This is a genomic window from Paenibacillus yanchengensis, from assembly GCF_042684845.1.
Classification (GTDB): Bacteria; Bacillota; Bacilli; order Paenibacillales; family Paenibacillaceae; genus Pristimantibacillus; species Pristimantibacillus yanchengensis.
Genome location: NZ_JBHUMH010000002.1, coordinates 1 through 57,671 on the forward strand (window position 1 = coordinate 1; position 57,671 = coordinate 57,671).

At 39.6% G+C, this 57,671-nt stretch carries 42 protein-coding genes, 1 pseudogene and 2 riboswitches; of the genes and pseudogenes, 35 read left to right on the forward strand and 8 right to left on the reverse strand.

The window, feature by feature from the left end; translation table 11 throughout:
• The coding region (locus ACFSTH_RS00020; protein WP_377793561.1) for an S-layer homology domain-containing protein at window positions 1-2,807 on the forward strand (2,807 nt) is incomplete at its 5' end.
• A 48-nt stretch (window positions 2,808-2,855) separates the two neighbouring features.
• On the opposite strand, the gene ACFSTH_RS00025 is transcribed toward ACFSTH_RS00020, so the two are convergent.
• From ACFSTH_RS00025 to ACFSTH_RS00035, 3 genes are all read right to left on the reverse strand, one after another.
• Complete coding sequence (locus ACFSTH_RS00025; RefSeq protein WP_377769114.1) at window positions 2,856-3,500, reverse strand: anthrax toxin lethal factor-related metalloendopeptidase; 645 nt, start codon at window positions 3,498-3,500, stop codon at window positions 2,856-2,858.
• Window positions 3,501-3,594: 94 nt separating this feature from the next.
• A riboswitch (cyclic di-GMP riboswitch) is annotated at window positions 3,595-3,679 on the reverse strand.
• A gap of 121 nt (window positions 3,680-3,800) precedes the next feature.
• A riboswitch (cyclic di-GMP riboswitch) is annotated at window positions 3,801-3,887 on the reverse strand.
• A gap of 62 nt (window positions 3,888-3,949) precedes the next feature.
• Window positions 3,950-4,906, reverse strand: coding sequence for a hypothetical protein (locus ACFSTH_RS00030; RefSeq protein WP_377769115.1), 957 nt, complete (start codon window positions 4,904-4,906; stop codon window positions 3,950-3,952).
• Between the two features lie 59 nt (window positions 4,907-4,965).
• Complete coding sequence (locus ACFSTH_RS00035; RefSeq protein ID WP_377769116.1) at window positions 4,966-7,092, reverse strand: hypothetical protein; 2,127 nt, start codon at window positions 7,090-7,092, stop codon at window positions 4,966-4,968.
• Window positions 7,093-7,172: 80 nt separating this feature from the next.
• On the opposite strand from ACFSTH_RS00035, the gene ACFSTH_RS00040 reads away from it, so the two are divergent.
• The 22 genes from ACFSTH_RS00040 (at window position 7,173) to ACFSTH_RS00145 (ending at window position 35,644) form a co-directional block, all read left to right on the forward strand.
• On the forward strand, window positions 7,173-7,910 hold the full coding sequence (locus tag ACFSTH_RS00040) for a hypothetical protein (RefSeq protein WP_377769117.1): 738 nt from the start codon (window positions 7,173-7,175) through the stop codon (window positions 7,908-7,910).
• On the forward strand, window positions 7,865-8,764 hold the full coding sequence (locus ACFSTH_RS00045; protein ID WP_377793563.1) for a hypothetical protein: 900 nt from the start codon (window positions 7,865-7,867) through the stop codon (window positions 8,762-8,764). The genes ACFSTH_RS00040 and ACFSTH_RS00045 overlap by 46 nt, the downstream gene beginning before the upstream one ends.
• Before the next feature lie 29 nt (window positions 8,765-8,793).
• A complete protein-coding gene (locus ACFSTH_RS00050) occupies window positions 8,794-11,862 on the forward strand; it encodes a cyclic nucleotide-binding domain-containing protein (protein WP_377769119.1) in 3,069 nt (1,022 codons plus the stop codon).
• Window positions 11,863-11,865: 3 nt separating this feature from the next.
• On the forward strand, window positions 11,866-12,375 hold the full coding sequence (locus tag ACFSTH_RS00055; protein WP_377769120.1) for an ATP-binding protein: 510 nt from the start codon (window positions 11,866-11,868) through the stop codon (window positions 12,373-12,375).
• Window position 12,376: 1 nt separating this feature from the next.
• Window positions 12,377-12,724, forward strand: coding sequence for an STAS domain-containing protein (locus ACFSTH_RS00060; protein WP_377769153.1), 348 nt, complete (start codon window positions 12,377-12,379; stop codon window positions 12,722-12,724).
• A 3-nt stretch (window positions 12,725-12,727) separates the two neighbouring features.
• On the forward strand, window positions 12,728-14,143 hold the full coding sequence (locus ACFSTH_RS00065; RefSeq protein WP_377769121.1) for a SpoIIE family protein phosphatase: 1,416 nt from the start codon (window positions 12,728-12,730) through the stop codon (window positions 14,141-14,143).
• Window positions 14,136-16,406: an AAA family ATPase gene (locus ACFSTH_RS00070; protein ID WP_377769122.1), complete on the forward strand. Its 2,271-nt coding sequence runs from the start codon at window positions 14,136-14,138 to the stop codon at window positions 16,404-16,406. The genes ACFSTH_RS00065 and ACFSTH_RS00070 overlap by 8 nt, the downstream gene beginning before the upstream one ends.
• Before the next feature lie 5 nt (window positions 16,407-16,411).
• Entirely contained in the window at window positions 16,412-16,975 is a 564-nt protein-coding gene (locus ACFSTH_RS00075) for a DUF4255 domain-containing protein (RefSeq protein WP_377769123.1), read from the forward strand.
• Window positions 16,976-17,057: 82 nt separating this feature from the next.
• Window positions 17,058-18,743 carry a phage tail sheath family protein gene (locus ACFSTH_RS00080; protein ID WP_377769124.1) on the forward strand — a complete coding sequence of 562 codons (1,686 nt, stop codon included), beginning with the start codon at window positions 17,058-17,060 and terminating at the stop codon, window positions 18,741-18,743.
• 42 nt (window positions 18,744-18,785) lie between these two features.
• Window positions 18,786-19,223 carry a phage tail protein gene (locus ACFSTH_RS00085; protein WP_377769125.1) on the forward strand — a complete coding sequence of 146 codons (438 nt, stop codon included), beginning with the start codon at window positions 18,786-18,788 and terminating at the stop codon, window positions 19,221-19,223.
• Between the two features lie 93 nt (window positions 19,224-19,316).
• The gene (locus tag ACFSTH_RS00090) at window positions 19,317-19,694 is read left to right on the forward strand and encodes a phage tail assembly protein (RefSeq protein WP_377769154.1); all 378 of its coding nucleotides are present in this window, start codon (window positions 19,317-19,319) and stop codon (window positions 19,692-19,694) included.
• Window positions 19,676-19,879 (forward strand): DUF6760 family protein, encoded by a 204-nt coding sequence (locus ACFSTH_RS00095; RefSeq protein WP_377769155.1) that lies wholly within the window; start codon window positions 19,676-19,678, stop codon window positions 19,877-19,879. Before ACFSTH_RS00090 ends, ACFSTH_RS00095 begins: the two co-directional genes overlap by 19 nt.
• 32 nt (window positions 19,880-19,911) lie before the next feature.
• On the forward strand, window positions 19,912-20,352 hold the full coding sequence (locus ACFSTH_RS00100; protein WP_377769126.1) for a phage tail protein: 441 nt from the start codon (window positions 19,912-19,914) through the stop codon (window positions 20,350-20,352).
• A 21-nt stretch (window positions 20,353-20,373) separates the two neighbouring features.
• Window positions 20,374-23,298, forward strand: coding sequence for a hypothetical protein (locus ACFSTH_RS00105; protein ID WP_377769127.1), 2,925 nt, complete (start codon window positions 20,374-20,376; stop codon window positions 23,296-23,298).
• 110 nt (window positions 23,299-23,408) lie between these two features.
• Window positions 23,409-24,047, forward strand: coding sequence for a CIS tube protein (locus tag ACFSTH_RS00110; protein WP_377769128.1), 639 nt, complete (start codon window positions 23,409-23,411; stop codon window positions 24,045-24,047).
• Between the two features lie 13 nt (window positions 24,048-24,060).
• Entirely contained in the window at window positions 24,061-25,161 is a 1,101-nt protein-coding gene (locus ACFSTH_RS00115) for a phage late control D family protein (protein ID WP_377769129.1), read from the forward strand.
• Window positions 25,162-25,166: 5 nt separating this feature from the next.
• Window positions 25,167-25,883, forward strand: a complete 717-nt coding sequence (locus tag ACFSTH_RS00120) for a phage baseplate assembly protein V (RefSeq protein WP_377769130.1) — start codon at window positions 25,167-25,169, stop codon at window positions 25,881-25,883.
• A gap of 62 nt (window positions 25,884-25,945) precedes the next feature.
• On the forward strand, window positions 25,946-26,350 hold the full coding sequence (locus ACFSTH_RS00125) for a GPW/gp25 family protein (RefSeq protein ID WP_377769131.1): 405 nt from the start codon (window positions 25,946-25,948) through the stop codon (window positions 26,348-26,350).
• Window positions 26,351-26,367: 17 nt separating this feature from the next.
• Window positions 26,368-29,511, forward strand: coding sequence for a baseplate J/gp47 family protein (locus tag ACFSTH_RS00130; protein ID WP_377769132.1), 3,144 nt, complete (start codon window positions 26,368-26,370; stop codon window positions 29,509-29,511).
• A gap of 6 nt (window positions 29,512-29,517) precedes the next feature.
• A complete protein-coding gene (locus ACFSTH_RS00135) occupies window positions 29,518-31,860 on the forward strand; it encodes a putative baseplate assembly protein (RefSeq protein WP_377769133.1) in 2,343 nt (780 codons plus the stop codon).
• Window positions 31,861-31,876: 16 nt separating this feature from the next.
• Entirely contained in the window at window positions 31,877-33,976 is a 2,100-nt protein-coding gene (locus ACFSTH_RS00140) for a phage tail protein (protein WP_377769134.1), read from the forward strand.
• Window positions 33,977-33,997: 21 nt separating this feature from the next.
• On the forward strand, window positions 33,998-35,644 hold the full coding sequence (locus ACFSTH_RS00145) for a hypothetical protein (protein WP_377769135.1): 1,647 nt from the start codon (window positions 33,998-34,000) through the stop codon (window positions 35,642-35,644).
• A gap of 140 nt (window positions 35,645-35,784) precedes the next feature.
• Here the strand turns inward: ACFSTH_RS00145 and ACFSTH_RS00150 are convergent, their stop codons facing one another.
• Window positions 35,785-36,579: an alkaline phosphatase family protein gene (locus ACFSTH_RS00150; RefSeq protein WP_377769136.1), complete on the reverse strand. Its 795-nt coding sequence runs from the start codon at window positions 36,577-36,579 to the stop codon at window positions 35,785-35,787.
• A gap of 773 nt (window positions 36,580-37,352) precedes the next feature.
• Here ACFSTH_RS00150 and ACFSTH_RS00155 point away from each other — a divergent pair.
• The 7 genes and pseudogenes from ACFSTH_RS00155 (at window position 37,353) to ACFSTH_RS00190 (ending at window position 44,081) form a co-directional block, all read left to right on the forward strand.
• Window positions 37,353-38,936 carry an extracellular solute-binding protein gene (locus tag ACFSTH_RS00155; RefSeq protein ID WP_377769137.1) on the forward strand — a complete coding sequence of 528 codons (1,584 nt, stop codon included), beginning with the start codon at window positions 37,353-37,355 and terminating at the stop codon, window positions 38,934-38,936.
• Window positions 38,937-39,241: 305 nt separating this feature from the next.
• Entirely contained in the window at window positions 39,242-39,580 is a 339-nt protein-coding gene (locus ACFSTH_RS00160) for a MauE/DoxX family redox-associated membrane protein (RefSeq protein ID WP_377769138.1), read from the forward strand.
• Window positions 39,581-39,865: 285 nt separating this feature from the next.
• The gene (gene tnpB, locus ACFSTH_RS00165; RefSeq protein WP_377769156.1) at window positions 39,866-39,994 is read left to right on the forward strand and encodes an IS66 family insertion sequence element accessory protein TnpB; all 129 of its coding nucleotides are present in this window, start codon (window positions 39,866-39,868) and stop codon (window positions 39,992-39,994) included.
• A gap of 194 nt (window positions 39,995-40,188) precedes the next feature.
• Window positions 40,189-40,872 (forward strand): annotated as a pseudogene (locus ACFSTH_RS21065) (ISNCY family transposase); the annotation flags it as partial.
• Window positions 40,873-41,541: 669 nt separating this feature from the next.
• A complete protein-coding gene (locus ACFSTH_RS00180; RefSeq protein WP_377769141.1) occupies window positions 41,542-42,507 on the forward strand; it encodes a S8 family serine peptidase in 966 nt (321 codons plus the stop codon).
• Window positions 42,508-42,524: 17 nt separating this feature from the next.
• Complete coding sequence (locus ACFSTH_RS00185; RefSeq protein WP_377769142.1) at window positions 42,525-43,394, forward strand: SAR2788 family putative toxin; 870 nt, start codon at window positions 42,525-42,527, stop codon at window positions 43,392-43,394.
• A gap of 171 nt (window positions 43,395-43,565) precedes the next feature.
• Entirely contained in the window at window positions 43,566-44,081 is a 516-nt protein-coding gene (locus tag ACFSTH_RS00190) for a hypothetical protein (protein WP_377769143.1), read from the forward strand.
• A gap of 886 nt (window positions 44,082-44,967) precedes the next feature.
• Here the strand turns inward: ACFSTH_RS00190 and ACFSTH_RS00195 are convergent.
• The gene (locus ACFSTH_RS00195; RefSeq protein ID WP_377769144.1) at window positions 44,968-47,022 is read right to left on the reverse strand and encodes an MORN repeat-containing protein; all 2,055 of its coding nucleotides are present in this window, start codon (window positions 47,020-47,022) and stop codon (window positions 44,968-44,970) included.
• Between the two features lie 55 nt (window positions 47,023-47,077).
• Complete coding sequence (locus ACFSTH_RS00200; protein ID WP_377769145.1) at window positions 47,078-47,473, reverse strand: DUF4280 domain-containing protein; 396 nt, start codon at window positions 47,471-47,473, stop codon at window positions 47,078-47,080.
• Window positions 47,474-47,600: 127 nt separating this feature from the next.
• Here ACFSTH_RS00200 and ACFSTH_RS00205 point away from each other — a divergent pair, with 127 nt between their 5' ends.
• The 4 genes from ACFSTH_RS00205 to ACFSTH_RS00220 all read left to right on the forward strand — a co-directional run bounded on the left by ACFSTH_RS00205 (window position 47,601) and on the right by ACFSTH_RS00220 (window position 54,721).
• Window positions 47,601-50,381: an adenylate/guanylate cyclase domain-containing protein gene (locus tag ACFSTH_RS00205; RefSeq protein ID WP_377769146.1), complete on the forward strand. Its 2,781-nt coding sequence runs from the start codon at window positions 47,601-47,603 to the stop codon at window positions 50,379-50,381.
• Window positions 50,382-50,420: 39 nt separating this feature from the next.
• Window positions 50,421-50,963: a GNAT family N-acetyltransferase gene (locus ACFSTH_RS00210; protein ID WP_377769147.1), complete on the forward strand. Its 543-nt coding sequence runs from the start codon at window positions 50,421-50,423 to the stop codon at window positions 50,961-50,963.
• Between the two features lie 255 nt (window positions 50,964-51,218).
• Entirely contained in the window at window positions 51,219-52,991 is a 1,773-nt protein-coding gene (locus ACFSTH_RS00215) for an ABC transporter ATP-binding protein (protein ID WP_377769148.1), read from the forward strand.
• Window positions 52,991-54,721: an ABC transporter ATP-binding protein gene (locus ACFSTH_RS00220; RefSeq protein WP_377769149.1), complete on the forward strand. Its 1,731-nt coding sequence runs from the start codon at window positions 52,991-52,993 to the stop codon at window positions 54,719-54,721. Before ACFSTH_RS00215 ends, ACFSTH_RS00220 begins: the two co-directional genes overlap by 1 nt.
• On the opposite strand, the gene ACFSTH_RS00225 is transcribed toward ACFSTH_RS00220, so the two are convergent.
• On the reverse strand, window positions 54,684-55,145 hold the full coding sequence (locus tag ACFSTH_RS00225) for an NUDIX hydrolase (RefSeq protein WP_377769150.1): 462 nt from the start codon (window positions 55,143-55,145) through the stop codon (window positions 54,684-54,686). The genes ACFSTH_RS00220 and ACFSTH_RS00225 overlap by 38 nt on opposite strands.
• Before the next feature lie 570 nt (window positions 55,146-55,715).
• Between ACFSTH_RS00225 and ACFSTH_RS00230 the strand changes: the two genes are divergently transcribed.
• Window positions 55,716-56,519 carry an SDR family NAD(P)-dependent oxidoreductase gene (locus ACFSTH_RS00230; protein ID WP_377769151.1) on the forward strand — a complete coding sequence of 268 codons (804 nt, stop codon included), beginning with the start codon at window positions 55,716-55,718 and terminating at the stop codon, window positions 56,517-56,519.
• Window positions 56,520-56,634: 115 nt separating this feature from the next.
• Here ACFSTH_RS00230 and ACFSTH_RS00235 read toward each other — a convergent pair whose 3' ends face one another.
• Window positions 56,635-57,300, reverse strand: a complete 666-nt coding sequence (locus ACFSTH_RS00235; protein ID WP_377769152.1) for an RraA family protein — start codon at window positions 57,298-57,300, stop codon at window positions 56,635-56,637.
• Window positions 57,301-57,671 lie beyond the last annotated feature (371 nt).

The window sequence follows — 57,671 nt, forward strand, 5'->3', positions numbered from 1 at the left end:
CCGTTACTGGTAAAACAGGAAAAACAGTAACCCTACAATCGTTACAGATTAATGGTTACGAAGTAGATGGTGATGCAAGCAAAGAGTATGTGGTGAAACGTAGCGGCAACGTTTATACGTTCTACTATACAGCAGCGAATCAAACGATCACTGTTCATCACTTGGAAAAAGGTACAAATGATAAGCTAGAAGAGCCAACTACCGTTACTGGTAAAACAGGAAAAACAGTAACCCTACAATCGTTACAGATTAATGGTTACGAAGTAGATGGTGATGCAAGCAAAGAGTATGTGGTGAAACGTAGCGGCAACGTTTATACGTTCTACTACACAGCAGCGAATCAAACGATCACTGTGCATCACTTGGAAAAAGGTACAAATGATAAGCTAGAAGAGCCAACTACCGTTACTGGTAAAACAGGAAAAACAGTAACCCTACAATCGTTACAGATTAATGGTTACGAAGTAGATGGTGATGCAAGCAAAGAATATGTGGTGAAACGTAGCGGCAACGTTTATACGTTCTACTACACAGCAGAGGATCAAACGATCACTGTTCGTCACTTAGAAAAAGGTACGAATAACAAGCTAGAAGAGCCAACTACTGCAACAGGTAAAACGGGCGAAGAGGTGGAACTAAGTTCCGTTGTGATCCTAGGTTACACGGTAGATGGAGAAGCAACAGTTGATTACACGGTAAAACGAGTAGGAAACGAGTACACATTCTTCTATACGAAGAACGCACCAGTTGAAAAATCAGTAACCATCTATCACTACAAAGAAGGTACAACGGATGCAGTTCATGCTCCAACATCAGCAAGTGGCGTTATAGGTACAGAGATTACGTTAAACTCTGTAAATGTTACTGATTATAAAGTAGTTGGTAATACAACTGTTCCTTATACAGTGCAAGCAGAAGATAATAGCCATATCTTCTACTACACAGCTGACACACCAGTGGAACCAGTTGAAAAATCAGTAACTATCTATCACTACAAAGAAGGTACAATGGAAGAAGTTCATGCTCCAACATCAGCAAGTGGCGTTATAGGTACAGAGATTACGTTAAACTCTGTAAATGTTACTGATTATAAAGTAATTGGTAATACAACTGTTCCTTATACAGTGCAAGCAGAAGATAATAGCCATATCTTCTACTACACAGCTGACACACCAGTGGAACCAGTTGAAAAATCAGTAACTATCTATCACTACAAAGAAGGTACAACGGAAGAAGTTCATGCTCCAACATCAGCAAGTGGTGTTATAGGTACAGAGATTACGTTAAACTCTGTAAATGTTACTGATTATACAGTAGTTGGTAATACAACTGTTCCGTATACAGTGAAAGCAGAAGATAACACGTATACCTTCTACTACACAGCTGATGAACCAGTTGAACAAATTGCTAAAGTAACAGTAAAATATGTTAATGCAGCGGATAATACTGAGTTAAAAGCATCAACACTAGTGACAGGTATTATAGGCGATACAGTTATTTTGGAAGCACCATCTATCGAAGGATTCGTATTAGAAAATGCTGAGGCAATTGTTTCCTATGAATTAGTGTCAGCAGAATCTGTTTATGAGTTTAGATATGTGGAGCTTGCAGATGGAAGCTTTAAACTAGTTGTTAAACATGAAGTTGATGGTACAGTAGTATCTCGTCAAGAAAGTGCAAAACTAGCTGGTGATACGATTAATACATCACCATTATCTAACGCAAATTATCGTTTTCTTGCTGTAGCAGTTACTCCAGAAGACGGGTTTACTAAGGATGATGTAGGTAATGTATCAGGTCTAATGCCTGAGCTAGATGTGGAAGTTACTTATTCTTATGAAGATATTACTCCACCAACTGATTTGGGAACTGTAGTTGTTCATTACCGTGAAAAAGGTTCAAATAATGAACTTGCACCTTCGCAACAATTTACAGGGGCAATCGGTAGCACACTTGTATTGACACCAGTTTCAGTTAATCAATATAGTTCAGAGTTAGCTTCATATGAGTTTGTAGTGGTAAATGAAATGGGTGAGTATACTTTCTTGTATACTAAAAATCCACCAGTAGTTTATCCACCATATGAGCCAAAACCGACACCTTTACCGCCATTACCACCGGTTACACCATTGCCACCACTTCCGCCAACATTGGATATGGAAAATCACTTCAATTATGTACGTGGTTATCCAGATGGCACGGTACAACCAGAAGGTCAAATAAGTAGAGAAGAAGTTGCAGCAATATTCTATCGTTTGTTGGATGAAGAAAGTCGTAATAAATTTATGACGACAGATCATTCATTTACAGATGTGAAAAAAGCTCGCTGGTCGAACCGACACATTGCTACAATGCAAAATGCAGGTATTATTACTGGATACGAAGATGGATCATTCCGTCCAGGTCAATCGATTACGAGAGCTGAATTTGCAGCAATTGCAAGTAGATTTGATAAGCTTAATGATACGAAGAACGATAAGTTCTCTGATATTAGTGGGCATTGGGCAGAAAAGTATATTAAATCTGCAGCTAATAAAGGTTGGATTGCTGGTTATGAGGATAAAACATTCCGCCCAGACCAGTATATTACAAGAGCAGAAGCAATGAAGTTTATAAACAGTGTTCTTAATCGTAAATTAAGAGCAGAAGATGTTCATGAAGATACAAAACAGTGGCCAGATAATCCATCTACAAAGTGGTATTATGAAGATGTGTTAGAAGCAACGAATCATCATGAGTATAGTAGAGATGAAGAAGATTACGAATTATGGGATGAAGTACTTCCTCTTCATATCTACCAAGAATAGTATCAATATAATAACTCCACTCTCCTTCTCCGAGAGTGGAGTTATTTGTTAAGGTGTTTTAAACAAATCCTCAAAAAATTTATACGTTAACGGCTGACTTTCTTTTAACTTACTGTTGGTTGTATCGCTATATACATATAAGCTGGCAGCTTCTGCAAAATACTCTTCGGGATAAACAGAAACGTAACCATCATTTTTATATTTAATGTTTGCTTCTTTATTAAAGACTTCTTTAAAGGCTGCGGTAGAACTTGCTCCATTGAATACGAGGCGGTCTACAGCATGCATTGTCTCATGAATTTCTAGGTTGAAGGAATTATGTCCTTTTCCTTTTTTACTATGACCAATTCGTACAACGACTATTTGCTCACTAACACCGGGTACATCATCCCAAGTTAGACCAGTATTTTCCCAACCACGAGGTGTTACTCCTCGTAAATAGCTTAATTCTGGTTCTTTTGTAATGATATCGTTTGTTAGTTTGATTTTAACGTTATTATCATAAAGTTTTTCCAAAATATGTGTCGGTATTAAATTCAAGCGCTCCATCATTTTGTTAGCTTCTTGTTCGTTGTACTTGCTCTTAGGAAGTACTACTAACTTATCAATGATATTGTTACTTGCATATATAGGTGTAGTTATTAAAAGTATGGATGCTAGTAATAAAACAGTAATACGTTTCGCCCAGTTCATATGATCTCTCTCCTTGAAGCGAGTAACCGAATACGGAAGATAATCCTGCTTTATAAAAATCAATGATTATCTTGTTTCAGTACGAGCTTCGTTTATTGGCAACTGGCTAACTTAGCATGTATGCTGAAGTCCCTATAGTTTTGCGTCCCTGCTTTTCAACAGGTTTGCCTTTTTCAACACGGAGTTGAAGGTATTTAATATGAAATAACAAAATGTAATAACTATTATCCAAATGAAAAAGCCCTAATTACCGAAGTAAGAAGGGCTTGAATATACGCAAATATACGTCAAGCTATCGCTGTCGGTAACTGGCTGGCATAGCGATTAATCGCTGTAGCCCCTGTAGTTTTGCGTCCTTGTTTTTCAACAAGTTTGCCTTTATCACTAGGATAGGTATTTAGTTGTGTTATTTAATTTAATTATATAACAAAAGTTCCATATCGTCAATGTTATTTGCCCATTTGTACTACTTGTTGCAATAACTTCATAACTTGCATTTGGCTGCCTAATAATGTTTGAAATGCGGTACGTTCTACTTTGTTAGAAGGACATGCAAGTGCTAATCGAAATCTCAGTTCCCCGTCTTGATCAAGCTCAAAGGAGCCACTTTCTAACTGCTGTTGCAACTGTAATAGCTGTAAAGCGAGCGTAGGCTGCTCTGCTACAGAGATAAGTTGTGGAAAAATGCTATATGTTTCGATGGTTTGATTTTTTTGATCGACATGTAGTAGTAATAGCCATCGTTGCTGTTTTACACTTTCAAAAGCGATTCGCAGCAAGTCATCATCCATCTCTTCATAGTTTAACTGTTCGGCATTTAAATGCTGAGTAATTTGTGGTAATAGTGAGAGGTTAGTTGTGATTACATGTTTATTTATTGCTGTTGCGTATAGTAATGTAAGCCAGTTCGTGCGTATACTTTGTCGCAATAATACTTGCGATTGTAAAGCGATCGGTAGTTCGACTAATTGTGACGCTTCGAGCAAAAACCAATAACTTTCGTCTAACAGTGGAGATGTTCCGTTATTCGGTAGTTGATCGGATAGTAAAGCAGCTAGTACTGTTTCTGCATCGTTGGATGATGCGAGCAACGTTTTTGCTATTCCAGGTTGTAATAGGAGTGTGGCGGTAATCCATTGTCCGGGCGTAAAATCTGTGTTCGCTATGAAGCAACCGGGTAATGTATGAAAGAAATAGTTATGTAGCATGTGCTGACAGGTCGTAAAATCTAGTTGTATAGTTATCGTTATTTTAGCATCGCTATTTACGTTGATTTGTTTTGCTTCAATGTGCAGTAGTGTAGCCGTTAAAGTCTGACGATTCCATGTAGTAAATAAAATGGGTACTTCTGTACGAATGGTTGTATGATGGTTATTGTTTACCGTTTTATCATTCGATATTGACATGATTGCAGAACTCTCCTTTAAGCTGTAATGGTGATGTAATGAAGAAATGAGCAATGTTTTTATAGTTTATTCCCTAATAATGTTTTGACTGTAGCAATATTTCCTTCCTTTTTCTCTCTTCCAAGTTTAGCTAGCTGTTTGCTTTTTTCTACAGAAAATTTGAATATGCCAGTGTCTACTTCGAAGTTTTTCACTTTACTTAGTTCCGCAGCTACTTCCCATTCACTCGGTTCGTTTTTCTCCTGATTAGCAAACTCATATTCAAAACTAAATGTTAATGCGGTGGATGACGACATTTTTATCATATGTTCTATTTCATCAGTTTCAGGATCGACCGTTTTTGTAGCACTTACTAATTGGTGACCAATTTCATCAAATTGTGGTAGGAAAATAGAACTATCGGATGCTGCGTCGATCATTGCTCCTTGCATTTGTGCTTTGCTATGGCTATTTGCATCTGCTTGTGACTGGCTTTTGTTAGCGATTGTACGGTTCATCGTTGTAAATAGACTCATCATCGGGCCGTAGACTTTGTTAATAATATAAATCCAATCCGCATTATCATCTCCATAATTAAAAGGTAAGCTAATACCGAAAGATAGTTCTACGCTTTCTGGTCCGCCATTCCGCCAATCTAGTTCACCTTCACCTGATAACTGCAATTCACCGAAGCCTAGATCCAATGAAATATCACCACTTGCTCCAATTTTCACACCTTTGGTGTTATATTTCGACAGCATTTTTGCTTTCGCATCTAATACAGACCATTCTGTTTCATCACCAAAATTACCAAAAGTATTTTCCGAGATTGTTTCTTTATCATAGTGTGTGTAGAGTTTTCCTTGTAATTGAATATCTGCTTCTGCAATGCCAGATTTAATAGCTAGTGCTAGTTGTATAAAATTCCCTACTTGAACACTGGAGTCGCCATCATCCAAATGTTTCGCTTCAATAGCTGTGGCCCATGCTTCCGCTTCTTGTTGTGCGGTGTTCCCTGATTTTCCACCCATGCCCCACAACTTTTCGGCAACGGTAGGATAAATTCTATTCGTATATCGATACATGCCATATGAAATTAAATTAAGGGCAGCTTGTGTATCCGTCGCTTCTGCTTCTACATGCATGCCGAACTGAGCGTTAACATCGATAACTTTTGCATCGTATCCTAAACCTATTCCGATCTGTGCTCCTAGATTCATACCTTCATCGTGTTCTGCTTCCGCTTCAAAGGCAATAAAAGCATATCCTCCTGTTTGTCCAAAAGGGATTTTAAGCTGGCATTCAAAAGAAGCAGAATCCCCGTCATTGGGAACGACACGATCGATAATACCTCTAATTTTGTTTAAACCGCTTTCTAGTGTGTCTGCATTAATAACTTTATCTATTGCTTGTCCAGCTATATTATCGTCCGTTACCTGTGTAGTTGTTGCTTCTGTCAGTTGTTGTTGACGCATGGCGTCACCGACTGATCCTTTAATAAACTTATCGCCTTTGACAATTGATCGTGCTTCATTAACCGCTATTGGTTCTATTTGTTTTAGTAATTGTTCTGCTTTTTTGGAAACAGCTCCATAAATATTTTTAGCTTGTGGTTGTTTAATATCTCGTTCTAAAGCACTGCTATTGTTAGCTGTTTCAGCCGTAGCCCATAGTTGTTCATAGACTTGTTCTTGCGGTAGCAATTTTTCGATAATGTTGTCTGATTCTGTCGCCATCACTTGGTTAACCGACCCTTTTGCTAGACTATAAGCTTCTTTGTTGGCGGTCATTCCTACTATTTTTTTTTCAAAAACACCTTTGTTTTCAAGCGAAGCGTGGTTGTCTAATTGGTTGCTTATATTAGTATTTGCTTGTAAACGAGCAGCTTTTTTTAACCGATCGCGAAACTCATTGAGTTCTTTGGAACGAAACAATCCTCGTCTACCTACTCCAAATTTGTCTAAAACAGCTTCATGAAGGGGACTGTACAAATATTTCGTATAGGCTTTGCCAATACTGCGATCTGGATAAGCTGGAGCTGCATTATCTGTAGTATTAGTTGCTTGACCTACCGCTTGATTCCCCGTTTGTTGCATTAGAGCAGTGGGTGCTGTCGTACTAGCAGCAGGTGGTTTCGTCTGAGGCGGAAGATGATGAGCTGGTGCATTGGTATTACCGTTTTTTTTCGTTTCGTTTGTACGTGACACGGCGTATCCTCCGTTTTAATCGTAATTTGTGAGCTATTATTCTATTTATTTTTTAGTATAACCCTTTATAAGTCATCATTTTGTTAACGCGGTCACAATGTGAAGCAACTATTTATTATATGGTGGATAGTAATGAATTCGGAATGGTAATCTGTAGTGTTATTAGAAAAGTAGGTGTTGTATTGAAAGAGAAGCTACAGCAAAAACGGAGCAAAAGTTACGAGAAAAATGGGAGAAGCAAGGAAGCTAGTGAAAGGATCAATGGTGCTACTTATAAGCAACAAGCGCAGCAGGCGCAAATAGGGCATGGACTTTCTATGTTACAAATACAGCAATTGCAATATTGTAATCGAGGTCTTTCATGGCGTTATGCGCAAATTGTGGAGCAGTTATTCGCCCGTTCGAATGATAGTCAGCTTATGCTATGGCGACAATTTTCTACATTAAGTGTAGAACAGAGGCAAGCGGCACTTCATTATGCGGCAGGCTCTATGCAACATTTGGAGCAATTGCTTCATTCAGAACATTGGTTTACTCAGATGGAGCAAGCGGTACAACAATTACAACACGTACAGTTACAAGCGCAAGAGTCGATGAAGGAAGCTAATATTTATGAATCAGGTGCAGTAGAACAATATCCGCTCGTACACTGGCAATTGGATTTGCCGGGATTAATTGCGCCATATCGTGAAATTATGCAGTGGCTGATGTATAAAGCTATAAAGCAAGGGGAAGTCATTTTATTGCAACAAATACTCAACTGTCTAGTCGAATGCAAAAGCTGTTGTTACATCGATTGGTTGGTCGAGGGCGATTAAGTTTAAAACGTTTTGTTAACCGAATAACGATAACGATAGAATGGAAAGATTGGGTAGATTGGAATAGCATGAGACAGCAAATGACGCAAATAGAAACAGAACAACAGCAATGGGGAGAGCAATATGTAACGAAAAAGCTAGAACAATACGAAACGAGTAAGGAGCCAGTTAAAAATAGTAGTACATATGGGCAAGGTGAGTCATTAGCTGCAACAGATGAGGATACGTCGGCTGCAACAGGTGAGCATGAGAATGATGATTACGAGCATGAGTATGGACAAGAGGAAAATAGCAGTGAATACGACAAGGAAATAGGACAAGGACAGGAACAAGAGCAAGAGTATAAGCAGCGTGAAAGTGGCTTTAGTTCGGCAAATGAATTGGCGATGAAGGAAGAAAACGATAGTCCAGCATTTTTTGGTATACCTATTATCGGTAGAAAGCAAAACAAACAGTCACTTCAGCAACAATTGTCCAATCCTTCGTGGTTATTGTGGTTGTTAGTAGGTCAATCAGCAGCGCAGGAAAAGAAACGACCTTCTATGAAAGGGCAACTGAAACCAGATCATCCGACAGCAATTGTCCAACGGTTTTTGGGAGTAAATAACAAGTTATCAGGTGCGAAATTAGAAAAAGAGCTAATGAAAAAATTGCGAGCAAAAGGATTTCATTCTGTGCAACAATGTTATATTTTTTTGCTCACCGAAATAGTAGCTATATTATACGAGAAAGCGATTGTACAGAAGCAAGCAGAGTATATCACTATGTTAGAGCTACTGGGGCTATTCTCCAGTTCTTCCAACCTAGATAAACAACAATTGGCTGCTCGATTAGCAATGAATGCGACAATTTAGTGGTCATTGTTTAGAAGGTGGAGTGTGCAGTGCAGGGAGTATTAAGTAATCTTTTTCATGTGAAATATGAGGATAAAAATAAACTGTTGCTACTGAGTACGGTATTCTTTTTGGCGGGAATATCGGAGATGGTGAATTATACATCTTTTATGGCTTTGTTTAATAGTCGAATCGGTACACAATATTTGCCGCAAATGTATGTAATTGAAGCTATTTTGATGCCACTGGAAGGCTGGCTGTTATCTATTTTGGTGCAAAAAGTCGAAAAAGGACGGTTTATGCGCTCGCTGTACTTATTTTTTATTGCTATTGGTCTGTTAAATAGTATGTTACTAGTTACATTTCAAGCGGTAAACGTATTTAGCGTTGCTTATTATATTGTGTTGTTCCTTACTTCTAACTTTGTCATTAGGCAGCAAACGTGGTTAATGTGGAATACGGCATTCGATCTATGTACGACACAGCAAGCCAAAAGGTTAATGCCGCTATTCGTTCTTGCTGCTATCGCTGGCGGCATTGTGGCAGGGATCATCACGAATACATTAGCTAATGTAATAGGACCAGAGCTATTGTATGTTGCTGCTATGTTGTTGCTGTTAGCTGGTTATCCTTTTTTTAATCGTGCTTTGCGGCTGTATTTGCGGACAGCTTTGATAGAGCAGCAGGACGTAAACGATGACGAGCCAAAACAAACATCGAGTTACTATTTAAAGCGGACGTTACGATCTCCTTATTTGTTGATCGTCGTAGCGATTATGACGTTGTTACCAGCAATTTATTTTGTAATGGAATATCAATATTTTACAGTAGCGCAGGCAGCATTTTCTGATGAAAAACAGTTAACGAGCTTTTATGGGCTGATGGTTATTGTATTATTCAGTACAGCTTTCGTCTTGCAGTTGTTTACAGGGAAATTGATGGAACTATTAGGAGCTACGAATACGATACTGGCTATATCTATTACCTTTTTAGTTGGGACAATGTTGGTCATGCTGTTCATTCATTCTTCGTATGCGCTGCTCATAGTATCCGCCGGTTATAGTTTGCTTTATTTATTACTCTATTATTTTGCGGAGCCGGGCTATCAATTTTTTTTCAAAGTGCTATCAGAGGAAGAACGAGATGGTTATCGGTATATTACGCAAAGTGTAGCGGCTTCATTAGGGATATTGTTTGGTTCCGGATTATCGATGCTGCATTCTTTCGGTTTATTATCAGCTGCGGGACAAATAGCAGTAAGTGCATTATGCGCTATTTTACTTGTGGCGAGTGCTTGGTATGCACGACGTTTATACATTAAACAATTGGTAGCACGTATGCGGAAAGGCACTCGTTCGATTGCTGATTTTGCTGCGACTATCGCGGCTTCGATCGATCAAGAGCAAATACGGGCAACTGTAGAGCGTTTGTTGGAGCATGCAGATGCTACAGTTCGACATTTTGCGCTTGACGTATTGGCTATGAGGCAGCATCCAGCATGGTCCGTCATATTGTGGCAATATGCGCAGCGTTATAGTGGAAAAGAGAAAGTTAAAGCGTTAACTGCTATTTCGTCTTCCTTTTGGAAAAAGCGTTATACGACTCATCTATCGGAATTAGAGCAGTTATTAGCAGATGATCGGGAGCAAGTAAGGTTGTTTATGTACCGTCAATTGTTAGCGATTACGAAGGCGGCACATGACGAGCGGCAACTCTATTATTTGCAGCAGGCGCTGTCTGACTCGAGTTTGTTTGTGCGAGCGGAAGCACTTTTGTATGTGGATGAAGAAGAGTTTTTAAAGAAAGAGCTAGAGGACATGCTGCGATCGGAAGAGACGGAAATAGTAGTGCTTGCTTGTGAGCTAGTGGTGAAGCGGCAGGTAACATCATTACTGGAACAAGTGTTGTATTGTACGTTATCTAGTAAACCGGTCATAAAATATGAAGCGATTCGAACGCTTGGGCATCTTGGCGATTATACTATCGTGACTAGTTTGCTAGAAATGGCGCTGGATGGCGATAAAGAACAACAGCAAGCGATCGTAACCGCGCTAGTGACATTGGGTAAGTCTATATTGCCGCAGTTACTACCTTTGCTTACTATTACTCAGCTAAAGCAGTGGCAAGTGGTGGTGATGGTAGTGACGGAATTAGATAGCGATCGAATCTACAAGGAACAAATAGTGGCAGCGAGTTTGGATCACTTTCAGCAACTATCGAGCTATGTGCAGGTCATTGAGCAGTTGTTTGCATTGGCTTCGGCTGAAAGCAGTGTATGGCTGGAACTAGCCAATATGAGATTAGCGGAGATAACGCAAATCGTCGAGCATGTTATTTGGCAAGTATATGGCTATTTAGAAGAAGAGGAAACGAGTCAACCATTACGGGCGGCGTTGTTAAGTGGGCAGGAGGATCGTGTCGATGATGGGTTGGAAATATTGGCAGAAGGATATGCTCATCCGAAGTTAAGTCAGGCTATGTTTCAGTATTATAAAGCAAATCGAAAGATCGAACGAAGCTCAAAGGTGCAGGCAGAGTCGATAGTTACATCTAAATCATCATTAGCAATTTCTTCAATGATAGCAACCATATCAGATGGCTGGCTACAAGCGATTGTACTCAAAGGAAGTGGAGCGGAAGGAGGCGAGCGTGTGGCGGAGCACTGGGAATATTGGAATAGATTAGAGCAGATAGCTTTGTTGAAGCAGGTGGACTTATTTACTCATTTAGCATTGGAAGAATTAAGTTTGCTCACGAATATTGTACAAGAAAAAGAAGTAGAGGAAGGAGAATGGCTCCTTCAGTTTGATCAAAGCTCGCAGCCTTTAACGATTATTGTGGAGGGGCATGTGGAGCTAATTGGTATATCGCAGGAAGGGGTAAAAGGGACGTTAGGTATTGTGGGAGCGATGCAGACGGTCGGCGAAGCAGTGTTGTTCACTGGAGAGCCATCGGGTATGGCGGCAGAAGTTATTTTGGGCAAGGCAAAAGTGTTGCAAATAGAAAGTGAACCATTTATTCGGTTAGTACGGCTGTACCCGGCTATGGCGGTTGGGTTGTTACATTCTTTAAGTAATCGGATGCGAACGCTGGAAAAAATGCTTGTTTCTATGGGGTGATTGATGATGCGAAGCGAAGAAGATTTACTGGAAAATAGTGACGTAATGCAAGTAAGGTTGCACGCAACGATCGAGCAGTGGAGCAAGTTAGCAGATGAATTAAAAAGATGGGGACAACGCATTTCGTTAACAGCAGCGATGCATGACAAAGTTCGTCTCGTTGCTGAAGAGTGGTTTTTTAACATTGTCCACCACGGATGTGAGCAAGAGGGAAGGACAGCAGGTGAGGAACTTTATGTGGATGTAACGGCAACGGTAGCTGATGAGAGGCAAGGTGAGTGGCAAACGTTACAGTTGTTATTTTTAGATAATGGGAAGCCATTCGATCCGCTACAGCATGAAGCGCCAAACATGCACATACCAGTTGCTACAAAACCATATGGTGGGCTAGGCATTTATTTGATTCGCCAGTTATGTTCCTCTTGTTACTACGAGCGAAAAGGTACATGTAATCAATTATTAATGCAGTTAACCAATTTAGATATACAGCATATGAAGGACTGGAGTGAGTAAAATGTTGCAAGTAGAAGTGTGTGACGGCTATGTGTTGCTGAAATTAGTAGGGCGGTTAGATGGCGTTACGATGGAAGTGGTGGAACGAAGTTTTGTTGATATATTAGCCGATGGCTATCGGCATTACGTCATTGATTTATCGCAGTTAGATTATATTAGTAGCGCCGGTTTGCGAGCGATGTTATTTATGATCAAAAAATCGAAAGCGGCAGATGGTCGATTGGCGTTATGTCAGTTGAAGCCTGCGGTACAAGAAATATTTGATTTGTCAGCGTTTAGTACTATTTTTGCTATTTTTAATTGTATGGATGAGGCAGTAGCCTATGTTTTGTCTCCGACAGGAGGTTAATAGATGAATGAAATAATCGTACTTGGGCTTCTTCTAGTTATTGTAATATTGCTTGTCGTATTACGGCATGGCATACACCGAAGAAAGCAGACGGCACTTTTGTTGCAAGTAAGTTTGCAGCTTAGTTCTACGACTAATCGAAAACAACTGATTGAAAAAATTATGAAGTTGACTTCAGCGAGTGTAAAAGGAGAAGGTTCTTCTGTTTTGTTGGTAGATGAGCAGACAGGGGAATTGTATTTTGAAGTGGCAACGGGGGAGCGGAGTGAGCAAGTGAAGCAAATCAAATTGAAAAAAGGCGAAGGTATCGCTGGATATGTAGCAGAAGCAAGACGCTCCTTGCGAATTAACGATGTGACGAAAGATGAACGTTGGTCTAATCGTGTTGCAGTAGCAACAGAAGTGACGACTCGAAATATGCTCTGTGTTCCTGTTTATGCTGGTGATCGGTTGTTAGGCGTATTGCAAGTGATTAATAAGCAGCGTAATAAGTCATTTGCGAAAGCAGATTTACAATTGTTGGAGTGGATGGCTTCGCCAATAGCGGTTGCTTTGGAAAATATGATGTTATACGAGCAATTAGTAGCTTCTATGGAAGAGTTGCGGGTAACTACTGCTACCAAAGAACGATTAGAAAGTGAGATGCTCATTGCAAAACAAATCCAACAACGATTTTTACCTGAACCAGTGTTCCAGCTGGAACAGGTAGCGTTAGCAGCGGAGTTAATTCCGGCACGAGAAGTTGGAGGCGACTTTTTTCATTATGCAATGCTTAGTGAAAATAAGTTGTTAGTTTGTTTAGGTGACGTATCGGATAAAGGGATGCCGGCAGCACTTTTTTTGGCTAGTGTTATGAGCTGGTTGAAAGCAGAACAACGCTATATGAGTTCACCAGCGATGCTACTTCAAGCGATAAACGAAGAATTATGCAGTGAAGAATCAACGATGTTTGCGACTATTTTTGTTGGTGTACTGGAGCTAAATTCCGGTTTATTTGTGTACTCGAATGGTGGTCATTGCCCACCTGTTTTGTTACGACAAAAAGAGACAAAATGGCTGCGAGGCGAGCAAAATTTGCCACTTGGTGTATTGCCCGGTACAAAATATATTGAAAATGTAGTGTGGATTACGGAAAACGACACGATACTCTTTTATACTGATGGCATAACAGAAGCGGAAAATAAACATGGAGAATGGTTTGGGGCGCAGCGATTAATGAAGCAATTGGAGAAGTGGTATCCGATGATGGATGATCAATCGTCTAGTCAGACACCGCAAAGCGTCGTTTCAGAAGTAGTACAATCTGTGCAGCAATTTAGTGAAGGTGTTCATCAATCGGATGATATTGCAGTGATGGCTATGCAATTTACCAATCGTTGTTTGAAACCAGATAAGGCGAAAGGTGTCACGAATGAATAGTATTCTACAGCTATCGACAGATGTTGTTGGTTATCAAAGTATAAAAGAATGGCTAGATGATGAGTTGTTAGTGTTAGATGTTCGTTTGGAATATGCCCTTGATAACATCGTGGCTACTGGAAAAGAGCAGGCAGCTTTATTTTCGGGACAATATTTTAGTAGCGATGCGGCATATGCTTTGCTCAATGAGCAGGAGTATGGGCAGCTAGAATTAGAGCAGCGGATGTTACTAGAACAATTGGAAGAGCGTATAGCGGCTCGTGTTGCTCAAAGTGCTGCACTCGGTTTTGAACTGCCGGTCAAGCGATTGCGAGCGCAATTCGAGTTGACAAGTAGTGAATGGCGAGCACTTATCGTATGCTTTGCTCCACATTATCGAGCGAAGTATTGGCGATTATATGGGTTTGTTCATGATGATATGACGAGACAATCTGTTTCCTTGCAGTTATTGCTTTTGATGTGTTGTCATACGCCACAAGAGTATTATCACATGCTGGAACAAATGCTTGATCCTGCTACAGCGTTACGCCAGTTATTAGTAGATGGAGTACCTGTCGCTGGCGATGATATTTCTGTATTGAAGCAACCGCTCACATTGCATCCTACACTCATTGGCTACATACAAGGATTGCACGTCGATCAAGAAATTGTAGGGATGCATTATTATAACCGCCAGCAATTAATAGAGTTAGAGCCGCTTTTGATCGATGAACATTTACAGCAGAAGCTGCAACGATATGTAACGGAGGAAACAAGGCAGCGAACGTCTCCAAAGTATGGTGTAGTCATTTCGTTATATGGAAAGTCTGGTAGTGGAAAAACGCTGCAATCGCAACATGTTGCAAGGTTTTTGCAGCAAGCTTACATAGAAGTAGATTTAAGCTGTGCCCCGACCTCATTAGTAGCATTTCGTACCTATATGGAACAAATTCTACTGGAAGCGCAAATAAAGCAAGCGTTACTAGTGTTTGATCAGTTGGCTAGTTTAATAGAGGCGGACAAAGCGGATAGTGGGGAAGGTGTGGCAGATTCAGCTACTGCTATCCAAGGAATAGACGGTACGACGAATGTGCGATGGAACTGGCTGTTGGAGCGAATGAAACGTTTTGCTGCACCTATTTTTGTTCATAGTAAAGAGCGACTCAGCGGCATGATGCAGCGAGTGCAGCCGATTGAAGTGCGGCTGGCAGCTCCTACGATGGAGCAGAGCAGTATGTTGTGGCAGCAGTTGACGAAGCGGGAAAAGTTTGCTGATCTTAGCAAACAGGAAGCGGATCGGCTGGCAGCCAAATTTCGTTTTTCACCGGGGCAGATGGTGTCGGCTATCTCGTTAGCGGTGAAAGAAAACAGTTGGCAGCAAGCTGGAGTAAGTGAGGGAGCGGAAGTTGGCATGTGGTTACATCAAGCAGCCTATCGCTCGATTCACCATCAGCTGTCGTTACAAGCGAATAAGATGGAGCATACATTTTCGTGGTCGGATCTAATCTTGCCGGAGGAATCGTTGTATTTGCTCCAACAAGCTTGTCATCGGATGAAGGATCGCTATCAAGTGATGCAAGAGTGGGGTTTTGAACATATCCTTCCTTATGGGCGAGGAATTAGTATGATGTTTACCGGTCCGCCGGGAACAGGAAAAACGATGTCAGCGCTAATTATGGCGAAAGAAATGGATGCCGAATTGTATCGTGTCGATTTGTCGCGTGTGGTGAGCAAATATATTGGCGAAACAGAAAAAAACTTGCGAGCTATTTTTGATCAAGCACAGCAAAGTGGTGCGATTTTGTTTTTTGATGAAGCGGATGCTTTGTTTGGGAAACGATCGGAAGTGAAGGATGCTCATGATAAGTACGCCAATATGGAGACTGCTTTTTTGCTGCAAAAGATGGAAGAATATGATGGATTGACGATTTTGGCTAGTAATTTGTCGCAACATTTGGATGAAGCTTTTATGCGGCGAATTCAGTTTATTATTAAGTTTCCTTTTCCAGATAAACAACAACGAGAGCAATTATGGCGGTCAGCTATACCGCAGCATATGCAAAATGAAACGATAGATTTTACCTTTTTGGCAGAAACATTCGAGCTTTCCGGTGGTCCCATTAAAAACATTATTTTGACGGCGGCTTATTTGGCAGCACATGAGCAGCAATCTACGATAGAAATGAAACATTTTGTCGAAGCAGCCATTCAGGAATATAAAAAGAGCGGTAAGTTGTTATTGCGAGATCGATTAGGTGTGTATGGACAGTATTGGAGGGGGTAGCAAATATGGCGAATTATGCTGTCATCGCAGATGTTGGCTTGTCGTTGGTGAAGGTGTTGCGCGAAGCATTGGTTCCTGATTTGGTTGCTCATTCTGATTATATTGGTCTTGCTCATCCTGCGGATAAAGGCGACTTAAATGTCAGTGTCTACTTATATGAAGTGAAGGAAAATACAGATGTGCGCAGCAATGATTTGATAGATCAGGGAGATCGGATGAGGTATCCACCTATAGCGCTTGATTTGTATTATTTGATAACTGCTCATTCTACTTCGGATGTATTGACGCGAGCTATTGATGAGCAACGAATAGTCGGCAAGCTGATGCAGTTGCTTCACGATCATAATACTTTGAAAGGAGTTGATTTAGTTGGTGCGTTAGAAGGAGATAGCGGCACTTATCGATTGGTGAAGGAAGTGCTACCGCTGGAGACAGCTATTAATATGTTTCCGAATACGCCCTATAAACTATCTCTATGTTATAAGTTAGGACCTGTTTATTTGGATTCTACTCGTACGAAGCAAGTAGGTAGAGTTCGAGAAAGAAAAGTACAATTACAACCAAAGTAGCTTATCCGGAAAGTTTGATAAAAGAGAGGAGGAACCGATAGGTAATGAAGCTTTGCTTTATTACAACTAATCGGGAACAACAATGGCTGAATATTTATCTCCTGGTGTATATGTCGAGGAATTTGATTCTGCTGGTCAACCACTAGCTGGTGTTAGCACGAGTATGGCTGGATTTATTGGTTTAGCGGAAAAAGGTGATGCAGAGGGTCTGCCGCAATTAGTTACAAGTATTAACGAGTTTAAAAGAACGTATGGTACTTATTTAAGTGAAAATGAGTTTGGGGAATATCGTTATTTGACATATGCGGTAGAGCAGTTTTTTATGAATGGCGGTTCGCAAGCTTATATTATGCGAGTAGCTCCTACTGATAGTGTTGTGGCAACAAGCGAAGGTGAATGGTTTGTTGTTAAAGCGAGTAATCCAGGTGCTTGGGGTAATAAAGTGCAGCTTGTATGCGAGTATGAGCCAAAATCGAAAACTCAAGTGTTAGAACATCTGGGAGATACGACATATCGATTAAAAAATAGCGGTGGTTTTGTAGTCGGGGATGAAGTTGTGTTTGTAGACGGTAGTGAATTGCTTTATAACAAAGTAATTTCGGTGCAGGATCATGTTGTCGTGTTGGAAAATGAACTACCTGCTGATGCTATTGATACTTCGTTGTTGCCACAAAAGGTATTAACTGCCGCAGCATTTACGTTACATATCCGAGATGGCGTGGATCATAAAACGTTTGAACAGTGCACGTTTAATGCCGATTCCCCTCATTATGTGAATAAAGTAGCTTCTCGTTCGCAATTAGTGCAAGTAACTGCTAAAGCAGAAGCGACGATTGCTAGTTTGTTTGCGGATAGCGGTGTCGTTTCGATAACGCTTAGTGGTGGAAAAGATGGCACATTGCAAGGTGTCTCACCTGCTGATTTTATTGGGGAAGATCATGGACCAGGTAAGCGAACAGGTATTCAATCGTTTATTGACAATGACCAAATTAGTATTATCGCTATACCGGGTGTGACGGATGCAGCAGTACAATTGGCGCTGGTGGCACATTGTGAATTGCTAGGTAGTAGATTCGCTATATTGGATATTCCACGGGAAAAAACAAAAGTGCAAGATGTACTGGCACACCGTGACATTTTTGATTCTAGTTATGCGGCGCTCTATAATCCGTGGTTGCAAGTGTTTGATCCATTAGAAAAGCGTAATACGTTTATTCCACCATCTGGAACGATTGCTGGTGTTTATGCACGTAGTGATAGTACGCGAGGTGTTGAAAAAGCGCCTGCTAATGAGCCATTGCGTGGTGTTACAGGATTGCAGGTGCAATATAGTAAAGGGGAACAGGATGTACTGAATCCGAAAGGCGTTAATTTAATTCGCAGTTTTTCTGGTCAAGGCATTCGGGTATGGGGTGCAAGAACGACTTCCTCCAACTCCTTGTGGAAATATATTAACATTAGACGATTATTTATATTTGTCGAAGAATCGATTAAAGCAGGTACGAATTGGGTCGTTTTTGAACCGAATGATGAGCGTTTGTGGGCACGAGTACACCGCACGATTGATGCGTTTTTGACGAGAGTGTGGCGAGGGGGAGCTTTGCAAGGAACTTCTCCAGCAGAAGCTTTCTATATCGATATTAGCAATAACACGATGACGCAAGATGATATTGATAATGGTAGATTGATCTGCGTCGTTGGTATTGCACCAGTGAAGCCAGCAGAATTCGTCATTTTCCGACTAACACAAAAAACCAATGAGCAGTAAGTTGTAATGATAATAGATGGATGATGAAAAGGAGAGGTAGTAATGGCAGGCGAACGTAATGATCCATACCGCAAATTTCGATTTCGGGTAGAGGTAGAAGGGATAGAACAAGCAGGTTTTAGTGAAGTATCTGGTTTCGATGCATCGCTAGATGTTATTGAATATCGTGAAGGAACAGATGTTATTACGCCTCGTAAACTACCGGGGCTCGCAAAGTATGGCAACATTTCGTTGAAATGGGGCGCTACAGAATCACTAGATTTGTTTGAGTGGGTACAAGATTGCATCGTAGAAGGAACGGTAGAGCGTAAAACGGTAACGATTATTGCGATTAATGAAGAAGGCGAAGATGTAGCTACATGGCAAGTAATAGAAGCTTGGCCGACAAAATATACTGCTCCAGATTTTAATGCGACGGCTTCAGAAGTAGCGATTGAACTATTGGAGTTAGCGCATGAAGGAATGTTAAGAACGCAATAATAGTGCAGAAATAAACCGGAAACGTTGGAACAACAACAGTCGATGTTGTTCCTTCATCTATTTAATAATCTAGTCCTATAGGAGGGTATAATGATGTCTTTTCAAACAGAGTATACATTTGAGTTGCCACGCGGGTTTGTAGACGAACAAGGGAATTTACACCGTCGTGGTACGATGCGATTAGCGACAGCAGCCGATGAAATATTACCAATGCGTGATCAACGAGTACAGCAAAATCCAGGGTATTTAACCGTTATTCTATTAGCTCGAGTAATTACAAAGCTGGGGGATTTGAAGGCGGTCGATACGAAAACGATTGAACGGCTGTTTACAGCTGATCTTGCTTATTTGCAAAATTTTTATCGAGAAATTAACGAAATGGAAAAGTTAACAGCACCTGCTATTTGCCCAAAATGTGATCATGAACATGAGGTAGATATCTCTTTTTTATCATTAATGGAAGAAGTTTAAGTGTACAGTCTGAAGAGAGATTATATGAAGAAGCGGGTTTTATCGCTTACTACTTCCATTGGACACACGATCAAGTTATGAATATGGAGCATCACGAGCGTCGCAAGTGGTGTGCTGAAATATCGAAAATCAATCGAAAAATGAGTGACGAACCGGAACGGAAAAATCCGTTTGATGTATTTTAAGAAGATGTGTTAGTGCGGGAGGAATCAGCTTTATGCAGCGGAGAAGGCGTGATCAAACACAGCCGGTTAGCGCTTATCGTTTTATGGTAGAGCTCGATGGTTTGCTCGTTGCTGGATTTTCAGAAGTGAGTGGTCTAGTCGTAGAAACGCAGGTCGAAGAATATCGAGAAGGTGGGTTAAATCAGTTTACTCATCGATTGCCGGCGCAAACGGTTCATGTTCCGTTGATATTAAAACGAGGAATGACCAAATCTAATGAGTTATGGAATTGGTATGCTGCTGTAACCGAAGGCAGAATTGAACGAAAAAGTGGTTCGATTATTTTGTTTGATGAGTTTGATCAGGAGTATCGCCGGTGGAATTTTTATGATGGTTATCCAGTGAAGTGGTCGGGACCGGAATTGCAAGCGATGATGAGTGAAGTTGCGGTGGAATATGTGGAGCTTGTTCATAACGGTTTTAAAATGATGTAAAGGCAAAGGTGAGTGACGATATTGCAACAACCTGTTGTACGTAAATCGAGGAAATTGCGAGCTGCTTCCTTTGCAGAGCGAATAATTAAAAAGTATAGTCAGCCAACCATCATTCCCCTGCGCTCACAAGCGCTCGTCTACCTGCGCAATTCGAAAGGGCGCACTATTTTTAATCATGTAAGTACGAGTGTACATGTCACGTTACCTGTTCAACAGCTAGTAATCCAACAAGTGATGGAGCGGGAACGATTAGGTAGTAATAGTCGTGTGATAGTGAAAGATAGCCATAATAGTAGCAGCGAAGTGGAGCGGATAATAGAACTAGAGCAAAAACGGGGTGTTCAGGCGCGGCGTTCGCAAAATGTACGTCAGATGTCGCATATAAATGTACGTCAGATAGCGCATAAGATACATACAACAGATGTGAAGCATATCGCCAGTGTTAATAATATTGCTCAATTGCTTATATCCCGTATCCCCATCGCTCAGTACACTAATCAGGACGTTCATAATGAACTGCAAAAGTTTAATTATCGTACAGTAAGCTCCCAAAAGCACATGTTTAAACCGTTACTGCCGTTATTGAAAATGATTGAGCGTGAGCGAGCGGGTAGTAATAGACGAGTAGTAGTGGAAGATAGCTTTTATAGCAGAAGTCATGTGGAACGGATATTAGAACTGGAACGGAAACGAAATGGAGAACGGAAACAACATTACTATGATAATGACAGTGGTGTTGGTAATGACAACGGTAAAGATAAAGGTCAAAGTAATGTAGGTCAAAAACGTAGTGTTCAGCTGCGAAATTCGCAAAGTGTACGTCAGATAGGGAATAAGATACATACAACAGATGTGAAGCATATCGGCAGTGCTAACTATTTTGCTCAGCTAGCTTTATCTCGTATCCCCGTCGCTCAGTACACTAATCAGAACGTTCATAATGTACTGCGAAAGTTTAATTATCATACAGTAAGCTCCCAAAAGCACATGTTTAAACCGTTACTGCTGTTATTGAAAATGATTGAGCGTGAGCGATCAAGTAGTAATAGACGAATAGTAGTGAAAGATAGCTACTACCATAGTAGAAGTCATGTGGAACGGTTGATAGAACTAGTACGAAAGCGAACCGGAGAACGCAAACAAAATTACTATAATAATGACAGTGGTGTTGGTAATGACAACGGAAAAGATAAAGGTCAAAGTAATGTAGGTCAAAAACGTAGTGTGCAGGTGCAGCATTCGCAAAGTGTACGTCAGATAGCGCATAAGACACATACAACAGATGTGAAGTATATCACCAGTACTAATTATTTTGCTCAACTGCTTATATCCCGTATCCCTGTCGCTCAGTACGTTCGCTGGTTAAAAAATCAGCATGCTAATTATGAATTACATCAATCTATTTATCGCAATGAGAGGTTGGTAGATCGATCTGTTAATCAGTTTGCAGCAATGCAACAAGTAGTGAAAGATATAATTCAACAAAGAAATTTATTAGGTAGTAGTAAAGAGCTTGGAAAAATGGATGGTTTACAAAATAAAGAGATTAATTTTTTAAGTAGTTTACGTGTGTATTCTAAAGCAGAATATCGTCGTTATTTGATGAATCGAAGTAAGACAATGGTTGGAGATCAGTTAAATTCTGTTCGTAGGTATCATAGACTCCATAGATTTAACCAGCCTAATAGATTAGAGGAACTACAATCACGGTTGTTGTTTTCAACGTCAATAAAACATAAACATCAAGCAATAGTGGATAAGTTAGAAACGAAAGTACATAGAGTAGTGAATATAGCGCAACAACCTGTGGGTAGAACGTCAAATATAGTTGGTAATGTGCATCGATTTGGGGATAGAACATTAAAAGTAATGCATATATCGCAGCGAGTTGTGAATAGAACATCAAATATGTTGAATACGACACACCAGCTTGTGAATAGATCAACAAACATGACGAAACTAGCACGTGAACATTTGAGTGAACCAACAAAAATAGTTCAAAATGTACATCGAGCTGGGGATAGTACATCGAACGTAGTAAAGATAGCACATCAGCATACGAGTGAATTAACAAAAGTAGTTCATAATGTGCATCGAACTGGGGATAGAACATCGAACGTGGTAAAGATAGCACGTCAGCATATGAGTGAATTAACAAAAGTAATTCATAATGTGCATCGAACTGGGGATAGAATGTCGCAAGTGGTACATGCATCGCATCAAAATGTGAATAGAAAGTCGAACATGTTGAATACAGTCTATCAGCCTGTGAACAGATCAACGAACATGACGAATATGGCACGTCAGAATTTTAGTGAATCAACAAAAGTAGTTCGTAATGTGCATCGATTTGGGGACAGAATGTCAAATGTGGTGAATGTAGCGCGTGAGCATGTGAGTGAATCAACAAAAGTAATTCATAATGTGCATCGAGCTGGGGATAGAATGTCGCAAGTGGTATATGCATCGCAACAAATTGTGAATAGAATGTCGAATGTAGTGAATACGGCGCATCAGGCTGTGAATAGTTCATCGAATATGATTAATTCATCGTATCAACATGTGAATAGATTAATAAGTGTAGGGAATATGGTGCATCGGGCTGGAGATAGGATGATGCGTCGATCTGAGTCTGTGGACAGGTTTAATGAAGCCGCAGTGATGGTGAAGCAGGGTGAAGTGTTTGTTCGGCATGAAAGTAAGGGAACGGGGATACCTTTGGTTGTGTTGCAGCGTTCTATAGCGAAAAAAGATATATTAGTGCAAGAAAATAGTAAAGCGGTAAAACAGATAGAGACAACCGTTGCAACGATGAAAGAACAGTTAGATAAAGTAAAAGAACAGATGGATACGAATGAACGATTGACTGTTCAGCAAATGACAGATCGTTTGTTGCGAGAGTTTACGAAACAAACGAAGCTTACGATGCAGAAACGAGGATTTTAGCAAAAAATCATGCCTAGTAGTTTTGTCGTTGTGGATAAACGAGTGGAAATAGTGCTGTTGTTTAGTTGAAAGAGTAGATAACGATGGCGTTACTGTAGATAAGAGAGTAGGTGAGTGGGTTGGCGTTGAAGAAGGCAATGATCTGGGTGGAGAGCGGTAGTAGTAATGAGCGAATGGATGTGATGTTTAATCCGAGTGAGTATAGTTTGGATTCATCGAATAAGTTTTCGTGGCAAGCGGTTCCTGGGTTATCGCAGCCGATTGCTCAATTTGTTAATGGAGAAGCTACGTCGTTAAGTATGGAGTTGTTTTTTGATACGTATGAGAAAGGGACGGATGTTCGCAAGCAGACGATGAAAATAGCTTCTTTGTTAGAGGTGGATAAAGATTTGCATGCGCCGCCGTTGTGCCGGTTTGTATGGGGATCGTTGCAGTTTAAAGGTGTTTTGGAAAAGGTGACGCAGCGTTATACGATGTTTCTAGATTCGGGCTTACCGGTGAGAGCGACATTGCAGGTGACGTTTCGTGCGGTGCAAAGTTTGGTGGAGCAGTTTAAGCAAATTCCTCGTCAATCGGCAGATCGGACAAAGCAGCGAACGATTAAGCAAGGAGAGCAGTTGTGGCAAATTGCTGCGGAAGAATATGAAGATCCGGCTTTGTGGCGGGAGATAGCTACGGCTAATGGTATAGAAAATCCAAGTCAATTGGAAGCAGGAATGGTGCTTAAAATACCGCGATTGTACGGCTGAGAGGAGTAGACGGATGAGTGATATTAAGCTGGATAGTAAGACGTATACTTTTGATCAGCTGGAAAAGAAGTATCGGCAGTTTATTGCACCGGGCTACAAAATACGTGTCGATGGTCAAGATATTGTAAAAGCGGGCATGGCTATTCGCGAATTAACAGTGGAAACGACGATAGCAAATGAAGCAGATACAGCGATGTTTACGATTGTAAATGGGTATAATCTTGTGTCACGGCAGTTTGAATGGCTGGGCGGCCTGCTTGCGCTAGGCAAAGAGATTGAAGTGCATATTGGTTATACGGATCAAATGACGGCTATATTTTCCGGATATATTACGAACATAAATACTGAGTTTTATCCGAATGAAACGCCTACTATTGCGGTTACTGGTATGGATTTGTCGTTTAAAATGATGCGAAATCGAGCGGCACAGACGTGGTCTAATAAAACGATATCCGACGTTGTGCGAAGTATCGGGCAGCAAAATGGGATAAGTCAATTTGAGATGGATAGTACAACGGAGCAACTGCCGACATTTACTAAAAAACCGGATAATGATTTTCACTTTTTACAGATGCTTGCCCAAAGCATTAACTATGAATGTTTTGTTGTTGGGAAAACACTTTATTTTCGCAAGTACGGTCATCATACGTCATCTGTTATTACGCTATCGTTAGGAAAGCATTTGCAGTATTTGCAGATGGAGCAAAGTATTGCGGAGCAAGTAAGCGATGTAACGGTTCGTAGCTGGGATGCTGAAAAGCAGCAGATCTTAATAGGTACAGCGAGTAAAATGCAGCCGATTGGATCGAATACGAAAACGGGTGCAGATATTATGCGGACGTTGGGTAAGTTCGAGGAAGTGTTGTATTTGAACGCAGCGGACAGTCATGACGCTAAATTGAAGGCAACGGCAGCACTGCACAGACGAGCGATGCGACTTGTAGAAGGTGAAGCACATTGCCTCGGTTTGCCGGAATTACGAGCGGGAAGATTTGTGACATTTGATGGTTTGGGCAAGCAACTGAATCAGCCATATTATATAAAAACGGCCACCCATATTTTGAATGAGCAAGGTTATTCTACTCGTCTCAGGGTGCAAGGGAATGCGGTGTGATAACAATGTATGAGTCATTAAACGATCGTAGTAGTGAAGTAATGGGTTTAGTACATGGTGTTTATATCGGAATTGTAACGGACAACAAAGATGAGCAAAATTATGGCAGAGTGCAAGTGAAGGTTCCTATTTTTGATAATAATCATATTTTGAATTGGGCTAGAGTGGCGACTTTAATGGCGGGTAGTAAGCAAGGTACGTTATTTGTTCCAGATGTTGGCGATGAAGTGTTAATTGCTTTTCATATGGGGGATGTAAGGCAGCCGATAGTGATTGGTAGTTTGTGGAGCAAAACGCAAGTGCCGCCAGAAGGAAAAGATGAGAAAAATAATATTCGCAAAATAACGACTAGATCAGGGCATCAATTGATATTTGATGATAGTGAAGGAAATGAAAAGATAACGCTGCAAACGAAAAAAGGGCATGTGCTCGAATTGAAGGATAAGCAGGATGAATTGGTATTAACGGACTCATCTAAAGTTAACGTCATTCAAATAAATGGCGGTTCGGCAAATGAGATCACCGTAAAAAGCGGGAAAAATACCATAACAGTTAGTAATACGGGAGAAGTATCGATTGAAAGTTTGAAAAGTATTCGGTTAAAAGCAGCGCAAATTGCAGTAGAAGCTACGGCAACGCTAGATTTGAAAGCAAGTGCGGCATTGAATTTAAAGTCGGATGGGTTGATTACGATCAAAGGATCGCTCGTTAATATAAATTAGTACATAAATAGTAGTAATGGTATGTGGTGCACGGCAGGACGAAGGAGCGGAGGGGTGGGAAAATGTCGAAACAATTTTTGGGACGTGGTTTTAAATTTCCGATTGAAGTGGATGAAGTGACAGGGCGAATGGTAATGGTAGAGTATGAGGATGATATAGCGGAAGCTATTAAAATTGTTATATTAACGTCAAAAGGGGAGCGGGTCATGCGTCCCGACTATGGCTGTTCGATTGATCGTTATTTGTTCGAGGGAAATGATGATACGACACTTCGTTTAATAGAAAAGGAAATAGAAGAGGCGTTAATGCTGTGGGAGCCAAGGGTGCATGAAGTAGAAGTAGTAGTGGAGCGAGAAGCGGGAGCAGATCATAGGTTACTTATTCATGTCCAGTATACGGTACGGACGACAAATAACTTGTTTAACCAAGTATATCCATACTATTTGTATGAAGGATCAAATCATTAGATAGGCGGGAGATGGAAATGAGCAAAGGTAATGCAGTAGCGAAGGTTGTAGATCGTCTTCCGATTGTTGACCAGCGTACACAAAAACAGATCATCGAGCAATTGCAAAAAATGGCTGCCAGCTATGTGCCAGAATGGCGATTTAGCTTGGACAATCCCGATCCAGGCTCAGCGTTAGCGTTACTATTTGCTCATTTATTAGAAGGAAATATTGCACGGTTAAATCAAGTGCCACTGAAAAGCTTTATTACTTTTCTCAATCACTTTCAAGTGAGCTTTTCCCCTGCTCGTCCAGCGTTAGCTTATCTTACATTTAAACTAGCAGAAGGTACGCCGCAAGAAGTGTATGTAGAGAAAGGCTTGCAAATAGCGGCTATTTCGCCACAGCAGATCGAGCCGATTATTTTCGAGACAGCAGGTCCAGTAGTGTTAACACCGGCACAAATAACGAGTGTATATGCGCTTCAACCGTCCAGAGATAGTATTGTGTTACTTGCTGAACAGACGGATGGATTAATAGGAGAAGCGGGTAATGGAACGGTGCTGTTTGATCATAGTGGTGTAAATATGCAGCAGCATGTTCTATATTTGCGTCATAATTTTTTGTTTGTTTTGGAGCAACCGGCGTATATTGAGCTTTCGTTTTTTCATTCGATAAATGAACAAGCGGCCGAGGAAGCGGCTCATTTGTTAACAGATATGCGGCAATTGAGTTGGGAGTATTGGTCGGCGGGAGAGTGGGTTCCGTTTGATCGGGTATATGGGAGGCAAAATATTATTCGTCTCTTAAAGTTGCGCGAGCAAGCGATAGAAGAGAAGGAAGTGTTTGGGCAGCAAGGATATTGGATTCGTTGTCGAATGCTAGACAGGTATAAAAAAGGGCAGCAACAGATTGCTTTGCCACAACAATCGATTTTAAATAAAGTTCAGTTTGAGCGGATGCTAGTAAAAAGTGAATATGCTTCTGCGACAGCGCAGTCTGGTTTATGGGCGGACAAAATGTATTATAACGATTTGCCTTTAATTGATGAAAATGGCTATTTTCCGTTTGGGCAATACTTTGCAGCTCATAGTATGTTTTATATTGCCAGTAAGGAAGCATTTTGTAAGTTGGGTGCGAAAATTACTGTGCAGTTTGAGATGGAATTAGTACCATTTCGACTTGTTCCAGAACATCCAAGACCAATTCAATGGAAGCCAATTATGCGTCGTGATGTTGTAGATGCGACGGAAATTCCTGATATGGTGACGATTGCTGAATTGCAGTGGGAATATTGGAATGGGCGAGCGTGGGTTATTTTGCAAGTAGCAGCAGAAGCTAAAACGATATTTAAGGAAGTTTGGGAAGGTCAAACGATAGGGGAAGTGACGTTCGATTGCCCGGCGGATATGAGCGAGATGATCGTAAATGCAGAGCAAAATTATTGGATACGAGCTCGCATTTTGCAAGTGGCTAATGCTTATTCGGCTAACGCTGTTTATTGTGCGCCTCAGCTACAACATTTACGGATTCGGTATGGATATGAGATGCCATTGCATCATCCACAGCAATTGTTTATGTATAACAATTTGGAGTTGCTGGAGCGAACGAATGAAGTGAGTAGTGGCGGAAGTGTCATCAGACCATTCGTTTCATTGGATAGTAAGGAGCCGGCTTTGATGTTCGCTTTTGATCAGCCACCGATAAAAGGGCCTATTCACTTATATGCAGAAGTTGTTGCTCCCAAAATACTAGATCAACATATCCCACATATGGAATGGCAATATTTGAGACAGCAAGCAGGTCATCAAGTATGGACGACACTACCTGTTGCTGATGAAACGAATGGTTTTACGCAAACGGGTGTTATTCAATTTGTTGGTCCTACTGATTTTGCAGAAGCTACCTATTTTGATAAACGGAAATATTGGCTACGAGCGGTAAATAGAGATCATCGCCATGAACAATTAGCGCAAATAGCATCAAGCCCACGTCTGAAGGAACTGCGGATAAATACAACTTTGGCGATACAACAAATGACGGTTATTAATGAATTTCCGCAGAGAAGAGCGGCAGAAATTGGAGCAAGTGAACAGCATACTTATGCGCTAAACCAAACACCTATATTGACGGAGCAAGTTTGGGTAGATGAGACGAATCAACTGACCACTGCTGAGATCGAGCAATTACAACGGAACAATGTACCACTAAACATCGTTACTGATTCTGCGGATCAAGTGATCCAAGTTTGGGTGCAGTATGAAGTGGTGGAATATTGGCATCACTCTACTCCCTTTGATCGTCATTATCGGGTAGATCGAGCGCTTGGACACTTATATTTCGGGGATGGGAAAAGAGGAAAGACGGTTGCGCAAGATGGTACGGATAAGGTGAAGGTTACTTATACGACTGGTGGTGGCGAAGTTGGAAATGTTGCTAGTCATACGATACAAACGATGCAAAATACTGTTGCTTTTGTCGAACGGGTAACCAATTATGGGGCAGCAGCTGGCGGTTGTGACGGCGGTAATTTGGAAGAGGCGTTGAAGCGAGGTCCGAAGCGATTGGCGCATCGCAATCGAGCGGTAACGATCGAAGATTTTGAGTGGTTAGCCTATGAAGCACATCCTAACATTGCCAAGGTGAAGTGTTTGCCTAATCGAAATATTTTGCTGGAAAAAGAAGTAGGCTCTGTTGTGATTGTCGTCTTGCCGAAGTCGGGCGGGGGAGCTGGAGCGCATTTTCAAGAAATTAAACGGTCGATCGAGCTTCGTCTGAAGGAACAAGCGGCAGCAGCGCTGGTTGGTAATATACAGGTGCTAGCACCGGCAGTCCTAGAAATAGCAGTGCAGGCGATTGTTTGGGTGCGCAGTATGGATGATGTTGTGCCAGCAGAAGCGGAGTTGTTACATAAATTAGAGCAGTTTCTTGATCCATTAACTGGTGGAACGGATGGGCAAGGATTTGATATTGGTCAACGTATTCATTCGTCGATGTTTTTTGCTTTAATGAAATCTTGCAGTTATGTCGTCCATATTCCACAGCTAGCGTTAGATGCTTACAAGTTGGAAAGCGGTGAAAGGCAAGAATGGCATTTGGATGGCGCGAAATCGTTGCCGCATAGTATCGTAATGAGTGGAAAACATCGCATTATGGTTGAAGTTTATAAAAAAGGGGAGTAGCGGGACATGTTGCCATTGCCTAATTTGGATGATCGAACGTTTGAGCAGCTGGTGCAAGAGGCACGTCAGCTTATTCCGACAATATTTGCGGAGTGGACAGATGAAAATACGCATGATCCTGGTATGACATTGCTAGAGATGTTAGCTTGGCATGTGGAGATGCAGCAGTATCAGTTGAATCGTATATCAGATAGTCACGACCGTAAGTTTTTACGTCTACTTGGGGAAATGCCACGAGATGTACAGCCAGCGAGTACGTCGGTGAGCATATCGAAGTCGCCGTATCCGATGTATATTCCGTATGGCACGTTGCTATGGGTGAGAGATCTACCATTTGAGACGATACGACCGTTTACGGCATTGCCTGATTTTCAACAGCGTATCACTTTGCGGAGCAATAACGGAGTGCAGCTTATAGAAGAAGATATGGCGAGTGGCAGGACGGTCATTTATCCGTTTGGTGAAACTGCTACACGTGGTGCAAGTGTTACTTTGACACTGGAAAAAGCGTTACCGCCTTCGTTACCTTTATCGCTATGGATGGAGTTGGACGGTCAAGAACCGCTTCATCGTATTCCGGCAAGGTATCGCCAGTTTACGCCATCGGGGCAGATTGAGTGGTCGTATTGGCATACGTTTACTGCTGAGGATAGGCGAGGGAAAAGCGAAACGCTGGAGGGGGAGCAAGGTCAGGAGCTAGCGGATGAACAAGGGAATAATCAAGGGAATGAGCTAACGAATCGGCAGGAACTAGTAAGCCAACAGGAACAAGCAAGTCAAAAACAGCAAGTGAGTGAAAGTCAACAGGAACAAGACATGGCAGCTATAGGGGAATGGCGATTACTGCCCTTAGAGCGGGATGAAACGTATAGTTTACACCAAAGCGGACCGATTTTATTTTCTATACCGAAAGATGCAGTTCAAGTGAAAGAAATAAAAGCTACCTTAATAGATGGTTACTATAATGATCCGCCACGTATTCGTCGGTTAATTTGGAATGAAGTATTTGCTCGGCAAGGTCAAACATTGTGCATATCTGTTTGTTTTGATGGAAAAACAAGTGCAGATGGCGAAGAACCGTTAATCGTATTAGAGCATGGGTTGTTTTTGCAAAGTGAATTAACGGTACAGTTTGAGACGGAAGCGGGTTGGATTGATCAACCGACGAGCGATTATATGGTTAATTTTACAGATGAATTAGTTAGTTTACAGTTTCAAGAGGGAGTGCAGTTGCCAGTAGGAGCGCTATCAATTCGGGTTATTGCTAGTTCATCCAGCTTTGCCAATAAGCGATTGCTCGGTACGGGTACGGGCATTTCTGGGCAACAATATATGTTGCCGGTGCAACCGTTATTAGCGGATACGTTACAGCTTCAGGTTGGTAATTGGCATGCAGAGCGACAAGAAATGGTTTGGCAGGATTGGGAGCGAGTATTTGATTTTGATGAATCGTATGAAGATAGTTTGCATTATGTCATAGATCAAGAAGCTGGAGTAATTCGCTTTTCGGATAGTGTGTATGGCGCAGTGCCGCCTCGTACAGTGCAACCGAACATTCGGATCATTAATTATCGAATAGGTACGGGCGCAGCGGGAAATGTAATGGCAGATACGATCCATGAACTTGATTATTTTAATATCCCCTTGCAGGTGACGAACTTGTTTCCAGCTTATGGCGGAACGGAAGCGGAGACGGTGCAAGATGCATTGGAGCGTGCGAAGGGTGCGATGATGCAGCCGAAGTGTGCCGTTACAGTAGCGGATATAGAGCAGCGAGTATGGGAAATTCCTGGTTTGCGGTTAGTAAGAGTGAAGGCGATTAGTGGCTTTAATCCGAAATGGCAGCAAGCGAGTAAAGTAGCAGCAGGTCATATCGCAATTGTAGTTGTACCGTACAGTAAGGAAGCGGAGCCGCATCCTAGTGAAGGTGTTATTCGGACAATTAAAACGCATTTGGAACCTTACCGATTGTTAACAACGACGATGCATATTATTGCACCAGCATATATTAAAGTGACGATTAGAGCGATACTTGTCGTTCATCCTCGCTATGAAGGTCGTGAAGAGGAAGTGCGACAAATGTTATCTGAATGGTTGCAGCCGTATAATTCCACGATAAATAGTAACAGGCAGTTGGAGCAGGGGTGGTCATTTGGCAAATCCGTACACAAAAGCGATGTGTTCAATCAGCTGCATCAGGTAGCTGGAGTACAGTATATTCAAGATTTGTGGTTAATTTCTGAAGGAAGTCAAGCGTATACAGATGAAGGTGGAGATATACATATTCCGCCCAATGGTCTTGTTGTATCTGGTGTTCACGATATTGAATTTATCGTAGCAACGTATTAAAGGGAGGCGATCTACAATGGGTAAGCGAACTTTCTTCTCGTTTCGATCGTCTGTCGATTGGAAGCGGGGATGGCAGGCACAGTTAACGAACGATGCAGCTGCACTAGCTATAGAAAAAGAAAATGTGTATCGGCAATGTCATACGGAGCAAATCGTCAATAGTCGACTAACCGCTTCTATTATAGATACAACGACAGATGTTGCTGGTAAGTGGTATGTGCTGGATGACGCTCGAAATATATGGCGGTTAGATACTGTGCAGCATGATGCTGAGCGAATGATACAATTAGAGGGCGATGATCAGCTGCAACCAGTTCAGCTAGCGGCAGCGGCGGAAACGATGGCGGTGCTATATTCCACAGTTGTATCGACTATTGCGATTATGCAAATTAACGGGGCACAAATTCGTGCGCAAATAACGGATTGGTACGGAGAGAAGTTTACCGGATATGCTATCGCAGCTGATCGGCAAGGTGGTTGGTTAGTAATTGCTACGTTGGCAGAGCAAACGGCTTTGCAGTTACTTCGCTTCGATAGATTTGGGATGCCGACGATCAAAATGGCATTGGACGACTACTTTAGGTTGGATGAGAATGTAACATCTTCTACTAGCGAGCGAGCAGCTCAACAAGGACAACAATTTCAAATTGTATTTGATATGTACGATAATTGCTGGATATTGCAGCATGCAGCAGAGCAAATCATTTCGTTAGATTTGACGACTAATTATGTTGTTTCACAGTTACAAGTACCGATAGTTCAGCATCAGCAGCAGATTGTGTCCATTGGCTCTGGTCAGCAAAACGAGCAGCATATTTTATGGATTTTAGTAAGAGAGCAGACGAAGGAACAGCAATTATCTTTAATCGGATTAAATGAGCAATCGGAAGTTGTACAAAGAGGGTACGTAAATAATTCCACTGCCGATCGAATGGTTGTCAGTAAGCAGGCTGTTTTTTTGTGGGATGGACAAGAAAAACTGTTAACGCGAGTAGAACCTGTGCTAGAGCCGGCAGTGTGGGAGCTAACTAGTAGTAGAAGCGGTGTTTGGATTAGTTACGCTTTGGACAGCGGGGAGAATGAGACGATTTGGCACAGACTGACGATGGAAGCTCATGTTCCGCATGATTGCCAAGTAAATATTCGCTATTATGCAAGTGATCAACGGGAAATATGGGCGGGAGATAAGCGAGTCGTATTGGATGAATGGCTACAGGACAGTTCGACGACAGAAGCGGAAAAATTGGCGGTGTTACAGCCATATTGGTCGAAGCCACTGCGAGACCCACAAGATGCACTTCTTCGTCATGCAACGGGCAGGTATTTGTGGATTCATCTGGAACTGCTTGGTTCGGCACATCATACGCCGACTATTCAGCTGATGAAAGTATTTTTCCCACGTCAATCGTATATGCAGTATTTACCGTCGATTTATGAGCAGACTGCTGGGCAGGATCAGTTTTTGGAGCGCTATTTAACCTTATTTCAGACGATGCTGGAAGAAGTGGATGATGATATCGGTGGCATTACTCGCAGGCTGCAAGTGAATCAAGCTTCTGGTCCATCTCTGCGTTGGTTATTACAATGGCTTGGTATTGAGTCTGATGACTTTTGGAGTGATGAACAATTACGGCAGTTGCTCAAAGAAGCGCCTCAGCTGTATGCCTTACGAGGAACGAAGCAAGCGCTGATGCGGCTGATCGAAATTTATACAGGGGAACGACCGATTATTTTGGAATATGAGCAGATTAAGCCGTTAAAAGAAAATGTTGATATCGGTGAAGTAGCTGATCGTCTCTATGCTGCTGATCCACATACGTTTAACGTATTAGTCAAAGCGGAGCATGTCACTACCGAATTGAAACGAGTAACGTTGCAGCAACTGATTGAAGCGTATAAGCCAGCTTTTGCCTCGTTTAAACTTATTATATTGCAGCCGTGGGTATACATTGATTTGCATTCTTATTTGGGAATGAACACGATTTTGTCCGAGCCGACATTGTTAACGTTAGACAATCAGTCGTCGATGCCACACCATACGATAACGATTGATACAAGTGGCGAAAATAGAATGGATCAGCATACGAGACTCGGTTTGAACGCTCGTTTGGAATAATAGCAGAGGTGGGAAAAAGAGATGAATAGATCAAGGTATATTCCGTTTGAACGCAATCGTTATTTTTATGGGAAATTGTTAACTGTACGTGATTTTATGTCGGAACAAACTTATTTTGCAGATAAAAGGCGATTAAGCAATCGGTTGTTGTTTGGAACGGGTGTCATTACTGGTTTGCAGGTCGTTGCTGTTGATGACAAGTCGATATCTGTCGAAGCGGGTGCAGCGCTGGATCAGTTGGGGCGGGAAATTATAGTACCATCACCAATTACGATTAAATTGTCTAATGTTGATGGATTCACTAATAATGAGTATGCCAAAAATGTCTATTTATGTTTAGGCTACGATGAGCTAGGCAAAGAACCAGTCCATACGGTTGCAGGTGCGCTGGGGACGGGTGAGGAAGTAAGTGAACATAATCGCATACTAGAAAGCTATAAATTATTTGTTCGTGAGTCACCACCTGCGCCCAATATGCTAGAATATGATGCGCTGATGGAGGAAACTTCGGTTTGGTACGATGATGGGCAAGTGCGAATTTTACAAACGATACCGAAGTATGTAGAGCCGGGACAAACATTTACATTGGGGTTAACGGTTGAAAAAACGTTGCAAACACCGCATATTTCATTTGAATATGTACCACAGCTCACGAATGGACAGTTTGTGGATGAGCAGTATGCTTCGAAAATTGTGTTCGTGGAACCGACCGATGGCGGTGCGACTACGTACAAAAAACAATTCACTATTCGAGCGTTACCGTTGGAAGTAGAAGATCATAAGCAACAGATACAATTGATAGCAAAAGCTGGTTCTGCCCGACTTGTTATTGGGGACAAACAAATCTATGAACTATCTCATCTGCGTCAGTTAGTGGAAGTAGATTCGAAGCGAGCGACAGAACGGATATTACAAGCTTATCATCAACGTTCGTTAGATCGTGCATTGGAATCGCCAGCAGAGCCAGCAATATACATTGCCAAAATAAGTTTGTTACAAATGGGAGCAAGCTACAGTATCGATCATGTGCAATCGTTACCTTTTCACGATTATGTTATAAATCCGTCTATGCTGCATCGTATATGGAATAAACAGACGGATAGCCGAAATAATCCCTATGAAGATACTACGATGAGTGAAGCGCAGCAAGTGATGGAGAAGCAGCAGGAGCAAGCGGCGGCGGCGAGTGAATTTCCACCGATGGAACAAGAGTTTGCTCGTTTATTTCCTGATGAGGTGGAGCTGGAAGTCGATCCGCTATTTGCTACTGGAACTATCGATATACCAATCGTACAAGAGCAGCCTAAAAAGTGGTATCAACGACGTCAAAGAAAGTTTTATTCCGAAGAAATTAAGCACGACCTTATTACGGATCAACCAGTCCTTTTGACGATAGCTCTCTCTGATGAACAAGAACAAATAGATGTGCCAATGCCTGATATGTGGCGCAGAAGTAATGCTATATTTAGTAGTAACGGTCATCTATTCGATGATAGTGAATTCGCGTCTAATTATCCTGTCGTTACGTTCGCTACGGTGCAATATCCGAAAAAAGGTGCTTTCCGTGTCGGGGTACATGTGAAACATAAAACCGATCGTACATTTTTACGTTTTCGCTGGTGGGCAGTGAAAGTGGATCAAGGCGAGTTGGGGAAAAACGAAGTGTGAAGAAGTGAAGAAGTGAAGAAGTGAAAATGTGAAAATGCAAAAAAGCTCTGACTGCTGCTAAGCAAAGTATTTCTGTGGTGTGGGCAATAGTCAGAGTTTGTTTGATTACATAGGTATAGTGTTGCTTATATTGTCTATGTTTATTTCTTTTTACACGATGGTAGTAAGCTTTTACCTTCCCATTCGCCATGTGCCGGAACATCCATTAAATCGACGATTGTTGGTGCTATATCTAGAATGCTAACTTTTTCGCTAATTTCCCCTGTGGCAATATTCTTACCCCGTAATAAAAACGGAATAGTCATATCTTCCGGTATATTCATCCCATGTCCTCGATCGTGTCCACCGTGGTCTGACGTTACAATTAAGTTATATTCTTCTGGCAAAATGTTAGCCACTTGCTCTACTAATTCCCATGAATCATAGACAGATTGAATATATTCGTCTGACATCCAGCCGAAACGATGCCCATCCATATCTACTTTTCCTAAATAGAGAAAAACGAAATCAGGGCTATGTTCTTGAATGTAAGTAATCGCTTGTTTCGTTAATTCTTGATTAGAATATTCAAACGTATGCCAATCACCGGAAATAAAGCAATTATGGGCAACGGAGCCAGGACGAGCTAAGTCACGCAGTTCAGACCAATTATGAAAATGTCCTGATACTTTTCGTTGCGCAGCTAGTTGTTCATAGAGTCCAGGGATCGGACGTACTTGTGCGGTGTAGACGTTTTCAACAATGCCATGACGTTCTGGCGGAACACTATGAAATAAAGACATATGACAAGGTAATGTAACGCTCGGCATAACCGTCTGTCCGTCTAGCGTATAACTGCCTGTTTGTTTCATTTGCTCAATAAAAGGATGCCCACTAACAGCAAGACTATCTGCACGCATACCATCAATCAATACCATAACAACTTTCTGACCCATAAAAAATCCCTCCAATTATATACGTAGTAAGATTGAATAGATATAAATACAACATAAAAACAACATAACGCAATTAATTACAAGTTGAATATAATGTATTAGGTTGTTATAGTCAACTGAAAAACAGAAATAGTTAATGTGCTGAGATAACGTTCGATGATAGAGATTAAATGGATGTGTGTTTTAACTGTAAAAGATACTTATATAGTGGTTGTCTATGTTTGGTGTGCTTACTATACTCTACCTAATCTATTCTTTTCATACGTCTCCCCTCGTATTATCCAATTCACTAGCGTTTTGAGAAAAATAACGACACAAGAATGTTGGAATTGCTGTTCCTGACGATAAAGCGGAAGCGCCTAAGTATACTTCCGATCCATGACAAATCCATTAGGGTTGGGAAACGAAACTACTTGGAAGTACAGGTGATGGCTTTGGAAACACTATTTCAGGTGTGGAAGTGTTCTACTTATCACAGTGACGACAGGCGCACAAATGATGCTTTGATGTACACAGGAATGACATTCGACTCCTTTCGAACATCTTTGCACGTCTGATGCAAATGCTCCTAACAAAATGGATACGTACGATTTTCCTCTGGCAAGTCTTATTCGACTGTTTTTACAGGATGATTTTTCATCATCTTATGACTTAATAATATGTAAATAGTTAAAATTAAATATAATCTGCTATAAGTCGACAATATAAGATATTTACATATATAGAAAATAGTAGTAAAGTATATTTAATTCTAATTACGGAGTGAGTAAGAATTGTATAAAAAGAACTTATTAGTATGTGCATTTATAGTAACTATAGGTTTATTAACGCTGGCTTCAGGTTGCTCAAAAGTTGCTGAAATGGAGCAAAAAGGAACGCTCAAAGTGCTGTATAATGTGGATGAAGAATGGTTTCAGCAAATTTATGGTAATTTATTTTCAACGAAACATCGTGATGTAGATTTCGAAATTGTGTCTACAAAACCATTATTAACTGCGGGAACCTATTCAAAAGAAAGTTTAAAGCAATTTGTAGATGAGCATCAGCCAGATATTATGGTATTAAATAGTGATGAATATGATTGGCTAATGGAAGCTGGTAATTTGTATGATATGAGTGACTTAGTACATGGCAAAGACTTTGATAGTGAGGAGATTTTGCCAGCTGTTTTGGAATATTTAAAGATGAAAGGCGATGGAAGATTATATGGGTTAGCCCCCACATTTTACAGTACTGCGCTGTTTTACAATAAAGATATTTTTGATGAAGTCGGGATTCCATATCCAACTAATCAGATGACATGGAGTGAAGTATTTCATTTGGCGGAAAGGTTTGTTGGGCAAGTAGATGGTGTATATGGGATTTCGCAACCATTTCAAAATGATCCATTTAATTTCGTACAAACTATAGCAAAATATAATGGAGTCAGTATGTACGATGTAGATAGTAATCAAATTTTACTAAACAATTCCGAGTGGCGACAAATTTTTGAATTAGTTGTGAATGCTTATAAAAACAATATAGTTTTCGATCCAAATGAGACGACAAAAGTATATAACAATATGCAAGATCTAATTGGTGATAAGGTTCTTAATAAGAACGATTCAAATAAAATAAGAGTCTCGAATCTGAACTTTCAATACCCGAATAACACAAAAGAATCGCTTAAAGATATTAGTTTTTCTATTAATCAGGGAGAAAAAATAGTAATTGTTGGCGAGAATGGTGCTGGTAAGAGCACGCTTGTTAAATGCTTACTTGGACTTTATCAAGTTAGATCGGGCATGATTAACATTGGTGAATTTGATATTAATGAAATTGATACTATCAGCTTACGAGGAAGCATAACGGCCATCTTTCAAGATTTTATGAAATATCATCTTACTGCTAAAGAAAATATAGCATTTGGTAATATTAATTCTATTAATGACGAAACAATGCTTACATTCGCAGCTTCAAGTGTAGGCTTGTCTTCTATAATTGATGGACTACCTAATAAATATGAAACAACACTCGGACCTACATTTATAGGTGGTAAAGAATTATCAGGTGGGGAGTGGCAGCGAGTAGCATTAGGTAGGGCAGTATTCAGTAATGCACCAATAATTATATTGGATGAACCTACTTCAGCGCTTGATCCGTTAGCAGAAGTAGATATTTATGAGCATTTTATCAATTCGTTTAAAGATAAGACTGTTATATTTATATCACATCGTTTAGGAGTTTGTCTTAAAGCAGATAAAATTATTGTGCTTAAAGATGGAGTACTTGAAGAACAAGGTACTCATGAAGAATTAATTGAGAACAAAGATTATTACAACAACTTATTTGATAAACAGATTGAGTGGTATACATAGAAAGGGGAGAGGGTTTTAATTTTAGTTATTTTGAATAAGAATACATAGTCAAAGTTTGTTTATTGAATAGTTGATACAGTTATATATACAGAGTGTGTTGAGTGTAAATCTTATGTTGAACTGAAACAGATTGGAAGGAAATTTTATGTAGTGCGATCATTTGTTCCTCTGGTTGACAAGACGTATTTAATTTTTGGATGTATAATGATTTAATTAAATTATAAGTTATTATAGTTATTAAATGGAATATTAGTTTTTTAATAATACTTAAATTTCGGTTATTATTAGATGAAAGGAATGCTCGCATGACGACTGTTATGTTTTATCAAATATGTATCAGTACAGTGTTTATTGTATCCAGTATATTTAAGATGTTATCTATATTAAATTTTCAAATAACTCTTGAGGGCTTAGGGATTACAAAAAAAATTGCTTGGTTAGGCAGCAGAATGTTGCCTATTTATGAGTTAACTGTTGCCATTCTCTTATTGTTTCAAAGTACTAAACTGTACGGTGGTATAGGGATTTTAATTCTTCTTATATGTTTTATATGGGCTGCATGGAAAGACAATAAAAATAATAATAGCCTAAGTTTTAATTGTTTTGGAAATTTAATCGAAGAGAAGTTTGGAATATCAACATAATTAAAGCTGTTTTGATTGGGTTTGGTATTTTTCTAATCTTACAAAACAATAATGAAGTAGAGATTTATCAAATTGCACTATTTGAGATATTATTAAGCTTTTTGATTTCATTATGTGTAATATTAGTCTATTTATTTATTGTTGCAACACTATTTCCTAAGGAGAAAGTGTAAATATTCGTTATCATCAAACGCTATCTATGTAGTGCATCTGCTCTATTAAGAAATAATTATATTCATTATAGTGAATTACTGTAAACTAATTGTTAAAGGTAATACTGATATGATGTTGAGGTGGATAGATAATATTTATCTGGCAACTGGTGTTACCGATCTTCGTAAGTCTATCGATGGTTTGATTATCAAAGTACAAGTGTATCTTCAACTAGATCCTTTCTCTAGAAATCTGTTTTAATTCTGCGATCGAAAGAATGTTAAATATTTTTGCATGATCTATTGCTTACAAATCCAACGTCAAAATTAATAGCCAATTATCGAGAGGATTGATAGTCAACACTTCTAACACAAGGTGTAGTATTTGTGAATATAGTTGTCGCTAATCTGTTATTGTTCCGTGATAATGTCACTAAGGAACAGTGGAATACTACATTGACTAGGATCGAATTGAAGAAAGTATTGGTAGTAAAAAAGATGTTGGATGAGTTAATTATTACAGAAGAAAGGGCGGTGTTACTGGGCTTGTCAACATGGCAAGCTTTGGGATTAAAAAAGACGTAGTGGAATTATACATACTACTTATTATGGAAGTAATAATTGTTATTTTTCGGAGTTGTTAGAAGAGCATGAATCGATTGTGCATAGTTCCTCCAGTATTCGTCGTATCTTATTAGATTAAGGGATCAAAAAAGCCAAACAAAGACGACGAAGTAATATATACTAACCACGGCAACGAAGATCTTAGGCCAGAATGTTAAGGCAATTAGATGCTACACCTTTTGCCTGGTTAGAAGAGCGTGCAATTACATTCACATTACATGCTTCCATTGTTGATGCGACGGGTAGTATTGTTGACGCTCTTTTTAGAGTTAATGAATGAAGAGAAGGCTATTCTATCGCCATGAAGCAGGGAGTGAAGAAATGCGGGGTACCTCTCGGTATTTATTTATAACGATTGGCATACTATCTTCCGGTCACCAAACGAATCACTCACGTTAGAACAAGAGCTTGCAGGAGAAAACAAGCCTCTATCTAACTTTGGTAAAGCCATGGATGACTTACACGTTGAATACATTACTACAAGCCAAAGGACGGATAGAACGACTCTGGGTCACTTCATACTATAGTAGATGTATTAGGAAGTCCTATTACATTTCTTCTAACTGATGGTCAAGTATTGGATTCCGTTCCAGCGATCGAGTTATTTCAGGGATTCGGTTTTACGGGAATTAATATTCCTGGTAATAAAGCATATGGCTCAAAAGATATTCTGAAATGTATTACTATCCAACTGACAACTTATACAGTTCTATCAAATAAAAAAAATCGAAATCCATGAAAAGTTGATTGGCACTTTTATAAAGAAGGTCACTCAGTCGAGTGCTTTCTAAATAAAATTAATCATTTTCATCACATAGCTACTCGTTACGTCAAACTAGCAAAGTCATTTGTACTTTTGTATATGTGGCTTCTATTTTACAATTTACTCAGTCATGAGTTTTCAGATGCGTCCCAGCATATTAAAATTAACTCTAAGGTTTAATGTTTTAAATTTTGATAAACAATTAAATAAATATAGAAATTAAGGGAAGAAATACATTGGATATACTTTACAAAAACAGGAATGTGATGTAAGCTATTGCTAATTAAGCTTAATTAATAATAGAGAAAGAAGAGTATTTCTAATAAGTTATTTGTTTATTTTTGTCGCTATGGAGTTTTCACAGTTTTTTTATCTTTCAACATGGAACGTATCGTATATTGGATTTTGGAGAAATAATAGTCATGAAGAACAAATCAATGAGTTCATTATATTTATTTGTTGTTATATTTACTTCAGTAATTCTTGCAAGTTGTAATTCAGGTATAAAATCAGATAAATTTTATGAAGTCATTAACGAGTCTGAATTACAGAACTATGATCTTAATAAGAATCAGTTGGTACCTTGGGGATTACGTTACCAGAATATTCAGTTTAAACCACTATCATCAAAAAAAATTCGAGTAGCAATTATGGATAGTGGAATTGATGCTAGTCACAAAGATTTAGAAGGTAAAGTGCTCAAAGAGTATAATGCAATAGAGGATAATGTGTATTCTACTTCTGTAGATGTTTTTGGACATGGAACCGCTATTGCTGGGATTATTAGTGCTATTGATAATGATTTTGGGATATTAGGTGTGACACAAAATGTAGAACTAGTGTCGGTTAAAGTTCTTGATGATGAAGGCCGAGGTAACATTGATGATTTTGTTAAGGGAATAAAATGGTGCATTGAGAATGATGTCGAAATTATTAATATGAGTTTCGGAATAATGAGGGACCACGAATTATTAAAAGAATCGATAAATGAAGCAGTAAACAATGGTATTTTAATAGTAGCTTCAGTGGGAAATAAATTTCGAAATGAAGTTGATTATCCTGCTGCATATCAAAACGTTATTTCGGTCACAGGGATAGATAGCTTTGAAAAAAAGCTATCTTCCGCAGCCACTGGAAAGGTAGACTTTAGTGCACCCGGCGTGGATGTATTAAGCTTGGCTCCAGGAGATAAATACGGAGTGTTTACTGGAACTTCGTATGCTACTGCATATATTACTGGAGCAATTGCTAATATACTCTCAGCAAGAGAAATAGAAAAAAATCAGTCAATAAGCTCAGTTGTTAAAGAGGAGTTGGTTGATATTTCAAAAGATATTGGTAACAAAGGCTATGATGAGTTATTTGGTTACGGATCACTATCGAAATAGAAAGTAGGTTAAAAGAAATGATTAGAAATTTATTATCATACAGAACTTTTATCGCAGGTATTTTATCAGTTGTTATGTTATTTGTTGTTTCGGTTCCAAATTATTCAGAGGCAAGTATTGCAAATAGTACTCTCAATGGCATAGAATTTGAGATTGATGTGGACAACGAAGCTGAATTAGTAATTAAAAAAGTAAATGGAATCCAAGCTAAAAGCTACTCAACATTTACCGCCACAGATACCACATCAGATATTAATAGTGTGGAAGCAACTATGACTTTAGACAAAAATACACATGAGATAACTCTTGTAACTAATGAAGTGAGTGAGTCAAGTGAAAAGTATGGTAGAAAATATAATGTAACCATTAATGCTGTTAATTCGTATGGTGACATTGATGCTACTTTTACTGACACTGAGACTAATACTAGTTATAATGTTCAACAGGATAAACTAGAAGCTTCTTTAGTTTGGTTTATACCATTAGGAGTAATTATTGGAGAAGCGCTTCTAGCGCAATTAATCTCAGCAGCGTTGGCAATAACTATTGGAACCGTTGTTTATGTTGCAGCATCAGATGCAGGAGTACTGACGAAACTTAGAAATAGAAAAGATGTAGATCACTATATGGCTGTAATCTCGGCTGGTAAGGTTTGGATTGGAAATGCTTTAACTCTAGCTCAAGCAAAGTATAGGATTACTGATCCGATGTTAAATGATGATTATCGAAATGTATGGTCTAGAACTAGTGCATTAGCGGAGCTTGTTGTTACTTATCCTAATAAACCAGCGATTGGTCCTGAATTAAATGTTAATCAACCAATAGGGTTCTTCTTCTACACTCATTATCACCGTTGGGATAGATTAGGCGGACATTCTTTCTTCTAAAGCATTGGTATTATGTAAATCTTAAAATAAATATACTCCTGCAATTATCGTATTAAGCTTTGATAGGAAGATACAACTTCCTATCAAAGTTCTAAGTAATTACTCGATTTATTTACAAATAAGATATAATGTAAAAGCATTAAACTTAACTTTTTATCAGGAGGCGATAGTATGCAGCAAATTCAACTTTGGGATAGATTGTTTAAAGAAAAAAAAATTCCGAAGAGTTATACTTTAGGTGAGGTAGACAATTTTTTAAAAAGTAAATATAAAGCTATTTCGGTCGATAAGGGGCAGTTCGATGACTTACAGCTTGATCCAGCTGTTAATTTTAATAAAATTGTAGCTTGTTATAAAATTAACGATCCAGAGATACTCCAGTCTATATTTACAGAGAGTGAGTTGCAAATGCATCAGGACTCAAATCAAAAAAATGTTTCTTCTAATTTTGAATTAAATTCCAATTTTAAAATGTGGGTGGATGTTCAAGGAGGAAGATTGATAAATGTAGTAATTGAGAGTGATAACGGTACTACTATGTCTGCTTTCACAATGCAAGGTTTGAGTGAGAAGCTGCTCTATGAATTAGTGATAATGAAGGGTATTGATCCTGAGATATGTCATATTGGAAACGAAACATATGAAACTTATTTGACTTTTCTACACCGAGTAGGATATCTGTCTTAATAAATGCTATTAAACCTTCTGCCATGTGTATTATCGATATCTGCTACGCCAATCTATAAAGACGTTCAACTTGCTTTCAATTGACGATATAGTAAGTGTGGATGATGATATGATGATATCATATATATGGTAATATTTATTTCAAGCAGGGTATGTGATATTCTCTCTCTCATGTTTTTCTTGCAACAATACCTCTATGGAGTCAAAGTAACCAATATAATCTGTTCATCTTTAAAACTGTTAAATACCCCGATTTTTACATAAATCTATTTTGTTGTATTTATGTAGCTGTTACGTAAGGCTGATCATCTCGTGCCATTTACGCTAACCTACTATAAATGACACAATAATCCTAACTTGCTCAGATCCGTAGCATTTATAAAACTCAGCTTATAAAAAATCACCGGTTATAGATTTTTTTATATTTACATTCGCACTCCCCAAGACTCTCTTTACTACTCATGATCAGGGTGATTCTTTTGAAACCTGCCTTTATTTCATATTCGTATCACCAGAAATTTGGTGTGGTAATACTAAATTTGTTTTTATGGATTCAGTTTATTAATTTGGTATCCTGTGATTTTTTTGAGATAAATCTTTTAGACGTAAGATTATTAATTTACATCGCTCATACATTATTATTTTTATAACTTTTATTTTATTCACACTATATTTCTGTAAATGGTATCCATTATTTCTGTCATTCTGAACTGGAATCAAGAGTAAATTTGGATAAAGCATCATTATTGGACTTAGGAACTGTATATTGATTTTTTGGTTTTTCCAATAAACACAAACTCCAACAATAAAGTATATTTATCCGCTTTTTTGTTGGAGTTTGTGTATTATTTAGTCATTTGGATTGATAGGATGTAGCTGGAAATCGTTATTTTGTTGTAAGTTCAACCGCCGTAATTGTCGCAAATTGTGGATTTCCTTTACTGGATACAGTGATGATATACATGTGGTCATTCCAAGTATAGGTATGTATCCGTCCTTGTTTGTGATAGGTGATTAGTTTGGATTCTGCTGGCAGTTTGGTATATTGTTTGTGTAATAGTTCATGTAGTGACTGCACAACTAATTTGTTGGAGATTTGTACATCTTCCAAATGCATATCGTCCAGATTGCCATCATCTGTGCGTGCTGTAAATTGTAATGCTAACGGTTTGTAGGTAACAATTTTAGTAATACCCGGCAAAATAACTGGCGCAGGTATTTCTTCATTTTCCGGTTCGAATGTCCCTTGTTCACCGGTATCATTGGTATGAGGCTCCGTAGTTGTTTCTGTTTCTGTTTCAGTAACAGTATTAGTATCTTTATCTGCATCAGTTACAATATCGGCATCACTTGCCATTATCTCTGATTTTGTCTTCGTATTCGTATCTACTAGCGGATTGTCTTTGGTAGGAACATCATCACTTGTAGTTGTTTTGTTACTAGCAGTTGCAGTATAGCTCAGTTGCATAATGGCTGGTTTCGCAAGCGTACTGACGGCAGATGAAGCAGATGCTGATGCCATTAAAGTATCTGTTGCAGAAACGCCAGTATTAGATCGTGCGCTAATTATAGGCATTGGCGATTCGCTTGATTGATCGGGAATGACTTCTTGGGCAGAAGGTTTGCCAAGTAGTTGTTCCAATTCTGCTAAGGTAAGCTGCAAATAGTGGGCGGGATCTGCTTTTCCATATTGGAATAAACCAATATAGTGCGGTTGCCCGTTGTCTAGTAACCATTTGCCCATTCCATTCAGTTCTCCAGAGCGAAAAGTTCCGCTAAATTCAAGCTGTCCTTCAGCGTTATAAAGTTCGCCTTCGCCATGATAGACGTTATTCAGAAACGCTCCTGTGTAAAGGAGTTGTCCTTGTTCATCGTATAGCGTACCGCTGCCTTCGTAACGATCGGAATTAAATTGTCCTTTGTATTGTACCGTACCATTATCAAAGTACAGCGTACCAGCACCAGTCCGTTTGTTATTGACAAATTCGCCATCGTAGTGCATGGAGCCGTTAGCAAAAAATTGTTTTCCTTGCCCGTGATAGTGCCCAGCTAAAAATGACCCTTCATATTGTACTGCGCCGTTGTTATCGAACTTTCGCCCCGTACCATGAGAGATGCCGTCCTTTAATTGTCCGTCGTATTGGATCGTACCTTGCTGGCTATATACTTTACCAGTTCCTTCATATTTCCCAGCTAGTAATTCGCCATCATAAAGGAGCTGTCCCGTACTGGTATACAGTTTGCCTTTGATAAGTGACCCTTGTTCATACGTACCTTCCGCAACGATATTGCTAGATTCATCGAACTGTTTTCCTAGTCCACTGAATTGCCCATTTGCAAATTGTCCCTCGTACCGTATTTGTTGCTGTTCATCATATAACGTTCCTTTTCCATCATAAAGCCCATGAGCAAATGCCCCTTCATATTGTATCGTTCCATCAGTAAAATATAGCTTTCCATTTCCATCAAATAAGCCGTTGGCAAACAGCCCTTCGTAGTGTACTTTTCCAAGTTCACTATTGTACAATTTTCCATTACCATGATATTCGCCATTATTTAATTGTCCGGTATAAAGTAATTTTTTGTTGCTATCATACAGCTTCACATCACCAGAGTAGCTAGGAATGTCTCCTTGTGCTGTCATCGTAATGGCTGCTTTGCGGTTCAACATTTTATTGACAAATTTCGGTGGTTTAATAAATAAGAAAAAGTACGCTATTAATATGATTAAAATGACGATAACGATTAGTTTTTTGGATATATAGTAGTTTCCAATTGGAATGTAGCTTTGCTTCGTAATTGTTTTTTGACCAAGGATCGATTTGATCCAGCGCCTAATATATTTGGCGACTAGTTTTGGCCAGTTTTTTGCTCGTTTGAGCGGTAATAAAATTTTTCGTTGAATAGGGTTAATAATTGGTTTAATAATGCGTTCTATCAATGTTCCCGACTCCTTTGAGCCAAAATAGTATAGTGTTGCTACTCTAGTTGTGAAATTATGGGATATTAACGGTTAGCTGCCCTGGATTAGCAATTTTGATTATTCCTCCCCACTGACAAGTACAGCTAGATGTACTGTTAAGTGCTGGTAATTTCCCGATAGTAACGGTAGTTGAACCAGGTAACCAAGGTGTCGATGTGATCGGCATACAAGGTTGAGGTGTTAGTACACCAAGTGCTGCTGTCGTAGCCGCCACAACAGTGGGATTGCTCATGGAAGTACATAATCCAAATGGAATAATATTGACTAATGGTTTATGATCCATAATCGTTGCAGCAGGGGTCGTGCTGTTTACTTGATTCATTGGCAAAACATTAAGTGTAGATGGCATCATGCCAAAACTACAATTAGTAATTGCTCCTGCACAAACTAATTGTCCGATTGTAATCACCCTTACAAAATGGATTTGAAAAATACGCTATTATTAATTTATCAACCAACTCAACTAATCTTATTTTACTACTTATGAAATTAATAGGCAATAAATATATATTTTACCTTTCGAATGAGGGATCAAGTTGAAAACGAAATTAGCTCTTCTGTTTGGTGTGTTTGTCGTGTCGATTGTGTTGTTAATGATGATGCGGGATAGCTGGACCTTACGTCCTTTTCAAAGTGTCGAGCAGTATACGAATATATCTCGTGTCATGATGGACAACGAAGGGGCGATGTATAGCATTGCTCATTCTAAAAAAATAGTACAAAAAGTAAATGCAGAGGGCATTCTCGTATTTCGTTATGGTAGCCAGAATGCTATGCAAGCGAATGCAGTGTATATGTTTAATGCTGTAGCAGCTGATGATGTTGGTAATAGTTATGTGTTGGAAACAAAGTTAGATAGTTACGGCTTGAAGGTGCTAGGGGAACGTATTATTCAATTATCTCCAAGCGGTGATCTACGAGCAGTGTTGTACGAGCAAGTGTATCCAGTAAGTGACTTGTATCGAATAGGCAATGTGCAAACGATGTGGATAGAGCAAGGGGAACTGTTTTTCTTTCGCAAAGAGAGTAGTAATGAAGCTTCATTAATGAAATTACCATTAGCTCCATCGGCTGTAGTAGAACCAGAAATTGTAACAACCGTGACACTACCAAAAGAGACGGTAATTAATGAACTTATTCGTTATACTGCTACTAGTTTTCTAGCGACAACGAAGCAGGGGCAACTATATATAATAGAAGGAAGCCGGTTAATGCCACAGCATTTGACCGCTACACCAGCAGAGCTTAACTTCCCGTTGTCGATAGCAACAGATGGGACAGGCGCTATCTATTATGTAGATAATCACGACCAAGCGATTAAACAAAAAATGGTTATGAGAACTGACTCCGGAGAAATGGTGGAAAAGAAGGCTACGGTATGGATGGGTACAGCGCAATTTATGCAAAATAGTGCAGATACCGAAGGGGCACTGATTAGTCACCTTTCTATTTATGGAGAACAGATGCTTGTCGCTACTGCTAATATGATTTATGTGCTGCAATTAGATGGAACAGTAACAGCATCACTTGATAAATATCGCTATCCGGCTATGGAGCAGGGCAAAAAAATATTGTGCTGGTTGTTACTTTTGATCGCTGTTACGACATTTATTGTTTTGTTGCGTGTGTTATATATTGATGTGATGAAACGGATGTTATCTTTACTATTAAAGCATTTACTCGTTATTTTGCCGATTGTTTTGTTGTCGATGGCAGGTTTGTCATATTCGGTCTATACGTCTTTTTCTTCTGAAATGAAAGCTGATACGTATAAGCAACTACAAATTTTGGCAGCTAACGGGCAATATTTAATAGATGGAGAAATGCTAGAGCGGTTAGATAGACTGCAAGATTACGGAAATAGTGATTATATGGCGATGAAAACTAGAATAAACGAAGTCTTTTCACGAGCAGGAGAAGATCGTTCTGGATTGTACAACACGATATACCGTTACATGGATGGCAAATTATATATTGTGATGGATGACGATGATAGTGTGCCCATGTTCGAACCGTTTGCGCTTAACGAGGAAAATGAACGTGTCATTGCCGAAGGCGACATTATTGTTGGGGAATGGGAAGATGCGCTTGGAGAGTGGATGTATGCACTTGGACCAATCTATCACGCCAATGGAGAAATTATCGGAATATATGAAACAGGCAAAGATATGACGGGCGTTAATCAAAGTAAGCAAAATATTTTGTACGACGTATTTAAAATATTTGCACTTATTGGTTTTATTTTACTAACAATTATTACGATAATGACTATCTATTTGCTATCTTCACTACGTACGCTAAGACGCAACGTAAACCTTATTGCAGGTGGGCAGTGGGATGTGCGGGTTGATATTCGGTCGCGAGATGAAATAGAGGAACTTGGCGATCGGTTCAATATGATGGCAGGCTCGATCAGTCAATATGTTCAGGAAGTAACGAAGCTGAGCAGTGCTTACTTTCGCTTTGTGCCACAGCAATTTTTGAAAGTACTTGGGAAAACGAGAATGGCGGATATTAAGCTAGGGGAGCAGCAGCAACGTCATATGACGATTTTAGTTTGTAATATGAGGCAGTTTGGTGAGTTGTCTTCTCAGCTCAGTACAGAGGAAAACTTTAAGTTTATCAATTCGTTTCTAAATTATTTTGGACCTACTATTCGAGAGCATGGTGGTTTTACGATTCGTTATTTGGGCGCTGGAATGTTGACGATGTTTCCGAGTGGGGCAGATGCAGCATTGCAAGCAGCCGGGGAACTAAGGGAGAGATTACAACAATTTAATAAGGATCGAGAAAATCGTCAATTGTCTCCTATCGATATTAGTATAGCAATTCATACAGGTGATGTGATGCTTGGCATTATTGGCGAAGAGCAGCGAATGGAAGGCAGCGTTGTATCGAATCATGTTCAACTGGCGTTAGATCTCGAAAAAGTATCACCAAAACTTGGCGTAACGGTGCTGTTAACGGAAGAAACGAAGCAGTCTTTGCGAGCAGTAGATCACGATCATATTCGTAAATTAGGTTGGATTGAACTCGATATCGATGGAAAAGCAGAGCCATTGTATGATTGGTATGCGGGTGATCCAGAACATAATCGTGAACTGAAATATGAGACGAAACAGCAATTTGAACGAGCGATAGAAGCGTTTAACGCTGGTAGATTTTATGATGCAAGAGAAGGTTTCGTAGCTGTCGTTCGCAAAAATCGGGATGACTTAATAGCGAAACATTATTTCTTTGCTTGTGATCGCTTGTTGCAACAAGGGGCGGCAAACCAGCAACAGATTGCACTTCGCATGTATGGGCTGGATAGTTAGTCGCTATGTTGTGCTGTGCAAAGGAGGGGGAAAGAAGATATGAACGATCTAACTGGTCTTAACGACCAGCATGATGATGTTATCGAAACAAGCTTTTCTAGCATTCGACCAGTTGCCAATGGAACAGAAGCGGGTAAAGTATCTGACTTCTTACTCAGCGAACATTGTTTTGATGATCAACGGTTTACTCCAGGAGAAACAGAACAACTACAGTGGCTACCAATTCGAAGTTTGCAAGAGAAACATGTGTTTTGTTGGTTTGAAGCGGAAGCGGGAGAAATTATTTCGGCTATTATATTTATGGAGAATGAACATCGTAGTGGTGGTTATCGGCTAGAATATTTTGGCGTGCATCGTAACTATCGCCATCGCAAACTGGGGTACAAACTACTGCAAGCGATGTTCCAGTTTTGTAAGTCAAGGAAAGGACGATATGTGGAAACATTCACATGTGACTTGCCTGAATATGCGAGCGCCCGCCAACTATTTAAACGTAACGATTTTCAGTTTATGTGTCATTTACCGGATTATTATTATGCTGGCGAAGGAAAGTTAGTGTATATGAAGATGCTGGACGGTTAGTGGAAATGAAGCCTTTTCTGATTACCTATTGGTAGCAGAAGAGGCTATTTTTTATGGTAAATAAATGTTGTGAGTTCCTTAAGCATTGAAACATACTATTGTTGCCCTCTTTGCCCTATATGTTAAGTAAATCCACCTATTAACATATATAGCTTAAAGATGTATTATTTGATGCATAACATTTGTTTTTGTAGTTTATTGTCATCATATGTTACATCGAAAGAATCGACACCACTTAGTGTTGGGGAGGATTTCATGAAGAAAAAGGGGTCTAAAAAAGAGAAAAAAATATTTTTTAAAGTGTACATGTGGACCATATCGTATTTGTATCAATATCGTTGGAAGTTTGCACTGTTTGTTATTAGTGGTATTGTGCTGACTCTTGTTAACCTTGCGGTACCTAAATTGTTTCAACGTTTGATCGACGACATTATTCCACAAAAAAATGTATCCGCTTTACTTTGGTTGCTGGCTATGTTTGCTATATTAATAGTATCATTTTTTACCTTCACTGTTTTGCGGCAATGGATGCAGCGACATATTCAAGAAAAGGCAGGGATAGATTTACAATTGTCGTTATTCCATCATTTGCGAAAATTAGGATTTTCCCATTATGAGAAAACACCAACTGGTTATACCCTCTCGATGTTTCATACCGAAGTTGCCGCAGTGCAGCAAATGTATAGTAATCTATTTCCTTCCATGCTGGAAAGAAGTGTTACCGTCATTATATCTTCCATCCTTTTGTTTTCTATTAATGTTAAATTAAGCCTTATAATTATCCCTTGTATTCTACTTTATTTTGTAGGGGGACCTTACTTCTCAAAGAAATGGGGAGTGTGGAACAAAGAAGCGCTGCATCTCAGACGAGAGACTGGCAAGAAGTTGTACGATAGTATATCTGCGCTTATTGAAGTGCGTGCTTATGGTCGAGTGGATTGGGATTTAAAGCGGCTCATTCAGTCGCAAAGTGATTACCATCGGGCGTTGTTAAAACAGTATGTGTTTTCTTATTTACGGGGTGCGATGCGAACGCTATCCGCTAATATTGGAACGTTAGTATTGTTTATAGCAAGTGCTATTTTTATTCAACAAGGTTCGCTAACGATTGGAGATTTTGTCGCTTTTAGTCTCTACTTTTTTATTGTGATGGATACGCTTATTTCATTAATTGGTTTACTTACCCAACAGAGTGTCGTTATTTCACAAGCCGAGCTTTTATATCGTTTTCTTGCTATAGAACCAGAAGTAAAAGAAGTTGACAAGCCGCACTGGCTACAGGAAGTAAAAGGAGCAATTACGTTTGATCGTGTTTCTTTCGGATATAATGGGCAATCGGATGTTATTCAGCACTTTAATTTAGACGTTCAACCCGGAGAGAAAGTGGCGTTTGTTGGATCAAGTGGTAATGGAAAATCGACATTGTTAAAACTCGTTTCTCGTTTTTATGATACGACGTCTGGCGAAATTCGGCTAGATGGTATGCCAATCTCACAATTATCGTTTGCGCAGTTACGTGGTTCGATTGGTTTTGTATTTCAAGAGACGTATTTGTTTGGCGGTACAATTATGGATAATATTCGATTTGGAAAACCAGAAGCTACAGGGGAAGAAATTATAGCTGCTGCGAAGTCAGCTTTTGCACATCACTTTATTATGGAATTCCCGCAAGGCTACCAGACTGAGGTTGGGGAAAGAGGAGTGAAGCTGTCTGGCGGACAGAAGCAGCGAATTGCTATAGCTAGAATGTTCATGAAAGATCCGCAAATTATTTTGCTAGACGAAGCAACATCCGCATTAGACAGTACTAGTGAGCAAGAAGTAATGCGTTCGTTAGATGCGTTATTAGAAGGAAGAACGACGATTGCGGTAGCACATCGACTATCTACGGTACAACATTTTGACAAAATCGTTCTTGTTGAACAGGGGCAGCCAGCAGAAGTGGGTCGCTATGAGCAGCTGATGGAACAACAAGGGGCATTCTATCAACTAGTAAGAGGGCGATTGTCTGAAGGAGTGGTAGGCTGATGAGTAATTTGCGATGGATGTTTCAATATATGAAGTTGATTAAAGGTTTAATTATGATCGGCTTCACGGTCAAAATATTGCATACCGCTTCCCATATTGTATTAACAGGGCTTCAGAAGTTTGTGATTGATGATATGTTTATGGAAGGAAATTTTGATCTGCTATTACCATTATCTTTAGCTTTTGTTGGAGCAATTATTGCAGCGCTGTTGTTTGGTGGTATAGCTAGATGGCTGCTAGATTACAATGCACTTGTACTCAATCGAATTATTACTGGTGATATGATTCAAGCGATTCATAAGCTACCCGTGCAAAAAATTCAAAACCGACGAACGGGCGATTTGGTTAACTACATTACGAATGATGTAAAGCATGTGACCAATACGATATCTTCCTTTACTCCGGAAGGAATTTCTCATCTCGTAACGTTTGTTTCTCTCTGTTTTATTATTGGATATTCTAATATCACTATTTTGCTAGCTATATTGTCGCTCAGTGTACTGTACATTATATTTGGTAAACACTTCACACCACGATTGAAAAATAAAGCAAAGGAAGTACAAGAAAAAAACGCCGAATTGCTCGTCCATATAGAAGAAGGGATTGCTTCGACAAGAGAAGTAGTAGCTTATCACCGTTATGATTGGGAGAATGCTAGATTGATGCAAGCTTTTCGTAACTATTTCCAAAAAGCAATGGAGTTATGGAAAGTGCAAATAAGCAGTACACTGGCAACAGGACCAATTCAATGGCTTACAACGTTAATTATATTTGGAGTAGGCGGCTATCAAGTGATGCAAGGAAGTTTAAGTATCGGTTTATTCGTAATTATGTATCAATTTTCTAATCAACTCATTCTTGCTACGCAAGGTGTTTATAACTTTGTAACGACATTTTCTACTCGGTTAGCTGCAGTGGAGCGTGTGCGAGTCATTATGGAAGATGAACGGCAATTAGATGGAGAAATAGCATTGCAAGAAGAAATAACAGCTATTGAGCTGGATCGCGTTGCTTTTCGTTATTCGGATGAACATCCACCCGTGTTTGAACATATGTCGATGCATATTCCAATGAGGAAAAAAGTGGCGTTTGTCGGCACTAGTGGTGGTGGCAAATCAACGATTGCCCAGTTGCTTATTCGTTTTTTTGAACCTACAGATGGAGAAATCAAAGTAAATGGGCTGCCACTAACGGATATAAAAAGAGAGGATTGGTCAGAAAAGGTAGCTATCGTCTTTCAAGAACCATATCTGTTTCCCGAGTCTATACGCACTAATTTATTATTAGGCAGAGAGGAAATAACAGAAGCTGAAATGATCCGAGCCTGTGAAGCAGCTTGCATTCATGAGATGATTGCTGGTTTAAAGCACGGCTATGATACAGAAATTGGAGAACGAGGCATACAATTATCGGGTGGTCAGCGGCAACGAATTGCTTTGGCTCGAGCGTTGTTGAGCAATAAAGAAATTTTAATACTAGATGAAGCAACTTCGGCACTAGACTTAGAAACCGAGCGACAAGTACAGGCTAATCTCGATGCGTGGCGTAAAGGGAAAACAACGATTATTATTGCCCACCGTTTATCAACGATTACGAATGCTGATATTATCTATGTTTTGCAAGATGGACGTTTAGTAGAACAAGGTACTCACCAACAATTGATCGCCAATGAAAGTGTATATGAACAATTAGTTAGTACGCAACATCGGTTGGAAGGAATGGTGGTGTAATATCATCTAACATCTTTCCTAACTCACCTGCTAACTCAATACGATTCTTATTTAGTGGTAGCCAATAATATTTGAAGCGTAAATGATTATCTAATCCATTTGAAACAACCTGATGTATCCACGTATTAGTAGTAATAGATGTATGGAGGAGATAAGTGTGTCTTTCATGTACTTCAATTTTGAGCGGTGAGAAATAATCATATGATCCAAGTTTTTGTATAATTTTAAGATGGTCTTTTGAGATACCACTTTCTTCATATATTTCTCTAAAAAGAGCACTTTCCAAATTAGTATCCCATCTTTCAACAGTTCCTGCAGGAACTTGAATACCAGCAGAAGGATGATCTAAGTGTTCAAAAACAAGAAGTTCTGTTGCTTCTTGTTTTTTTCTGATGATATAACCTACAACTTTAATTTTTTTCATAGTTCCTCCAATTTATAAATGTATAATAATCTATCTAAACCCATTATAAAGGAAATCAGTCCTATTGCCATATTATCTGTAAAGTCCTAAATCTTATAAATAAAACTTGTTAATCATAAGAAAAGTGTTATTAACCTATAGTTTAAGAGGATAACCCGTCAATTGTTATACTACATAATCATATAATAGTAGGAGGCTGGAATGTATTATCGGTATAGAAGTATGGTGAAAAATTGATATCTATCGGTTTTATAAGGCACGGACTGAAAGATTGCAATATTCAAATTTAAGACATGCTGCGTTTATGATCGAATCTAACATTAGATATCGTGAAAACGTTTCACATTACAATACATTTGATTATGTTGTTTTTGACAGGTGGCATTTTACAGATGCAGTATATTTACAAGTTCCAATTAGCAAGTATAGGGGAAACTGAAAACTTTTAATAGCTTCTTAGGAAAGCGAGGTATGATGAACTAAACTATGGGATTAGCGAGGTGTAGCATGAAAATTGTGTATGTAGAATCGAAGTATGCAGGAATTAATTGAAAAAGGAGACTGTAATTAATGAGAGTAGAAAATAGTAGTCAAGCTAGTAGCAACAGCAATCGGCAGTTTAACCCATTTAGTCTAGCTGGTAAATTGGCGCTTATTACAGGTGGAGGAACAGGTTTAGGCTTGGGGATGGCACAGGCTGTCATTGATGCGGGAGGCAAAGTTATTTTAACTGGGCGCAGGGAAGAAGTATTGCGTGAAGCAGTTGCACAGTTGGGAGAAAAAGAAGCGTATATGGTACATGACATTACTGATTTGGCTAGTATACCTGCACTTGCACAAGCAGTTAATGACCGGTTTGGCAAGTTAGATATATTGATTAATAATGCTGGTATTCATCATAAGCAAGATGCGGTGGAAACGAGCGATACTGACTTTGAGAAAGTTCTGTTGACACATGTACATGGTGCTTTTGCGATGACGAGAGAGTTTGCTCCTTCTATGATTAAGCGCAAGGAAGGAAGTATTATATTCATCTCATCGATGTCTGCGATTATGGGAATGCCAAAAGTGATCGCTTATTCCGCTGCTAAAACAGCAGTTAGTGGGATGGTGCGTGCGCTTGCTAGCGAATTTTCTCCGCATGGTGTGCGGGTGAATGCTATCGTTCCCGGTTGGATAGAGAGCGAAATGTCGAATAAAGCGTTAAATAGTGATCCAGAACGTAAGAGAAAAGTGATGAGTCGTACGCCATTAGGGCATATGGGAAAACCTGCTGATATTGGTCATGCAGCTGTGTTTTTAGCTTCGCCAGCCGCTCAATTCATTACAGGTGCAGAACTTCGTGTCGATGGTGGTGCTGGTATCGGGTTTTGATGGTTTGTAGTAGGTACAAATAGTCTAATACCCCTATAGAGTTACCAATACCAGTTCTCAAATAGGGGTTTCTATTAGATAGCTTGTTAAATGATCTGATTACAATATTACTAGATTACAGAATGCCGTATTTGGCAAACGCATCTGTAGCAGACATACCATTATCAATGGCGTGACGAACTGTTTTTTCTGCACGTGCTTTTGTAAGTGCCTTTTCGATGACTTCCACTTCATGTTTTTTTGGAATGATAACGACACCGTCCAAGTCACCAAATACAAGATCGCCTGGTTCGATCCATACACCGCCAATTTCAATCGGGCAGCGATAGTCTACTACTTGTGTACGGACAGAGGAATCTTGCGCAAATCTGCCACGGCTAAAAACGGGCCAGTTTTGTTCCATTACTTGCGGTGTATCTCGATGAAAGCCGTTTACAATAGCTCCAGCTGCACCACGATTACGGGCAGTAGCTGTCAAAATCTCGCCCCAATACGCACAGCGCATATCGCCACCACTAGCAATATAGACTTCATCTTTTTGCAATTGGTCGAGTGCTTCCGTTAGTTTACCGAAAGGTTTTTTCTGTGGACCATATACGTCAATCATGACAGCAGGCATTGCTCTTCCAGTAAGTTTATCTTCTGTTCTGATCGGTTGAATAGGTTGTGGCAAAATTTGGTGATAACAGCCAAGCTCATCTAGAATGTCACCAACGACAGGGGTGTAAAGCTCATTTTTAATTAAAGCAAATAATTCATCATCATTTTTCCATTCAGGCATGTTTGATTCATCCTTCCCGTAATTATAATAAATTAATGCGAGGTATATAGCGGATAAAATATTACTGATAAAATTATCGATAATATTATCAGTAATATTGAAATAGTAACAAATCGATCATGATGTGTCAATAAGGCGACCGGTTTGGTGTAATAATATGGATGGGTAATCGATATGATTGTATAGCTTGATAAATAAAAGTTTTATTACTTGTAAACTAGAATCCATATGGAAAGGAATGCTGGGGCTTCGCCTACGCACTATACTATTAATGGTTACTTCACGTCATAATTAGGTCATGTTAAACATCAATGAATGGATCGGTAAGCTTGTACGTTTTTTCGTACAAAGTTTCATTCCGATCATCACAA

Excerpts from the sequence above, each read along its gene's own strand:
- ACFSTH_RS00030 (WP_377769115.1), bottom strand. The coding sequence starts at position 4,906 with ATGTCAATATCGAATGATAAAACGGTAAACAATAACCATCATACAACC.
- ACFSTH_RS00055 (WP_377769120.1), top strand. The coding sequence starts at position 11,866 with ATGATGCGAAGCGAAGAAGATTTACTGGAAAATAGTGACGTAATGCAA.
- ACFSTH_RS00080 (WP_377769124.1), top strand. The coding sequence starts at position 17,058 with ATGGCTGAATATTTATCTCCTGGTGTATATGTCGAGGAATTTGATTCT.
- ACFSTH_RS00120 (WP_377769130.1), top strand. The coding sequence starts at position 25,167 with ATGTATGAGTCATTAAACGATCGTAGTAGTGAAGTAATGGGTTTAGTA.
- ACFSTH_RS00075 (WP_377769123.1), top strand. The coding sequence starts at position 16,412 with ATGGCGAATTATGCTGTCATCGCAGATGTTGGCTTGTCGTTGGTGAAG.
- ACFSTH_RS00145 (WP_377769135.1), top strand. The coding sequence starts at position 33,998 with ATGAATAGATCAAGGTATATTCCGTTTGAACGCAATCGTTATTTTTAT.
- ACFSTH_RS00190 (WP_377769143.1), top strand. The coding sequence starts at position 43,566 with ATGCAGCAAATTCAACTTTGGGATAGATTGTTTAAAGAAAAAAAAATT.
- ACFSTH_RS00045 (WP_377793563.1), top strand. The coding sequence starts at position 7,865 with ATGCAAAAGCTGTTGTTACATCGATTGGTTGGTCGAGGGCGATTAAGT.
- ACFSTH_RS00025 (WP_377769114.1), bottom strand. The coding sequence starts at position 3,500 with ATGAACTGGGCGAAACGTATTACTGTTTTATTACTAGCATCCATACTT.
- ACFSTH_RS00070 (WP_377769122.1), top strand. The coding sequence starts at position 14,136 with ATGAATAGTATTCTACAGCTATCGACAGATGTTGTTGGTTATCAAAGT.
- ACFSTH_RS00130 (WP_377769132.1), top strand. The coding sequence starts at position 26,368 with ATGAGCAAAGGTAATGCAGTAGCGAAGGTTGTAGATCGTCTTCCGATT.
- ACFSTH_RS00060 (WP_377769153.1), top strand. The coding sequence starts at position 12,377 with ATGTTGCAAGTAGAAGTGTGTGACGGCTATGTGTTGCTGAAATTAGTA.
- ACFSTH_RS00140 (WP_377769134.1), top strand. The coding sequence starts at position 31,877 with ATGGGTAAGCGAACTTTCTTCTCGTTTCGATCGTCTGTCGATTGGAAG.
- ACFSTH_RS00085 (WP_377769125.1), top strand. The coding sequence starts at position 18,786 with ATGGCAGGCGAACGTAATGATCCATACCGCAAATTTCGATTTCGGGTA.
- ACFSTH_RS00230 (WP_377769151.1), top strand. The coding sequence starts at position 55,716 with ATGAGAGTAGAAAATAGTAGTCAAGCTAGTAGCAACAGCAATCGGCAG.
- ACFSTH_RS00115 (WP_377769129.1), top strand. The coding sequence starts at position 24,061 with ATGAGTGATATTAAGCTGGATAGTAAGACGTATACTTTTGATCAGCTG.
- ACFSTH_RS00215 (WP_377769148.1), top strand. The coding sequence starts at position 51,219 with ATGAAGAAAAAGGGGTCTAAAAAAGAGAAAAAAATATTTTTTAAAGTG.
- ACFSTH_RS00185 (WP_377769142.1), top strand. The coding sequence starts at position 42,525 with ATGATTAGAAATTTATTATCATACAGAACTTTTATCGCAGGTATTTTA.
- ACFSTH_RS00180 (WP_377769141.1), top strand. The coding sequence starts at position 41,542 with ATGAAGAACAAATCAATGAGTTCATTATATTTATTTGTTGTTATATTT.
- ACFSTH_RS00220 (WP_377769149.1), top strand. The coding sequence starts at position 52,991 with ATGAGTAATTTGCGATGGATGTTTCAATATATGAAGTTGATTAAAGGT.
- ACFSTH_RS00135 (WP_377769133.1), top strand. The coding sequence starts at position 29,518 with ATGTTGCCATTGCCTAATTTGGATGATCGAACGTTTGAGCAGCTGGTG.
- ACFSTH_RS00160 (WP_377769138.1), top strand. The coding sequence starts at position 39,242 with ATGACGACTGTTATGTTTTATCAAATATGTATCAGTACAGTGTTTATT.
- ACFSTH_RS00235 (WP_377769152.1), bottom strand. The coding sequence starts at position 57,300 with ATGCCTGAATGGAAAAATGATGATGAATTATTTGCTTTAATTAAAAAT.
- ACFSTH_RS00225 (WP_377769150.1), bottom strand. The coding sequence starts at position 55,145 with ATGAAAAAAATTAAAGTTGTAGGTTATATCATCAGAAAAAAACAAGAA.
- ACFSTH_RS00210 (WP_377769147.1), top strand. The coding sequence starts at position 50,421 with ATGAACGATCTAACTGGTCTTAACGACCAGCATGATGATGTTATCGAA.
- tnpB (WP_377769156.1), top strand. The coding sequence starts at position 39,866 with ATGTTGAGGTGGATAGATAATATTTATCTGGCAACTGGTGTTACCGAT.
- ACFSTH_RS00100 (WP_377769126.1), top strand. The coding sequence starts at position 19,912 with ATGCAGCGGAGAAGGCGTGATCAAACACAGCCGGTTAGCGCTTATCGT.
- ACFSTH_RS00150 (WP_377769136.1), bottom strand. The coding sequence starts at position 36,579 with ATGGGTCAGAAAGTTGTTATGGTATTGATTGATGGTATGCGTGCAGAT.
- ACFSTH_RS00090 (WP_377769154.1), top strand. The coding sequence starts at position 19,317 with ATGTCTTTTCAAACAGAGTATACATTTGAGTTGCCACGCGGGTTTGTA.
- ACFSTH_RS00125 (WP_377769131.1), top strand. The coding sequence starts at position 25,946 with ATGTCGAAACAATTTTTGGGACGTGGTTTTAAATTTCCGATTGAAGTG.
- ACFSTH_RS00065 (WP_377769121.1), top strand. The coding sequence starts at position 12,728 with ATGAATGAAATAATCGTACTTGGGCTTCTTCTAGTTATTGTAATATTG.